Here is a 55039-nt window from a genome sequence, read left to right as displayed (position 1 = left end):
TGATGGTGCGCGACGCGGAGTCGCGCGAACGGCGCGCATTGTGGATGCGCCCTGCGCTGCGCATGCAATGGCGCGATGCCGTCCAGCACCAGCGCGCGCAGATCGATGGGCTGTGCCGCGCGCACGGCGTGCGTCCGCTGTATCTGAGCGGAGCGTTTGATCCGGAGGCGTTGTCGCGATACTTTCTGGAGATGGCTGGATGATCGCGCGATGGGTCATCGTGATCGCCCTGATGGCGCTTGTGCCTCACGCGTTCGCGCAGCAATCGGCCGTCGCGACGACCGAGCAGCCGCGCAGTTTCGGCTACGTGCTCGGCGATGTGATGACGCAGCGCATCCTGCTGCGCGCGAGCGGTCATCCGTTCGAACCTTCTGTGCTGCCGTCGCTGGAACGCACCGGTGCGTGGCTCACGCGACGCGCGGCGGCGGTCGAAACGGACGCCACCGGAAACCGATGGCTCGTGCTCCAATATCAGGTGATCAACGCGCCGCAGTCGCTCACCGCGATTGCGTTGCCTGCTCTGACGCTGGCTAATAGCGTGCCCGGCGGCGCGGCATTGACCGTTGCTGCATGGCCGGTCAGCGTTGCGCCGCTGACGCCTCGCAGCGCGTTCGCTCAAGGCGCGTTGCAATCGTTGCAGCCTGACCGTCAGCCCGCACTTCTGCCGATGGCGCCGCTGCAAAGGCGCTTGAGCGTTTCGCTGGCGGCTCTGGCGTTTGTCGCGTTCGCGTGGCTCGGATGGTGGCTGTGGCGCAATCATCGCGATGCGTGCCAAATGCCATTCGCGCGCGCGTGGCATGCGCTGAAGCGATTCGACCCGGCCCAGGTCGATCACGACTCCGACGCCTGGCGCCACGTTCACCGCGCACTGAACGATGCCGCCGGTCAAGCGCTCCATTCGGGCAAGCTCGATGCGCTGTTCGTCCGCGCGCCTTATCTCAAACCGATGCGCGTGCAGCTCGAACACTTTTACGCGCACTCCGGCGAGCGGTTTTTCGCGCTCGCGCCGGCGCAGGAGCCGTATCGGCTGCTTGACCTGTGCCGCGATTTGCGCCGCCTCGAAAGGCACCATCGACGATGACCGCCCAGTTCGGCTTCGCCTCGCCGTGGATGCTTGCGCTGCTTCCGCTCGCATTGTTGCCGCTCGCACCGCGCAGCAGGGACACGCTGCTGTTTTCGCACGTCGCATGGTTGCCGCGCGACCGGATGGGTCATGCCGCCAGCATCGCGCTGCGCGTGCTCGCGGTGGCCACGATGCTCTTGATCGTAATCGGACTCGCCGATCCACGCGAAACGGAAAAAGCGGTGACGCACGTCGCGCGCGGCGCCGAGATCATGGTGCTGATGGACCGGAGTTCGAGCATGGACGCGTTCGTTCCGCCGAAAAGCGTCTACGCGGCGGGCGCCATGGCGGGCGGCGAATCGAAGAACGCGTCGGCGCGCGAGGTGCTCACGCGCTTCATCGATAAACGCGGCAGCGACCGCGTCGGCTTCATGATGTTCGGCACGAGCCCACTGCTCGTATTGCCTCTCACGCGCGACAAGGAAGCGATCCGCAGCGCCGTGGCGAGCACCGGCATCGGGCGCGGGATGCCGGATACGCGGCTCGATCGCGGGCTGCTGGCTGCGATAGGCCAGTTCGAGCGGCGAGACTACAACGGCAATCGCGTGATCATCCTCGTCTCGGACGGCGGCGCGCATATCGATGCGCCGATGCGATCGCGCATCGCGGCCGGACTCGCGCGTGAACGCATCACCGTGTATTTCATCTACTTGCGCAGCAGCGCGAACAGCACCGATCTGAACGCGATCACGCCGGCCGACGAGTCGTCGGAAGAGGTCGAATTGCATCGCTATTTTCAGTCGCTGAAGACGCCGTACCGGCTTTACCAGACCGACGATTCGAGCGCGATGTCGGCGGCTATGGCCGAGATCGATGCGCAGCAGAATTTTCCTGTGTCGTATGTCGAGCGTGTGCCTGAAAGGAGTCGTAGTACGTCGTTTTTTGCCATGGCGTTGGCAGGTTGTGCGCTGCTGTTTGCGTTGCGGTTCGCGTTGTTGCGGAGTTGGTCATGAGGCGGCGCGTCGTTCATGCGGGGTTTGCGGCGGCTGCGCTCTGTTGCGCCGCCTGGGCTGGCTTCGAAGGCTGGAGTCTCGTCGATGCGCAACGGAACAATGCGGCCGTGTTGCGTGCTGGTACTGCGTCGGGTGCCGTCGATCAATCGTCGCGTGTGCGGCTTGCGCAAGCGATTGCGCTATCGAAGGCAGGTCAGCGCGATGCGGCGGCGAAACTCTACGACGGGCTCATCACTAGCGCACATCCTGACGAGATCGGGCGGGCCGCGCTGTTTGACCTCGCGAACATGTACCTGCGCGAAGCGATCGCCGTGGGCGCGGGCAATCCGATCGCGTCGGCGCCGCTCGTCGAGCTTGCGAAGAACCGTTATCGCGAGTTGCTTCGCGCGCAGCCCGACGACTGGGACGCACGCTATAACCTTGAACGCGCGCTGTGGCTGCAGCCAGAGAGTGCGCAGGCTTTCGACGATGGACGCGAGCCTTACGAGGTTCGCCGCATGATCAAAGTGCCGGATGTTGCGCTTGGGGATTTGCCGTGACCGTGACGGCGGCTTGTCGGCAAGGGGCGCTTTCTGTCGCGCTCGTATTGCTTGCTGCGTCCTTGTGGATGCCAAGCGTACGGTTGATGCGCGACCGCTTCGATTACGTCGTGACCTTCGACATCACGCAAAGCATGAACGTCGAGGACGTGCTGCTCGACGGCGTGCGCACGAGCCGCCTCGCCTATGCGCGCGAGTCGATGCGTCGAGCGCTGCGTCGGATGCCGTGTGGGTCGCGAGTCGGATGGAGCGTGTTCACTGGCACACGATCGCTGCTGTTGCTGGAACCGCTGGAAGTTTGCGAACATTACGACGCGCTCGCGACGTCGCTCGATGGCATCGATGGACGGATGCGCTGGGCGAACGCGAGCCGTATCGCGAACGGGGGACTGTTTTCCGCGATTCATCAGGCGAAGCAGATGGGGGACCACGTAGCGGTGGTTTTCATGACCGACGGACAGGAAGCGCCTCCTCGGCCGCTGTCCGATACGTCGATGCCGGGAATTACGCCGGGTGAGGTTCGCGGCTGGTTGATTGGCGTAGGCGGGGATCAGCCGGCGCCGATACCGAAAACCGATAGTGACGGCCGGCCCGCGGGGTTCTGGCTCGCAAGCGATGTCGTGCAGACGAGCGCGATGTCGTCCGCGCAACGCGGTGAGGTGAGTCATGAGGAACTGTCGGCGCTGCGAGGTGGGTATTTGAAGACGCTCGGTGGGCAGACGGCGCTGGAGTATCGGGCTTTGTCCACAGCGGAGGCGCTGGGGGATGCGTTGCTCGATTCGCGGTTTGCGGAGCGGGTTGGTTCGACGGTAGATGTCCGCTGGTGTGCTGCGTTGGGGGCTCTCGTCATGCTCGTCGTGGTGTTTTTGCCGGATTTTCGCCGGGCGCGTGCTGGGCCTGGTCGGTAACGGGCGCCTTCACTTTCTCTCGTCCCGCTGTTGGGTAGGCGCATACAGCAACTGAAAAAGCGTCGTCTACCACCAGACACTTGCGTTTCTCTACTCTTCCTTAACAGGTCTCATCGACCCGGTCGATATCGTTTATTTTCAAGCGCTTAGCCTTGGTTAGAGGGGATCGTCAATTGCGATTGGCATAGCTGGTGCACCTATGCCGGTGGGCGCAACGATGACCGTTACAAGCCGTAGTCAGCTTCTTTCGGATTCCGAAGGTCGGTTGTTCGTTGAGCCTTTCTTTATTCATCAAGGCCGATATTCAACATGCTCACCGGAGTCTCCATGAAGACGATATCTATCGCCGCTGTTTTAGTCGCAAGCTCCATGTCGCTAGCGATGCCCGCGATGGCGGGCGGTTACGGCAACGATCACTTCGATCGCGTCAATGCCGATGCGCCAGCTTCGCAACCTGTTCAAGCCGCTCACAGCGCCCATCCGAATGCCGCGGGCGCAAACCACGGCGATGTCGGAGGCGATGAGCCGGTCAGGACGGAATCTGGCCGGCGCGCTCCCGGTGACAGCATCGACGCAATGTATCGAGGCGGTTGATCGGCTTAAGCGACGTCATCAGCGGCAGACGCGCGCATACGCGCAGTCTGCCGTCCCCGGCGAACCTGATGTTGCGGCCTGAGCGCGTGCGTAAGCAACTGCGACGGCCCCCATATCTCGACGCTCACGTTCGTGACATAGCGGCGAGACTCAGCTTCCAGCGCCGCCAGTTCTTCGATGCCCTTCGCGGCTTCCCAGTCGACAAGAGTGCGCCACACGCTCGTCGCTTTAACATGGGGCGACCCAAGCAGATTTCGGTCCGCACGAATTTCGACGAGACCGGTCGCGCGCAGCAACGCAGCGGCCGCTTTCCTCGTCAACTCACCGTATGCCTGCTGGTCAGCGCCAGGCAGGAGATCGTATTTATGCACGACTTCTATCGTCATGATTGCACCCATTGAGATGTGAGCTAAACGAAGGCAGTCTTACTTCGCGACAGCCTGAAAAACAGCGCCCAAATCCTGATCCTCCGCAACAGGCGTTATCTCCAGTTTCATCAAATCGCTCCACATATAGGCGAACTCGGTCAACTTCCTTACATCGTCCGTTTCGAGCAAATCGAAACCGCCGCTGAGATCAGCTTTGGTCCATCGTCCAAGCAGCGTGACCCCATCCGGCGGAATCCCGCCCGTTTCCTGAAACCGCTGGACAGCTTCATCGCGAATGCGGGCATCGGTTGCCCATGTGAATGTCAGCATGAACTTCATGATCGACTCCTTTACAGTGTGGCTGGGTTGCCCCTCATATACGGCCTGAGTCGATCAACGGATGCGCCACACGGATCGTCATCCCCGATGCGCCCTATACTCATCCCTTGGACAGCGCGAAAAGCGAAAGAACCGTCATCAACGCGCCGTCAAAAAACACTCAAGCAAAAGGGGCGTGGTCATGAGCACGTTGCGCGTTGCCTCGGACAGCTTTGCGGAGCTCGACGACCTCAAGGCCGTTCTCGCCGCCGGCCGCCGGTTCGAAAGCCGCACCGTAGGCGAAGTGCGAACCGGCTCGCACGCTTTCCCGATCCTCACCGCGACCATCGGCTCGACCGACGGAGCAGCGCCCGCAATCGGCTTTTTCGGCGGCGTTCACGGCCTTGAACGCATCGGCACGCAACTCATCCTCGACTACATGCGCGCGCTGCTGCGCCGCCTCGAATGGGACGACCTCCTGAGCGAGCAACTGCGTTCGATCCGACTCGTCTTCATGCCGATAGTGAATCCGGGTGGCATGTGGGCGCGAACGCGCTCGAACCCGAACGGCGTCGACCTGATGCGCAACGCGCCGCAAAGCGCCGAAGGACGCGTACCGTTTCTCGCGGGCGGCCAGCGCATTGGACCGTGGCTGCCGTGGTATCGCGGGAGCGGCGTCGGATCGATGGAAGTGGAGAGTGCGGCGCTCCTCTCGGTCGTCGAGGATGAACTGATGTCGCGGCCGCTCAGCTTCGCACTCGATTGTCATTCGGGTTTCGGCTGGGACGACAGCATCTGGTTCCCCTACGCCCGCACCGATCGACAGATGCCGCATCTCGCCGAGATGTTCCTGCTGAAGACGATGTTCGAACAATCGTGTCCGCATCACGGCTACGCGTTCGAGCCGCAAAGCCATCAATACCTGCTGCACGGTGATCTCTGGGACTGCGCGTACGATCGATCGCGCGCGCCCAACATCTTCCTGCCGATGACGCTCGAACTTGGCTCGTGGCGCTGGATCAGGAAGAATCCGATGCAGCTATTTTCGCGACTCGGCATCTATAACCCGATCAAGGCGCATCGCACGCGGCGTGTGCTGCGCCGGCATCCGAACTTCTTCGACTTCCTGACGCGCGCGGCGTTTTCGTCGCATCGATGGTTGCCGCGCGGTGAATTCCGGCAGCAGGTGACGCAGCGGGCCATCGAGCATTGGTGGCCCAAAACCACGCCATGAGCGAATGGATACTGCTGCGCGGCCTCACGCGCGAGGCGCGTCATTGGGGGGCGTTTCCCGAGCGCTTTCGCACGGACCTGAACGATGCGAGCGGCGTCACGCTGATCGACCTGCCCGGCATCGGAGCGGAGCGCGCGTTGCCCGATGTAGCGAGCATGGCGACGTTCGTGCGTGGTCGTGCGAACGCGATGGGACTCGCAAAGCCTTATCGGCTGCTGGCAATGTCGCTCGGGGCGATGGCCGCGACGGAGTGGGCAACGCGGCATCCCGAAGAGATCGACCGGCTCGTGCTCATCAATACGAGCATGCGGCCGTTCGCGCGGAGCGTCGAGCGGTTGCGTCCTGCGGCGTTGCCCGCGTTCGCGCGAATCGCGGCGGCGTGGAATCGTCCGCAACAATGCGAGGCGATCATTCATCGGCTGACGTGCAATCGTCGCGATACCGCCGCCGCAGATATCGCCGAATGGACCGCGATTCGTGCGAGTTCGCCCGTGAGCGCGGCAAGCGCGTTACGTCAGTTGTGGGCAGCCGCGCGGTTTCGCGCGCCGAATACACCGTCGCGATGTCCGACGCTGCTGCTGTCATCGGCGGCGGACGGGCTTGTCGATCCCGTGTGCTCGGCGCGGATCGCAACGCGATGGGGCACGGCACACGCAGAGCATCCGTGGGCCGGACACGATCTTCCGCACGACGATCCTGCGTGGACTTGCCGGCAGATCGGAGAATGGCTGCGTTCTGTCGATATGTCGAATACGTAGCGCGCGCAAAGTGGCAAAATCAGCGGCACAGCGGCAATCGTCCGGGAGACCGATCATGGGCAACGCGACGCACGGCGAACATCACGCTCACGCAGACATTCCCGGACAGATCGTCCTCGTCCTGCAGGGCGGCGGCGCGCTCGGCGCTTACCAGGCCGGCGTCTATCAGGCGCTGCACGACGGCCACGTCGACCCCGAGTGGGTGATCGGCACGTCGATCGGCGCGATCAACGGCGCGATCATCGCCGGCAATCCGCCGGAGAACCGCATCGAACGGTTGACGCAGTTCTGGAACGGCGTGGCGCGACGCGGCTTCGATGCCGCGAGCTGGTTGCCGGGACTCGCGAACTGGTCGCGCGATCTGGCGACGGTCACGCAAGGCGTGCCGTCTTTCTTCACGCCGCGGCTCGCGTCCTGGGCGGGCATTCAGACGCCCGTGGGGCCGGAGCGGGCTGCGTTTTATTCGACGGGGCCGCTGCGCGAGACCTTGTCGACGCTCGTCGATTTCGAATACCTCAATCGCAAGACGACCCGTCTCACGGTCGGCACGGTCCACGTTCGCAGCGGACGCATGCGCTATTTCACCAATCGCGATGCACCGATGGACGTCGATCACGTGATGGCTTCGGCGGCTTTCCCGCCGGGTTTTCCATCGGTGCGGCTGGAAGGCGAATCGTATTGGGACGGCGGTATCTACTCGAACACGCCGCTAGAAGCCGTGCTCGACGACCGGCCACGCAACAGCTCCGTGATCTTTGCGGTGCAACTGTGGCCGTCGAGCGGTCCGGAGCCGGAATCGATCATGCAGGTCATGAGCCGGCAGCGCGACATCCAGTATTCGAGCCGCGCGGAAAGTCATCTCGATCGACAGAAGCAGATTCATCGGCTGCGGCATGTGATTCGCGAACTCAGCCGGTACATCCCTGAAGAAGAGCGCAATGCGCCAGAGGTTCAGGAGCTTCTTGGGTACGGCTGCGGCACGACGATGCAGGTACTGGAACTCGACGCCCCGGCATTCAACAACGACGACCTGAACCGCGATATAGATTTTTCGTCGAGTGGGATTCAACGTCGATGGCATGCGGGTTATGAGGACACGACGCGCTTGCTGGCTATGGCGCCTTGGCGAGAGAAGCTGGATCCTATGGATGGCATCACGGTGTTTCGAATGGCCTCGAAGGAAGGGCAGGGATAGCGACAACGTCAACGCTACACGGAGGCAATAATGCTATCTCGTTCCAGAACATCGAAGGCGACTGGTGGCCTGCTGACGGTCGCTTTGGTCATCCTGCCGCAAGCTTCTTACGCTGCCGACTGGGCCATGCTGGCGAAGTCCAATGAATCGCTCGTCTATTTCGATCTTTCGACATATCGACGCACCGGAACGGTCCGGACCGGCTGGACCCGCGAAACGTTCTTTCGCCCGGTGACCATTCCAGGCACGCGAAAGCGCGGCGATATGCGCGACGTCCGGTTTGTCATCGACTGCTCGACGGGAAGCAAGTCGGATGGCGAAACCAACTTCTATCTGCAAGGCGTTTGGCTCGACCATGGCTGGGGAACGCCGGACGTGTTCAACGTTCCGCCGAATGGCAGTGTCGATCAATTGCTCGTGGCGAAGCTTTGTCGATAGGGGGTGCCGGGATTCTTGGCCTAGTCGTTTTCTTGTTTCTTGGCTCTGCCGTGCAGGACATCTCAAGCTTATCGTGTGCTCATGCCATACGGAGAGTGCGCATGAACACATCGATCACGCTTGAAGAACTCGATACACCGGACGACTGGACGCGCGCGTTCGACGTCATGAAGCAACTGCGGCCGCATCTCACCGACGCCGCCGCGTTCACTTCACAAGTGCGGCGGCAGCGCGAAGAGGGTTATCGTCTGCTCGCCGCCTGCGATGGCGACGTTATCCTCGGTCTCGCAGGCTATCGAACGCAGACCAACCTGATATACGGGCGCTTCGTCTATGTCGACGATCTGGTCGTCGACGCAAATCTGCAAAGATCGGGCATCGGTGGGCAATTGCTCGAAGCCGTCCGCCAGATCGCGCGCGATGTGCATTGCGCTCACTTCGTGCTCGATACGGGCCTGCACATGGCGCTCGCGCAACGCTTCTACTATCGCAACGGCTTGCTCGCGAGAGGCATGCACTTCGTCGAACCGCTCAATAAAGCGACAGAAGCCGCGCGATGAAAATCCTCCTTCTCAACACAAGCCCGCACGGCGACATGAGTCACGGATACCGCCTCGCCACCGAGATGATCGACACATTGCGCAAACGCTCGCATGCCGAAGTCGTCGTGCGCGACCTCGCCGCGCACGCGCTCCCGCCCATCACGCGCGACTACGCGCGCGCCGTCACGTCGCGCGCACCGGACACCCGCACGTTCGACCTCTCCGAACAACTGATCCGCGAGATCGAAGCGACGGACGTGCTCATCGTCAATACGCCGATGCACAACTTCACCGTGCCTGCCGCGCTCAAGCTGTGGATCGACTACGTGCTGCGCATGCATCGCACGTTTGCATCGACCGCTGAAGGCAAGGTCGGTTTGATGCGCGATCGTCCGGCGTTCGTGATCGTCGGATCGGGCGGATTTCATAGTGGCGAGCGCGCCCGTCAGCCGGATTTCCTCACGCCGTATGTACGCTTCGCACTAGGCTCCATCGGCATACGCGACGTGCATTTCCTGCTGCTTGAGGGACTCGTGATGGGCGACGAGACGATCGAACAGGCGCTGACGGTCGCACGCGAAAGCATCGCACGTCATGCGCTTTTCGCGCTGGACGCGGCGCTCAACCCTTGAATGCGCGTAGAAGCAGTCGTGCGAGCCGCGTGGCTTCAGCGGAATCGGCGACGTTGGCAAATCCGAGTACAAGCCCGCGCAAAGAGCGCTTCGTGCGTCCGCCCAAGTACCATTCCGATAGCGCCAGCACAGCGAGTCCTGCCTCGCGTGCGCGGTCGGCCACGGCGAAGTCGTCGACGGGGGCATTGAAGAGCATGACCAGATGCATTCCGCCCGAGGGCAGATCGACGCGGATGCTGTTGCCCAACACACGCATGAGCGCTTGCGCCAGCAGCGTGCGTCGCTCCGCGTAGAGCGTTCTCATGCGCTTGAGATGCCGCGAGAAATGGCCCTGCGCGATGAAATCAGCCACCGCCGCCTGCAACAGGTGCGGTGGTCCCGCGTTCATGCCTTTCGTGATCTGCTCGAAGCGCGCGATGGCGCGACCGGGCGCGACGATGTACGAGAGTCGCAGTCCCGGGAACATCACCTTGCTGAACGTGCCGCAATAGATCACGCGATCGTCGCGATCGAGGCTCTTCAACGCAGGCAGCGGACGTCCCGCGTAACGGAACTCGCTGTCGTAGTCGTCTTCAACGATCCAGCTTCCCGCGCGCTTCGCCCAGTCGAGCAGCATGATGCGTCGCGGCAACGACAACGTGACACCGAGCGGGCTTTGATGCGCCGGCGTCACGAAAGCAAAACGCGCGTTCGGTTCGAGCGTCTCGCCTTGAGCGACATCGAGTCCTTCCTGATCGATCAGCACGGGCACGAGCCGCAACCCGGCTTCGACCAGAAAGTTGCGCGCGAGCAGATAACCGGGTTCTTCGTACCAGGCGCTGTCGTCCGGCTTCGCGAGGCTGCGCAGCACGAGTTCGAGCGCCGCACGATAGCCGTTGGTCACGAACACCTGCTCCGGCTCGCAATCGACGCCGCGCGACAAGCCGAGATAAGTCGCGATGCGCTCGCGCAGCGGCCGATAACCCGCGGGATCGGGATACGTCAACGACGTGGCATCGCCGCTGCGGGCGCGATACGCGACGAGCCGGCTCCATACCTTGCGTGGAAAGGCATCGAGTGCGGGAAGACCAGGGCGTAAAAGCGTAGCATCGTTGTCGGGGACCGCGTTGCGCGATGACTGCGAATCGCGTGGCGCCGACAGCGCGCGATCTCGCTTTTTGCGCGCCGCCGCAAGCGTCACGGACGGCGGCAACGACGGCGAGACGTACGTGCCCGCCGCACCGCGCATCTGCAGATAACCTTCGTCGACGAGGATGTTGTAGGCCATCTCGACCGTACCGCGCGCCGTATTTAACTGCATCGCCAGTCCGCGCAGGGCCGGTACGCGATCGCCCGGGTGCAAGTGACCCGCAGCGATTGCCGCTTTGAAGCGCTCGCTTATTTGCAGGTAAATCGGCACCGCCTCGTTACGGTCGATCTCGATGCTCAACTGACGTTCGTGTGCGGGCATGGTTGTTTAATGGCCTAGTGCAATCGACGATTCTTGTCCCTTCTTGCTGCACCAAGATTCGCACACAATGCAGTCAACAGCAACACTCAACTTGCACACCACGAGGTGAATCATGAAGATCGTTGTTATCGGTGGGTCGGGCCTGATCGGCGCGAAGACTGTCGCCGTGCTGCGCGCGAAGGGTCATGAAGCAGTGGCTGCATCGCCGCGCAGCGGAGTGAATGCGGTGACGGGCGAAGGGCTGGAGCAGGCGCTCGAAGGGGCACAGGTGGTCATCGATGTGTCGAACGCGCCTTCGTGGGCGCCCGACGACGTCATGGCGTTCTTTCGCGACTCGACGCTCAATCTCACGAAGGGCGAGGCGCATGCGGGCATCCGGCATCATGTGGCGCTGTCGGTGGTCGGCACGGATCGTATGCCGGACAACGGCTACTTTGGCGCGAAGGTCGAACAGGAGAAACTGATCGCGGCGTCAGGCGTGCCGTATTCGATCGTCCGTGCGACGCAGTTCATGGAGTTTCTCGGAGGCATCGCCGATGCGGGCATGATCGACGGCAAGCCCCATCTCTCGACGCATCAGTTTCAGCCGATCGCAGCGGATGACGTCGCGGCGATCGTGGCGGATGTCGCGCTCGGTGCGCCGCTCAATCGCGTGACCGATATCGCCGGTCCGGAGCGCGCTCCGATGAACGAAATCATCGGACGATATTTGAAGGCGACGGGCGATGCGCGTGAGATCGTCGCGGACAAGGATGCGAGCTACTTCGGCGGCACGATCGACGAGCTTTCGCTGGTGCCTCTCGGCGAGGCGCGTCTGGGGCAAGTGGCGCTCGAAGATTGGCTGCAACGCGCGAAGACGTGACGCAAGGATTAACATGGAACTTCGCGCAAAGACGAAGAGACCCCGCCGATGATAGACGCCTCCTGCCATTGCGGCGCCGTCCGCTTTGCCATCGACGCCGCACCGACGGAGGTGAATGACTGCGGCTGCTCCATCTGTCGCCGCTACGGGACGCTCTGGGCCTACTATGAACCGTCCGAAGTACGGTTCGCGGCCGGGAGCGGCCCCACCGACGTCTATATGTGGAGCGAGCGTCGGCTAGAGTTTCATCGCTGCCGCACGTGTGGCTGTGTCACTCACTGGCGCGCTCGTGACCCGAACTGGACGCGCATGGGTGTCAATGCGCGGATGATGCCGCCGGAGGTCGCGGCCTCTGCCGCGATGCTGCGAAACGGACTGCCGATTCGCTAAAAGCGGCCCAGGCACATGGTGACGATGCCCTCCATCCGCTATTCGCTCGCGTTCTTCGTCAACGTGTTGCTGCCGGCTGCTGCATACAGGATCGCATCCACACGTTTTGGACCCGCTGGCGCACTCATCGCATCGGCGTTGCCGTTGATCGCATGGATGTGCATCGACTTCAAGCGCTTTCGACACTTCGACGCGCTCAGTGCGGTCGTGCTCGCCGGAGTCGGCATGTCGCTGCTCGTGCTGGCGTCGAGTCCGGCGCGATGGCTGACCATGGCGCGTGAGCCGCTGGTGAGCGGTGTCATAGGCGTTCTCTTTCTGTCATCGCTTCTGCTCGAGCGGCCGCTGATCTATTATCTCGCGCGTTCGACGCTGTCACGCGAACAGCGAGGCCGCGAACTTGAATTCGATGCCACGTGGCGTACGCAACCAGCGCTCGTGCGGTCGATCCGGTTCATGACTGCCGTGTGGGGTGTCGGGCTTGTCGCCGAAAACCTCGCGCGGCTTTGGCTCACTTACAGCCTGAACGATCACGATGCACAACAAGCGTCCACCTGGGTCAGATATGCGTTCTATGGCGGGCTGACGCTCTGGACCATTTTCTACCGACGAAACTACATCAAGAGGCGGGTGGATACATCGACGAGCGCAAGTTCATCGAAGTAGCGCCATGGGAAGATGCCGCGCGCATGTTGATCGCTGAAGACGAGTTGCACGCCATAGCCCATCGGCTCGGCATGCGTGACGAAAACACCCTCGACGACAGGAACCGTGGCGCCTTCGATGCGAAGGCGCCTGCATTGCGCGCAAGGACACTCGCGCCGTAGCGTCGCATAGGAAAAGCGTTGCGGCGCCTTATCGGCCCACACCAGACTCAAGGTGCCCGCGCGATGATCCAGTTCGATCCGGTCAGGCGACATCATGCGTTCTCGCTTTCGATCTGCTGAAGCGCGATGCGTACGGCTTTGCGCACATCGGGATCGCGGTCATCGAGTGCTTCGCGTAGCGGGGCGACGACTGAGCGATCGCCCAGTTCGCCTAGCGCGAGCGCCGCTTCCTTCCTCAGATTGCTGATCGAGTGCGTGAGCAGCGTGGCAAGTGGCGCGCTCGCCTTCGCGTCGCCGATCCTGCCGAGCGCACGCGCGGCGCGCAATCTGACCTGCCAGTAGGCATCGCCGAGCGAGGCGATCAGTTCGTCGCGTGCATTCAGTGCGCGCAGCTTGCCGAGCGTGGTCGCAGCTTCTTCGCGCACCTGCCAGGCGTCGTCGTGCAAGGCGCCGAGCAGCGCGCTCACCGGCCCGGAAGCATCCGCCGAAGCGAATCCCAGCGCCCCTGCAGCGGCCCGCCTTACGTCCGGGTCCGCATCGGCACTCGCAAGCGATGCCAGCGAATCGAGCGCCCCCGGCTCTTTCAGCCAGCCGAGCACGCCGACGGCTTCGCGCCGAACGGCCGCACTCGTGTGGACGAGCGCCTGCGTCGCTACATCAAATGCGCCGGTGTAGCGCAGCTCACGCAACGCGCGCAAGACGGACGCCTTGACGAACGCATCCGCGTGTCCAGCCCAGCGCGTGAGCACCGAGCCGGAAGCGGCGTCCTTCAGTTCCGAAAGACTTTGCGCGGCGGTGTCGCGCACGTCTGTGTCGGCGTCGAGCAAGGCGTTGCAGAGCGCTTCCACGACCTCCGTTCGTTCCCATGACGCGAGCACTTGCGCAGCCTCGCGACGCACGTCTGCGGCAGCATCCTGCTTCAACGCGTCGATGATCGGTTGCAGCGAGCCTTCGTCTTCGAGATCGGCGAGATCGAGGAGCGCGATGCGGCGCACGGCCGGATCGGAGTCCGCGAGACGCGGGAGCAGGGCTGCGGCTTCGGGAGCGAGCGTGTCCGGGTCGTAGAGAAGGCGAAGGGTATCGGTCATGGATGGCTTTGATAAGGGCAAGGGCTTGTCAGCGGAGCAGATAGGGAATCTCTACCTTCACGGCGCCTGTTGGGCAATCCTGTTCGCACGGCATGCAGTACCAGCATTCGTCGAACTGCATGTACGCCTTGCCCTTGCTCATGTCGATGGCGAGCAGGTCCATCGGGCACACGTCGACGCACACGGTGCAACCCTTGTCGGCGATGCACTTGTCCTCGTCGACGGTGACGGGCGCGTTGCTACGATGAAAGATCTCATGTGGAGTGAATGACATGTCGGTTCCTCGTCACGCGGGTTCGGTCATGAGTGGACGCTCGCCGATGCGCAGCTTCTGATAGGCATTGTCGTCGCGTGGATCGGCGGCGACTACGTGGGGTTCGACCGCGCGCTTCTCGCTCGTCATGCGGCCGTGCTCGTCGCGTCGAAGATGCGTGTGGCAGAACCACTCGGCGTCGTCGCGACGCGGAAAATCGACGCGATGGTGATACAGACCCCAACGGCTCTCAGTGCGAAAAAGCGAGGCACGTGCTGCCATTTCAGCGCAATCGCGGATCGCGCTGACCTCGGCCGCACGCATCAGCTCGTGCGGATTCGCGGCCTTGATCTCGCTGATGTCTTCGGCGATTTCCTCGAAGCGTTGCAAGCCGATCTCCATCTTGCGCGTGACCTTCGGCGGCTGCAGATAGTCGTTCACCATGCGGCGCAGCTTGTATTCGACTTGCGCGGCGGCCAACCCTGTTTCGCGCTCTAGCGGTGCGAAAACGCGGCGGCGTTCGGCATCGACCTGCTCTTCGTCGACGTGCGCAAGTTCGCGGCCCGCTACGTAGTCGGCCGCGTTGTGTCCGGCGAACCATCCGTATGTGAATGCGCCCAGCATGTAGTTGTGCGGGACGGCCGCCATGTCGCCGGCGGCGTAAAGACCGGGGACGGTCGTCTCCGCGCGCTCGTTCACGTACACGCCCGATGCGCTGTGCCCGCTGCAAAAACCAATCTCCGAGATGTGCATCTCCACCATCTGCTGGCGATAGTCAGTGCCGCGTCCGGCGTGGAATCGTCCGCGGCTCGGGCGTTCGTTCGTGTGCAGGATTTCCTCGATGGTCTGGATCGTTTCTTCCGCCAGGTGATCGAGCTTGAGAAACACGGGGCCGTTGCCGCTTTGCAGTTCCTGGTAGAACTCCCACATCATCTGGCCGCTCCAGTAGTCGCATTCGATGAAGCGCTCGCCCTTGCCGTTCGCCGTAAAGCCGCCTAGCGGCCCGGTGACGTAGGCGCATGCAGGGCCGTTGTAATCCTTGATGAGCGGATTGATCTGGAAACATTCGAGATTCGCGAGCGCGGCGCCTGCGTGGTAGGCCATCGCATAGCCGTCGCCAGCGTTGGTCGGATTCTCGTAGGTGCCCATCAGGTAGCCCGATGCGGGCAGTCCGAGGCGGCCCGCGGCACCGCAGCTCAGGATGACGGCTTTGGCACGGACGACGTAAAAGTCAGCGGTACGGCAGTCGAAGCCGAGCACGCCGCACACACGTCCTGCCGAATCCTTGAGTAGGCGCGTGGCAACCACGCGATTCGTGATCGACACACGCGCACGCTTGAGTTGCCTGTACAGCACTTTCTTGATGCTGTGGCCTTCGGGCATCGGCAGCACGTATGAGCCCATGTGATGCACTTTCTTGACCGCGTAGTCGCCCGTGCTGTCCTTCTCGAACTTCACGCCCCAGCGATCGAGTTCCTCGATCGTCGTAAAGCTGTGCTTTGCGTAGGCATACACGGCCGCTTGATCGACGATGCCGTCGTTGGCGGCCGTGATCTCGCGCACGTATTGCTCCGGTGTCGCATGGCCGGGGATCACCGCGTTGTTGAGCCCGTCCATACCCATGGAGATCGCGCCGCTGCGCTTCACGTTGGCCTTCTCCAAGAGCAAAATCCTGAGCGACGGATCGCGCTCCTTGGCTTTCACCGCTGCCATCGGGCCTGCGGTGCCACCGCCCACCACGACGATGTCGTATTCGAGAACATGCGTTTTCATTGCTTATTCCTCGCGTTTCTGCGTGCTGTTTCCCGGTCGATGCGCAAGCGATATTGAAACGCATCGCCTCGAAAATAGAGGTATTCAAAATCTATTGGCTTGCCGTCTGCGTCGTGCGTAAGCCGCTCGATACGCAAGATGGGGCTGCCTTCGTCGACGCGCAGCGCCTTCGCGATATCTTCGTCGGCGAGGATTGCGTCGATCGAAACGTCCGCGTGGCCGAGCGGCACGGCGCAGTCGTTTTCGAGGATCAGGAAGATGTCGCGTGTTTCGAGATCCGCGCTCGCGACGCGCTTGCCGAGCGCTTCGGGCAGCCACGTTACTTCGAGCGATACGGGCTCGCGATTAAGCAGCCGCACACGATGGATCTCGGCGACGCGCGAACCTTCCGGCACGTCGAGCCGTACTGCGACTTGCCGGTCCGCCTTGACGAAGCGCACGCTCTGAAGCTGATTGACGATCTCGTAGCCCATCGACGACATCGCTTCCGCAAACCCTTGCAGCGACGTGACGTTCTGAAAGGCTTTGGGCTTGGAAACGAACGTGCCTTTGCCGTGCAGCTTGAAGAGCAGGCCTTCTTTCTGAAGATCGCCGAGCGCTTGCCTGACGGTGATGCGGCTCACGTCGAACATCGCGCACAGCTCGTATTCGGACGGCATCTGACTGTGCGGCGCGTACGTGCCGTCGAGGATGCGCGCGCGCAGCGCGTCCTTGATTTGCGCGTAGAGCGGCAAAGGCGATAAGGCTAGAAGGGTGGCGCCTGGCTTGGACATGAATTCCACTTGTCATAACAAGATGGGATAAGTGTAGTCAGGGAGGCGCGTGAGCCAAACCAAGTTTTTATGCTATCGATTTTCGATGGAGACGAATGACGGGGAGTCGCGTCGCTGGATTGAAGGAAACGGTGCTGCGGCAGAGGTGCACTAAACTACTGTGCAACGCGCGCCTCGGCCTTCGGCCAATGTTTCATCATCTCCTCGACTTCCTCGCCGATCCATTCCCGAAACTGGATGTATTCCGGCCGATGTCTCGCATTTTTGTGCGTAATCAGATGATGATATCGATCATGGAAAACGAGCGAATCCTGCACAGGTCGAACGAGCACACCCTCGCTGATCTGTCGATGGACGAGATGATGCCAGCCAAGGATCGTCCCTTCGCCCGCCTCCGCCAGAGAAACGAGCAAGCGATAGTCGTTGCTTTCGAACGGCTCTCCGAAGGCGTTTCTCTCCGAGCCATCGCCTTGCTGAAACCAGTTGCGCCATACACGCCAGTCCACGTGTTCGCAAACCTGCGCGCGACCCAAAAGAGAAAGGTGAAGCGTCGGTTGCTTGAGAAGATCCAGCGGCTTTAAAGCCTTGCCTCGAAAGTGACTGTCAAAGAACGCCTTGCTGCACACCGGATACACGACGTCATGAAACAGCGGCTCGACTTCATACTCCAGCTCGCGCGGCGGATTCTTGGTGATGATGAGATCGGGTTGCATGAGCTCATCCAGTTCCATGAAGTGCTCGGTGACCGTCACGTTGAGTTTGATGTCAGGGAAGCGCTTCCGAAAACGCGGCAAGCGCGCTGACAGCCAAAGCGCGGAAAACGTATGGGACACACAAAGCCTCAACGCGTTCTTGTCCGAACGACGCACGACCTCGGCCGCCTCCGCGATGTTCATGATCGACAGATACGACGCGTTATAGAGGATGCGACCCGCGTCAGTGAGCGCGATGTGCCGTCCCGTTCGCTCGAACAGGGCGACATCGAGCGCATCTTCGAGTTCCTTGATTTGCCGGCTGATAGCAGCCTGAGTGACGCAGAGAACCTCCGCCGCTTGCGTAAAACTCTCGTAGCGTGCCGCCGTCACGAAGCATTTCAAAGCACGCAGCGACGGCATTTGCGCCAGGAGCCTGTCGGCAAACAGTTGCTTCTTCTGCATGGTCCTCACCTTATTTGCGGACGAATTCGAGAGACCGCGCGACCAGCGGGCAAGCGGCCTTCCGATAACCCTGAACAAGGTACTTTATATCGGAATATTGCGTTTATCGGTCTGACAATAATAAATGGCTTTATGTTTGTCCTTCGATACGTTTCAAGACGTTATCCAGCGCTGTTTCATAGCGTGCATACACGCCTTCGCGGGAGAGTTCGTTATGAAGCTGCTCGTTGATCCCGCCTGGCGTCATGGACATGTGCGTCAACGCGGAGAAGGAATGCTCGCCTTCGGTCGTCTCGTTGACAAGACCGACCGTGTAAGCCGACAAATAGGTCCGCGCCGACTCATAGTGGACGCCTTGCTTGACCAGCCATGCAGCCTGAGTTTCGAGCACCGCATAGAAGCTCGCCATCGTCGCCGTAACGGCTGAGATGGCATCGAACTTCCTTTCGTCATCGACTTCGACTGCGGCGCCCACGAGGGAAAAAATCTGGCTCGCTACTTCGTCGCGTGGACAGAGCGCGGTGCTTCCCTTGGCAGCGGCGACGGCGGGCAGCGGTATCGCTCGGACAACCGCCTTGACTTCCCCGACCATCCGCTGGACCTCCGCAATCGAGACGCCAGCAAGGAAACTGATAACGTGATGTCGTGGCGTGAGCCGGAGATCGCCGAGCACCTCCCCAGCGATTTGCGGCACGACCGCGAGGCAGGCGATGTCACAGCTATCGAGCACCTCCTGATTTGATCCGCAAACGGAAATCCGCGAGTCGAGCGCAGCCAGGCTCGCGGCGATTTCGGCATTGCGCGGTGACAGAGAGATGCTTTCGAACGGCGCACGGACTCGCAGCAATCCTTTGACGATTGCCTGCGTGATCGTTCCTGTTCCAATGAAGCCTAGTCGCATGGTATTTGTGTGTTCAATGACGCCGCGCTTGCTCGCGCGGTGTCAGGGGTTGCGTATCAGTCGAGTTTTAGCCAGGTCGTTTTGAGCTCGCAATACTGGTCGTGCGCATAGACCGACTTGTCTCGCCCGCCGAATCCTGATTGCTTGAAGCCACCGAACGGTGTCGAAAGATCGCCTTCGCCGAAGCAGTTCACCGTCACCGTCCCTGCGCGGATTCTCGCTGCTACCTTGTGCGCGTTGTTGACGTTGTCGGTCCACAGCGAAGCGGCGAGGCCGTAGCACGTGTCGTTGGCAATCTGCACCGCTTCGTCGATGTCCTTGTACTCGATCACGCAGAGCACCGGCCCGAACACTTCGTCCCGCGCAATACTCATGTCGGGCGTCACGTTATCGAAGATCGTCGGCTCGACGTACCAGCCGCCGCTCTCGACAAGAATCGCATTGCCGCCGGCCACGAGCCGCGCGCCTTCGGCCTTGGCCTTCTCGATGTGCCCAAGAACCTTCTCGTAATGCTGCTGCTCGATGAGGGCGCCGAGCTTGACATTAGGGTCGAGCGGATCGCCGGTTTTCCAGCCTTCGAGCACGGTCTTGATCTTCGCAAGAAGCGCGTCTTTCTGGTTCGCGTGCACCAGCAGGCGAGAGCCCGCGCTGCAGTTCTCTCCCATGTTCCAGAACGCCGCCGCGACCGCCTGCTCCGCGACGGCATCGAGATTCGCGACGTCGGGAAGCACGACCTGCGGGTTCTTGCCACCGCATTCGAGAATGACACGCTTGAGATTCGTGTCGGCGGAATAACGCAGGAAGCGCTTGCCCGTCTCGGTCGAACCGGTGAACGCGATGAGATCGACGTCGGGGTGAAGGCCGAGGGCCTGTCCCGCCTTTTCTCCTGTGCCCGTCACGACGCTGAATACGCCTGCCGGCACGCCGGCTTCCAACGCGAGGTCCGCGATGCGCAGTGTCGCCAGCGACGTTTGCTCGGCAGGTTTCACAATGACGCTGTTACCCACCGACAAAGCCGGACCGATCTTCCAAGCGAGCATGAGCGCAGGAAAATTCCACGGCAGAACCGCGCCGACGACACCGATAGCCTCGCGCGTAATCATGCTGACGACGTTCGCCCCCGATGGCGATAGCGCGTCATAGCGTTTGTCGGTCACTTCGGCATGCCAGCGGATACAGGCAGCCGATTCGGGAATGTCCAGTCCCAGGCACTCCGAGATCGGCTTGCCTGCTTCGAGCGCTTCGAGCACGGCCAGTTCGTCGGTATGCTCTTCGATCAACTGCGCGAGCTTGAGAAGCACGGCCTTGCGTTGGACCGGAGCCGCCTTCGACCAGATGCCGGATTCGAACGCGTCTCTCGCTGCGACTACCGCGCGGTCCACGTCCTTTTCATCGCAATAGGCCACGTCGGCGAGCGTCTTGCCACTCGCCGGATTCAACGTGGGGAATGTCTCGCCCGAGGCCGACGGACAGCGAGCCCCGCCAATGAAGGCTCGTCCGTCGAGCGATAGTGCAGCAGCCTTTTGCTTCCATTCGTTAAGCGTCGTCATGTGCGTTTCCTTGAGCGATTAAAGTTCTGCGCCAGCCGAAAGCTCCTTGACCCATATGGCGGCTGTTACCGCGACATCCGCGATCGGTCGCATGGGCAAGGGGCGCGGTGGTGGTTGCTTCAGGAGTTTTTGAACCATGTCGTTGTTCATGCCTAGCGCGTATTCGGCAATCACTTTTCCAGAAGCCGATCCTCTGCTAAGCCCCAATCCATTGCAGCCGATCGCCTGATACAGGCCGTCGTCCCTTCTGCCGAAGAGCGTCCCGCCATTGGCCGACAGGCAAAGCGCGCCGCCCCATGTGTATTCGAGCGCCACGTCTTTGAGCATCGGGAAGCGGCGGTCGAACGACCGTTGATGCAGATGCTTCGCCTTGCGCAAATCCGACTCCGATACTTCCAGCCCCGGTCGGAATGCAAAGTGATTGCGAATGCAGATTCGATCCGTGCCCAGGCGCCTGACCGTGGTTCCCATCGGGTCTGCCGGAATCAGCGCCCATGACTCGATGCCGCCAAGCGCCTTGACTTCTTCGGGCGTCATGACACGAGTCAACGATGCAAACGTGTACACGGGCAGCAACCCGTTCGGATGATCACCGAAGGTTGCCGCGTAGGCGTTCGTGCAAAGAATCACCTTGCCGGCGGTAATCTTTCCGTTAGCGAAGGAAAGGACTTCGCCAGCCGCCGTGTGCTCGAGCCGCGACACAGGACTGAGCTCGAAGACTTCAACATTCGACGGCATCGTGCTCGCCAGTCCGCGCATGAGAGCAGCGGGTTGCACCGTGCTGCAGCCTGGCGTGAAGATCGCGCCGTGGTAGAACGAAGTCCCCGTAACCTCCGCGATGGCGGCCTCGTCGAGCCACTCGAATCTTTCGTCGATACGCCGCAAGCCGCTCGCAAAGTGCTCGAGTGCTTCCTTGCCGCGCTTGTTGACCGATGCGTGATACTTGCCGTCGTCACGCCAGTCGCAAGCGATGCCCTCTGCGCGCACGATGGACCTGACGTAACCGATACCGTGCCGCTGCATCTGTATGTCGGCCTTGTCGGCGTCGACGCTTCTCGAATAGCTTTCGCTGCTGATGTCGTGCGGCAAGTCGACGAAGAAACCCGAATTGCGCCCCGCAGTCGAACGGCCGATGCGATCCGCCTCGACGATCGCGATGCTCGCCTGTGGCGCGAGCTCGGCCAGTCTTCGAGCGGCGCACAGTCCTGTGATTCCACCGCCGACCACCACAAAATCAAATTGCCTCTCGCCGCGCATCGAGTGCGCGGCTGAAGGCGGTGACAGAGTCTCCCACCAGCCATTGACTCCATCGGCAGCGGGAAGCCGGGCGAATTCGAGTTTCGAGGCCATGCAAATCAGCGTCCCTTGCGGAGCAGCGGTTCGACGAGCTTCGCGAAATCGCGGCGCTCAGTGTCTGTGAGCGCGCCGAGCGGCGCACGGGCATCGCCGACGCGCGTGCCTGCCAGCTCGCATCCATAGCGCACGTACTGGATGAACTTGCCGCTCCGTTCGAGCAATTCGAGTACGGGCAGCAGCGCCGTCATCAACTCGCGGCCCGCGACGAAATCGCCGCGCCTGACGCAGGCTTCGAGCAACTCGACGTGCACCTCGGGCAGGAAATTCGCCGCGCCTGCGACCCAGCTTCGGGCGCCCCACACGAAGAATTCGAGCGCCTGGTCGTCCATGCCGCAGCTGAGGACGAGCTTGCTCTTGAAATGCGTCGCGAGATGATGCAGGTGCGCGATATCGCCGGTGCTCTCTTTCATCGCGACGAAGTTAGGGCGTTCGAGCAGTTCTTCGAGCACGCGGTCGCTGATGTCGGTGCCCGTGCGCGCCGGGAAGTTGTACAGCATGATGGGCATGTCGAGACTGTCGTCGACTGCGAGCATGTGCTGCAGCAGTTCGTCCTGCGTGGGCTGCGCGTAGTAGGGCGCGGCGAGCAGCAGTGCGTCGAGGCCGGCCTTTTTGGCTTCCTGTCCGAGGCGCAGCACTTCACGCGTGGTCGTGGCATTGATGCCTGCGGTCAGTAGCGTCTTGCCGCCCGCGGCTTGCGCGACTGTATGGAACGTGGCCACGCGTTCGTCGAAACTGAGCGCGTAGTACTCGCCCGTCGTGCCGCCGACGCCGAGACCCGACAGACCTCGACCAGCGAGATCCACCGCGTGATTGCCGAGTAGCTCATGGTCGATCTCGCCATCGGCTTTGAACGGGGTGACCAGGGGTGCATGTACGCCTTCGAAGCTCATTGAATCCTCTGCTTGTTTAGACCTCACCGCGTGTGTGGTGCGGTAAGGTTGAAAGTGATGGTCGCCTGCGTCAAAGCAGGGCTTCAGCATTCGAGTAGATCGGGAACCGGTTGCACAAGTCACGAACGCGGCTTCGCACTGAACGCTCGACCAGTTCGTCGCCTTCGGGCTGCTTTTCCAGCGCGGACAGAATTTCGAGGATCAGCGCGCCGATCTCCTCGAACTGCTGGACGCCGAAGCCGCGCGTCGTTCCTGCGGGCGTGCCGAGGCGAATGCCTGACGTCACGGTAGGGCTCTCGGTATCGAAGGGAATGCCGTTCTTGTTGCACGTAATGCCCGCGCGTTCGAGCGCTTTCTCCACGCGTGTCCCGGTCAGGCCCTTAGGGCGAAGGTCGACGAGCAGCAGATGGTTATCAGTGCCGCCGGTGACGAGGTTCACGCCACCCAGCTTGAGCACCTCGCCGAGTGCCTTGGCGTTTTGCAGGACGTGATCGATGTACGTCGTGAACTCGGGACGCAAGGCCTCGCCGAACGCTACCGCCTTGCCCGCGATGACATGCATCAGCGGACCGCCCTGCAGGCCGGGGAACACCGCGGAGTTGATCTTCTTCGCGACATCGGCGTTGTTCGTCAGGATGAAGCCGCCTCGCGGACCGCGCAGCGTCTTGTGCGTGGTCGAAGTCACCACGTCCGCGAAACGGACAGGGTTCTCGTGCCGGCCGGCCGCGACGATGCCCGCGATGTGCGCCATATCCACCATCAGCATTGCGCCGACGCTGTCCGCGATCTGGCGGAAGCGTGCGAAGTCGAGCGCGCGCGGATAAGCCGAGTAACCCGCGATGATCAGCTTCGGCCGATGTTCATCAGCGAGCTTCTGCACTTCGTCGTAGTCGATGCGAAGCGTCTCGCGGTCCACGCCGTACTGGACTGCATTGAACCACTTGCCGGACATCGCGGGACGCGCGCCGTGAGTCAAATGGCCGCCGGCATCCAGCGACATGCCGAGGACCGTATCGCCCGGCTTGAGCAGCGCCAGCATCACCGCGCCATTTGCTTGTGCGCCGGAGTGCGGCTGCACGTTGGCGTATTCGCACTCGAAGAGCGCCTTGACGCGGTCAAGCGCCAGCGCTTCGATGCGATCGACGTGCTCGCATCCGCCGTAATAGCGCTTGGACGGATAGCCTTCCGCATACTTGTTCGTCAGCACCGAGCCTTGCGCTTCCATCACTGCAGCGGACACGATGTTCTCGGAAGCGATCAACTCGATCTGGGACTGCTGTCTACGCAGTTCCAGCGCGATTTCCGAGGAGATCACCGGGTCGCGGTCCTGCAGGGTCTCTGAGAAAAATCGAACGTTATCGTTCACAGACATACTCCGTGATAGTCAGTACAGCCTTTCGCAAACGTGCAGGGCAGGGCGTCGCGCGCCGTGGCACCTGCTCATCCATGTCATTGCGCGAGCCACGCCTTCAGCTTGTCGGGATGTGCCTCGACGAACTTCTTCGCTGCCGTCGCGTAATCGTTGGTGCTGTTGCCTTCGAGCTCGATGGCCTCGACGTCGGCGAGCGTCAGCTTGAAATGCTTCATGAAGACATTGGCACGCGGGAACTTGGTGGCGAACTGCTTCGAGCCGAACGCGTGAATCTGTTCTTCGCCGCCAAGTGCGCCCTTGGGGTCCTTCAGGTAACGCATCGGCCATTTCTGGAAGAGCCAATGCGGGCTCCAGACCGTCGCTACGATCCATTGCTTGGACTGCGCCGCCCGTGATACCGAGGCGAGCATGCCCGCTTCGCTCGACGATTGCAGCTTGTAGCCCGCGAGGTCGTATTCCTTGATGGCTTTCTCCGATGCCTGCATGAGGCCGCCGCCCGGCTCGATGCCTTGAATCGTACTGTTCAGCTTGCTCTTGACTTCCGGCTTGTTGAGATCGGCGATCGACGAGAGCTCCGACTCGGGGACATAGGTCGGGACCGCCCAGCCGTTCTTGCCGCCGATATAGATGACGGAGACGTCATCCAAATCGTTGTTGTAGCGCGAGTAGTACGTGCCATGGGTCACCGGAAGCCAGCCGCCGACCATGAGGTCCAGGTCGCCGCGCGCGACGCCCTGAAACTGGATGCCGATGTCCGCCTGAACGAACTTAACGGGTTGCTGGAGTTTTGTTTCGAGCACGTACTTCACGACGTTCGCAACGGCGAGCACGTCCGCCCAGTTGGTCGTTGCAATCTTCACGGGTTCGGCTGCCGCCACGCCGCCCGCATGTAGCCCGACCGCGCAAAATGCCGTTGCAGTGAGCTTCGCAAGGTACGACTTGAGCATTCCAGTTTTCATCTGATACTCCTGCAAGGTTTGAGGGTTTGTTCGTCTTCTTCGTGGATTACGTCTGGGTCTGAGCCGATTCGCTTGCAGCCTGCTTCGATGCCTTGGGCCGGTTCACTTTCTTTTTCGACTTGACGCCGAAGCTCTCAGTCAAGCGATCGAGAATGATCGCGAGCAGCACGACGCCGAGACCACCTTCGAAGCCGATACCGATGTCGAGCCGTTGGATGCCGCTGAGCACATATTCGCCAAGGCCGCCCGCACCGATCATCGAAGCGACCACGACCATCGAGAGCGCCATCATGATGGTCTGGTTGATGCCTGCCATGATCGAAGGAAGCGCATTCGGGAGCTGGATCTTCCAGAGCAATTGCGTGTCGGTGCTGCCGAACGAGCGGCCAGCCTCCATGAGTTCCTCGCGAACCTGTTTAATGCCGAGCGTCGTGAGGCGCACGACCGGCGGCATGGCGAAGACGATCGTCGCGATGACGGCCGGCACGCGCCCGAGTCCGAACAGGATCACGGCGGGGATCAGATACACGAAGGCGGGCATCGTCTGCATCAGATCGAGCAGCGAACGCAGGATGACTTCGACGCGTTTGTTGCGTGCGCCCCAAATGCCCAGGGGAATGCCGATCAGCAGGCTAAAGAACGTTGCCGCGATGACGAGGGCGAGCGTCGCCATGGTTTGCGGCCAAAGGCCCATGTAGTGGATGGCGTAGAGCGCGATACCGCCAAAGGCAGCAAACGCAACGCCCTTGCGCCACAACGCAACCGCCATCAACGCGACCAGTACCACGACAAACGGAATCGCACCGAGACCGTCTTCGAGCAACTTGACGACAGCGCCTAACGCAGCGGAAAACGCGTCGAAACCGCCGCGAAAATGAAGAAACAGAAAATTGACCGCGCTTTCAGCCGCCTGCCCGATGAATGACGAGTTCATGAAGCCCTCCGTTGCATAACCTGTTTCAGAATCGTGCGGCACGACACGACGCCAGCGAACGCGCCCGCCTGATCGACGATGGGGACGTCGTGATCCTGGCTAAGCGCAATGGTCGACAGTTCGTGCAAGTCCGCATCGAGAGGAATCGCAGAGACGTCGCGCAGAAGCGCGTCGCGAATGGGTCCGCTTCCGCACTTGTGCAGCGAGGCGGGCGTCACGCACCCTTGATAGCGTCCCGCTTCGTCGCAGACATAGCCACACTCGACGCCGGCGTCGATGAGCTGATTCAGATAGCGCTCCGATGACGTGCCGCTATCGCACTTGATGAGTCCGCGGTCGACCTTCGTGAGGAAGCTCGATGCCTTCAGAAAACGCGACACGTCCACGTTGCGGAAGAAATTGCGAACATAGTCGTCAGCGGGCGTTTGAATGAGCTCGGCAGGCGTACCGACCTGAACCAGCCGTCCGTCCTTCATCACGCCAACGCGTCCGCCGATCTTGATGGCTTCTTCGATATCGTGCGAAATGAACACGACGGTGCGCTGTTCCTCCTTTTGCAAGCGGAGGAGTTCGTTCTGCATTTCGAAGCGGATGAGCGGGTCGAGGGCCGAGAAGGCTTCATCCATCAAGAGGACCGACGGGTTCACGGCCAGCGCCCGCGCCAGGCCCACGCGCTGCTGCATGCCGCCCGACAACTCGCCCGGATAGAGCTTTTCATACGAACCGAGACCGACGCGAACGAGCGCGCTGCGCGCCACGTCGTAGCGTTCCTTCTTCTTGAGGCCGCCCACTTCGAGACCGTACGACACGTTGTCGATGACGGTGCGGTTGGGCAAGAGCGCGAACGACTGAAAGACCATCGCCATCTTGTTGCGCCGTACTTCGCGCAATTCGGGCGTGGACATCGGCGCGATATCGCGGCCTTCGAGCACGACCTTGCCTGACGTCGGCTCGATCAGGCGATTCAGCAGACGAACGAGCGTCGACTTTCCGGAACCGGACAGTCCCATGATCACGAAGATCTCGCCCGAGCGCACGCTGAGGCTTACGTTGTCGACCGCGACCATGTTGCCGGTCTGCTCGAAGATCTCGTTGCGTCCGAGGCCTTGGCGCAGCAGTTCCGCAGCGCGCTCGGGTTTGGGTCCGAAGATCTTCGAAAGATTCTGGACCGTAAGAATATCCTTCGCCCGCTCGGACGTTTGGGCAGCCGTTGACGCTTGAAACGTCGCGGCCTCGTCTGACGGAAGGGTGAGGTTTGGGGTCATTCTGTCGTTCCAACTGGCAAGTTCAAAAACCTGTGGCCCAATCCGGCTCGCGGACGCGCTGAGAAGCAGCGTCCGGCGAAACGTGCACGGGGCAGGGATGAGCGTTGCGGCTTCCGGCATTCGCCGAAGAGCCATTTCTGTAAGCGAAGACAGCGAGCGTCGTGAAGTCGCAGATTTCGCGGCTATCTCACCAACGATGCGTGATTTGTTCAAACCGCTTTATCGGCAGCCAACGTTTGTTGCGTTGATAGAAGCGTACCCCGACAATTTCACTGCTCCAGCTACATTTACTGTGCTCTTTGCCATACCTCAGGTTATGAGTCGTGGCGTGTGAATTGGAGGGGTTTCGGTTAGATGCCCACGGGACGGGGCAGTGGGCGATTGAAGGACTTCAGGACCGAAGTTCGAGGAAGGGCGGAGATAAGGGAAACCACCGAGCGGAGCGATTCTTCTGCGGTGGATTCTCGAATATTATCGATTGCGGTGCCGTTCAGACAATCGTCCATCAAAGGGCAATCGATGTCCATAACGAAGTTCAGGAGGCATGGCCGCGGTCATGCAGTGGTACGAAGGCACACAACTTTTAGAGCGAGAGCGCATGCAGAAATCATTCAACGACGCGACCCGAAGCCATTACACGATCCGGCAAGAAGACTGGCGCCCGCTAAGGATTGGTGATTCAAACATCCCCGGCTACTTCTGGATTCCCTTATCGGATGACGAGGACGGAGCATGGTCGAGCTACTGGATGAAGATCGAGGCGGGCGCGCGAGGGCCGGTGCATCGCCATGGAACGACTGAACTGCTCGTCGTACACGAAGGCGTGCTCTCCGATAGCGATGGCGCAACGTTCACAGCCGGCGATGTATTGACATACGCGGCAGGATCAAATCATGCGACTTCATCCGATACCGGATGCGTCGTCCTGGTCGTTGCGCGGACCGGTTCGACGCTTGCCGATTGAGAATCGCCCCGGCTGGATTGTGGAGGCCGCAAAACCCTGCTAAAAGCCGGGCACTGTGCGGATACTAGAATCGGGCGAACGTTGCTGCGGGCTGTCTGAGCCGACGCGGCTCTCTTCATACGGACGCTCCTTGCTTTTGAGAGTTGGATGCGGCTCGTGTCGCTTTAGGGACGACAGGCGCGCCGCTCATCCTGTACCCACTGCGCAAGTGCCCCACTGATCGCATCGCCACTTGCCCGGCAAACGCCGCCCATTTCGACTTGGACTGCGCCCGGCTGGAAAGGCCGAGCGTTGACGCGCTTGGGGGAGCGCCTTGCCAAGCATTCGCTGCCGTCTGTTCGGCAGACGCGGACTGGGCCGCCGGAGCCGAAGCAGGAGCCGCCACCGCGATCCTGACGAGGCGAGGCGACGGGTCACACGCACTGCCAATGCCGGGACTTTCAGGGCAGGGAGGATAAAACGCGTGGCCGATCAATTGAGCCGGCGCTCCGGTCATGTGATGCACGGCGCCGCGGGCGAGCGGGTCGGATCCGGCGTACGCGAGCCTTGGGCCGAGGAACGCCAGCGTCAAGCAGATCGTGGCGGCCCATACGATCCTTCGCGCGCTACCGAAGATGTGGGATCGATCCGGTTGTCTTCATCGCGTCCTCTTCACTTCTTCTTGCCGGATTGCAATCTGATGCGGCGCAATGCGTGCTTTCCCGAAAATGAGTTTAGGCGTTGATTCATCAAGCACAAGAAGCGTTTGAGCGCGTCGAACATCCTAGCCAGATCCGCGATCGGCGGGAAAGGTCCCTACGTACGGAGCCTGAGCAAGAGCACATTGCCGCCTGTCCAAAGGCATCCCAAACGAGATCGGGAATGACGGCATGTGGCGCCCTGAATCGCCCCGGCCGGGCTCTGTGCGATACCGCACATCGCGGGATCGATCAGTCATGCGTGTACCTTTCCAACACCTATCATCCCCTTTGCGAAAACGCCGTATTCGGTTCACTCCAAAACGCTCGCGGTGAGATATGCCAAGCATCGAATACGATCCTTCCCGCCTTGCGTTGTTATCTCCCGAGGCCCGCCCGACGGTCTTCGCGCGGGGAATGGTCTATACGTCCCTGCAGGTTGCCGTGGAAGCCGCGCGGCTCGCGTATGTGCGCGCCGAGGAAGGCGGAGCTGCGCGACAAGGCCTCGTGGATGCCCTCGATTCGATCGGTTTCTCGCAGCCCGCGATCTTCACCGACGATAAAACGGGAAGCGCGGCATTTGCCGCCTTCCGGGCGGTCGACGGCCTTGCCATCGTTTCGTTTCGCGGGACACAACCCGACGAGGTCTCGGATCTCGCGACCGATCTGCACGCAAACCGGCGGCCCTGGAAGCCAGGCATGGGCAACGTTCACGCGGGGTTTGCGACGGCCGCGCTGAGTCTCGAAGAACCCATCGCCGAATGGCTGGGCACCGGGGGCGCTGCCCGCAAGCAACTGATTCTGACCGGGCACAGCCTCGGCGCCGCCATGGCGACGCTTCTTGCCACGGTTTTCCCGGCGACGGAGTTGGTCACGCTCGGATCACCGCGCGTAGGCGATGAAGCATTCGCCGCTTGTTTCGGCGGCCTTCGAGCGACCCGTCTCGTCGACTGTTGCGACGTAGTCACCGAACTTCCACCTGCCAGCGCCTCATATATGCACGTCGTGGACATGACGTACATCACGCGCTCCGGCATGCTCGACCCCGGCATCGACCCGGCGGGCGTCGCATCGGACCGTTCGGGCGCACGTAGCAGTTATCTCTTTGACTACGCCTGGAAAATCGGCAACGTGTTGCTGCGCGATCTCGCGGACCATGCACCGATCAACTACGTGCGGGGGGTGTTCGCGTGATGCTGACCGGATATGTCCAGGCGAGCGAGCCAGGCATCCTGAAACTGTGGGTCGGCATGTTCGGCCGGATGCCACCGCCGGCGCCGCAGGTGTTCATCGACAGGTCACCGGCCACCCCACTTGCGCCTCCCGACATCCATCCGATCCGCGACCTGGAGGTGGATGACGCGAATAACGCGGTGAATTACCAGTGCGTGCTGCGCTTCGCGATCGCGAAAGAGTCGCGGCCCTATCAGATACGGATCGAAGCAGGCGGCGAGTCCCACGAGTTCGGCACCATGACGTTGCCCGAACAGGTGCCCACGCTTCTCGACGGGAGTTTCAACATATTGCTTTCTTCGTGTTACTCACAGCCTGAGGACAAGAACGGTCTGCTCGGGACTATCGTGTCGCAAATCAAAGTGAAGCCTCATCTGACCGTGCTAGCGGGCGATCAGGTCTATCTCGACCTGCCGCTCGGTGAGATCGTGCCCGCGGCCAATCCGGATCGTGCACGCGCGCTGTCGCAGAAGTACCGCAAGAACTGGCTCAGCGGCGCACTTGGCGCGCCCGGGCTGCAGTCGGTGCTGGAGCGCGCTCCTGTCGTTTGCATCCCCGACGACCACGAGTTCTGGAACAACTATCCCTTTGCGCAGAAGCAGCTTCCCGGCACGTGGTCGGAGCCCTCCCGTACGCTGCTCGGCGAAGTGGCGCGATCGCTTTACGAGGACTACCAGATCGGCGGACCGCCTGGTGGCGCAGGCGGAGCGACGCGCCTCAATGTCGATCCGCTGCAGATGCTCTTCATCGACATGCGCTGCGACCGCGACAACCAGCTCGGCTTGCTCATGAGCACCAGGGCAAGCAATGCGCTGACCCAATGGAAGACGGATCTCATCTCGACGCGCCAGGCGAACCGGCCCGCGGTCGGCATGCTCGTATCGGGTCAGGCACTTTTCATCGACCCGCCTGTCGAGAACTGGAAGAAGCACAACGTCGACGCGGAAATGCCCAACTATACGCAGTTCTCCGCGATTCAGCAGACGCTCGCGGAACTCGCGGACCAGGGCATCCCGGTCGTCTACATGACGGGCGATGTTCACTGGGGCAGAGTCGCGTGCGGAACCGACGTGCCTTCGGGCACAGTGCTCTACGAAGTCATCGCGTCGCCGTCGAGACTCATTCGGATACCAATTCTCGACACCGCCAAGGAAGGACTGAACGCAGTGAGAGGCATTTTCGGCGAGAAGAAGCCGTGGCCCCGGCACAGCGACCCGGAGGAGGCGCCAAGTTCCTTCGGACCAAACGGACGTTTCCGCATCAAGGCAACGGGCTGCGAGCAACGCGGCGACCAGGTTGCGATCGTCTCGTTCACCCGGGTCGGCAGCGGCGTCGATATGCAGGTCAGCTACTACGGAATCTCCGACGACAAATCGCTTTCGCAATCACACACGTCGCAGCGCTTCGAACTGCGCGTGCGCGATGCAGTTTAGCCGGCAGCAGACAAGGAGCCGGTGCGCGCCCTTTTTCACGAAGTCGGTGCGACGAACGCGAGAGGACTTTCCCCAACCTGCCCGACCTTGTTCAATACACTAGCGAGTCTGAAAAATGTTAAAGCTGGCACGCTCCACAGCAACCGCACCCAATGCTCATTTCCAGCCGTTCGAACGCGCGGACGGCGAGTCCAACACCGCCTGGGGTGAACGCGCCGTCAACGCGATGCAGTCCGGCGGACCGGGCGAGTGCACCTATATCGTGTTGCTCGGCGGCTCGGATACGCTCGCGTTCCGGCTACGGGTTGCTCAGTCTATCGTGCGGCCGGATATGCTTCCGTCCTTCTGGTCCGAGTCGATACTCGTTGAGCTGAAGGGGAACTCGCTGAAAGGCGCGAATGCGATCCACGTTCCGCTGCATCAGCCCGAAGGCCCGGCGTTTGCCGCTCGCGTGAACGGCGTCGTCACGCGGCCGCTCGTCGATTTCGACGACCCCGCGCGCTTTCCGAACATCGCGGTGATCGCGATGCCCGTTGCGCAGGAGGCGGTATTGGCGAAGGTAGCGAACTTCACGCAGTCGCGCTCGACCCTCGACGCGCTCGAACATGTCTTGCGCTGGCTCGCCTTCGCGTGGGGTGCTGCGCGCACGCCGAATCCGCTGCATGAGAACTACGGGCTGCCATCGACCTGCATGATCGAGACAGTCTGCGCGGCCGCGAATTTCGATCTTACGCCGGGCCTCGAGTCGCGGGCATCCTGCCCGGAAGCGATATGGTCGGCAGCGAGTTATTGGCAAGAGTACTTCGTGACGTTCAACGGCCGCGAGCCAGTCGGCCGGTACTGGACGCCACACGCCTATGCGATCCAGGAGCCCGCGGCTCCGGCGGTCGACGCACCGCGTGCACCCGCGAAGCGAGCCCGTGGCGGGAAGGCAGGGCGCAAAGGCGCTCGGTGAAGGCAAGACCCATCGGTCGGAACCAGAACGGCAGCGGGCGCGTCGTCGAACTCGCATCAGGTGGTTGTTCGCGTGGTTGTGACTCACGCTTCCTGATCAGGAAAGCAAGTCAACGGTGGCGCCATGCATGCCTTGCGCAAGACGCCACCAGGCGACACTCAACGAAACAGCTTGGTCGCCTGCGAGAGCGTATTGACGACGCCCCACGCGAGCGGAACGAGCACGTAGATCCAGAAGATGGCGAGCAGCACCTTGTTGGTCGGATGCTCGGCGGTGCGCAGATCAGCGTTCATTTTTGATGCTCCTTTTTTTTAGTTGATCGCCGGCGTCGACGCGTTCATGTGATGCCTTTCATCCACGCGACGAATGAGCAGATTGCACACGAACCCGACGACGAGCAGCGCCGCCATGATGTGCAGCGTCGTCGTGTAGGCTTCGGCTTTCGCCACGCCGCGCTCGACTTCATAAGCGCGGATATAGTTGACGAGCACCGGTCCCGCGATGCCCGCCGCCGCCCACGCCGTGAGCAGCCGCCCATGAATGCCACCGACGAAGGCCGTGCCGAACATGTCGGCGAGATAGGCGGGAATGGTGGCGAAGCCGCCGCCGTACATCGAGAGAATCACGCCGTATGCAAGCACGAACAGCGCGATGTTGCCCGACTGCGCGAACTGCGGAACGAGGTAGTAAAGCACCGCGCCGAGCGCGAAGAAAACGAAATACGTGTTCTTGCGCCCGATGAAGTCGGACGTCGATGCCCACACGAAGCGTCCGCCCATGTTGAAGAGCGACAGGAGCCCGACGAAGCCCGCCGCTGCGCCCGCCGTGATCGACGCCTTAAAGCTTTCCTGGATCATCACCGATGCCTGGCCGAGCACGCCGATGCCGGCCGTCACGTTCAGGAACAGCACGAGCCACAGCAGATAGAACTGCGGCGTCTTCAGCGCCTGATCGATGTGCACGTGTTCGCGCGTGATCATCTTGCTGGCGGTGACGGGCGGCGTCCAGCCGCTCGGTTTCCAGTCGCGCGGCGGGACGCGGATCGCGAGCGCGCCGATCGTCATCGAGATGAAGTACACGACTCCCAGCACGACGAACGTCTCCGCGACGCCATTGCTCGTGGCGCTCTTGAAGTGGTTCATCAGCGCGACCGAGGCGGGCGCGGCGATCATCGCGCCTCCGCCGAAGCCCATGATCGCCATGCCGGTCGCCATGCCGCGACGGTCCGGGAACCAGCGGATGAGCGTCGACACCGGCGACACGTAGCCGAGTCCGAGCCCGATGCCACCGATCACCCCATAGCCGAGATACAACAGCCAGATCTGGTGCAGTTGCACGCCGAGCGCCGAGACGAGAAAGCCACCGCCGAAGCAGCACGCAGCGGTGAACATCGTGCGGCGCGGGCCAACCTTTTCGAGCCACTTGCCGGCGAAGGCCGCTGAGAGACCGAGAAACACGATCGCAAGCGAGAAGATCCAGCCGAGTGTCGTGAGCGTCCAGTCATCGGGCGCAGGTTGCGTGATGCCGATCACCTTCGTGAGCGGCGCGTTGAATACCGAGAACGCGTACGCCTGGCCAATACACAAATGGACGGCGAGCGCGGCGGGCGGAACCATCCATCGCGAGAAGCCGGGCTGCGCAATGGTGGCGCTTTTGGAAAAAAAGCCGCGCGGTCCAGCGGCGGGATCGTTGTCGGTGATGCTGTTCATGGTCGGTCTCCGGGATCGTCTTTTTATGCACTGACGCCGCTTATAGTCATTGACGCGCCTGCCGTTATGCCATGCCGGTAAGCGCGCTGCCGTCAGCTTTCAAGTCCGATCAAATCAGGCTACAACGGCTTACGGACGTCAATGCGCAGGACCATAGTCGACGCTTGCCGTTTTGGCAATATGAACGACCGTGCCATAAGTGTTTGCCCGGAGTGGGGCGGGGTTATCACGACGCAAAGCCGGCGACATTCGACTTACTGGCTACCGGCAACTCGAAGCGAAACGTCGTGCCGGGTACGTCGCGATCGAGCAGACGTATCTCGCTGTGATGCAATTGCAGCATGCGTTGCACGATCAGCAAGCCGAGCCCGCCGCCCTGGTGCGTGCCGCCGGAGCTGAACGGCCGTTCGAACAGACCCTCGCGCAACTCAGCCGGAATTCCGGGGCCGGTGTCGCTGATCGTGACCGATACGTTGCCGCCCTCGTACGCGAGGTCGACGTCGATCGAACCTTCGGCGGGGGTATGACGAATCGCGTTGTCGAGCACGTTCGTGAGCACGCGTTCGATCATCCCGAGATCGGCGCAAACGTTCGGCAGGCGCGGGGGAATGCCCGCCCGCAGCCGGATTCGGCGCGCCTCGACCGGCAACTCGAATTTTTGGAAAACGTCCTGCAGCAGATCGATCAGCGAGAATGATTCGAGGGCCGGCTGCACGTTGCCGTGTTCAAGCCGCGCCAGTTCGAAGAGCGCCTGCGCGAGCCGCCCCACCTTCACGCTTTGCGCCAGCGCGATCGCGAGATAACGCTTGCGCTCCGTCTCGCCGAGCGTCCCGGACTTCAGCGACAGCGTTTCGAGGTAGCCGTGCAGCGAGGTCAGCGGCGTGCGCAGGTCGTGCGAAATATTGGCGATCAATTCGCGCCGCTGCTGATCCTGCCGCGTGAGCGCGCGCCATTGATCGCCGATGCGCTTCGCCATCTGCGCGAACGTCGCTTCGAGCACGGCGATTTCGTCGCGCCGTCCGGCAGGCGCGGAACGTGGGACGGCCGGTTGCGTGTCGGGTTCGCCGTCGGCATCGAAGCGGCGCATGGCTTCGGTTAGCCGCCGCAGCGGCCGCGTGATCAGGCCGAATGCGCTCAAGCCCGCGAGCAACCCCAATAGCGCGACGAGCGCCATCGACCATAACGTCGTGCGCAGCACCGAGCTCGCCGCCACGCGCGCAGCGAGTGCGTCGTGTTCTTCGCCGAGCAGGACCACGTAGATGTAGCCGGACGGCGGCTGCCCGCTCAATTCCAAAGGCGCCGCGCTGAAAACTTTCTTGCCGTCTGCACTGCGTGGGTCGTCGCCGAGGATCGGCAAATCGCCGCCCGCGATGAATTGCCGGATCGGCGCGAGATCCACCCGTTCGCGCTTGACGTGGCCGGACGGCGCATCGTCGCCCTGGATGCGTCCCTGGTTGTCGAGCAAATACACCTCGACGCTCGGGTTCACCATCATCAACTGCCCGAACAACTGCCGCACCGCGTCAGGCCGCGGGCCGTTCGCGTCGGTCAACGTGGTGCGGTGCGCGATATGGTCGGCAAGACCCTTCGACAGGCTTTGCACGACCTCCTTTTCGTGAAGGTCGCTCGAACGGATTTGCAGCCACGCCGATGCGCCGCAGCACGCCAGCAACAGCGCGGAGAAAACGATCGAGAGGCGCTGGGTGAGCGTGAGATTCACGGCGCGTCCTTGTGCGGTTCGCCGGGGAGGGCCAGCTTGTAGCCGCGTCCCCAGACGGTCAGGATGCGCTCGGGCTGGGCCGGGTCGGCCTCGATCTTCGCGCGCAGCCGGTTGATGTGCGTGTTGACCGTATGTTCGTAGCCCTCGTGCTGATAGCCCCACACGGCATTGAGCAGGTCCATCCGCGAGAACACTTTGCCGGGATGCTGCGCGAAGAAATACAGCAGGTCGAATTCGCGCGGCGTGAGTTCGATCGGCCGGCCGCTGTCGGTGGCATCGCGCGTGATCGGGTCGATCGTCAGTGTGCCGATGCGCACGCTGCCCCCGTCGATGCGCGAATCCTTCGCCATTGCTTCGACGCGCCGCAGCAACGCCTTGACGCGCGCCACCAGTTCGAGCACGGAGAAAGGTTTCGCCAGATAGTCGTCGGCGCCGAGTTCGAGGCCGAGGATGCGGTGCACTTCGCTCGAACGCGCGCTCGTGATGATGATCGGCGTATAGCGCGTCATGGCGCGGGCGCGGCGGCAGATTTCCAGGCCGTCTACGCCGGGCAGCATCAAGTCGAGGATCAGCGCGTCCCAGCCGCCTTGCTCCAGCAGGCGCAGGCCTTCGTTGCCATCGGCGCTGTGCACGACTTCGTAGCGTTCGTCGCGCAGGTGAAGGCTGAGCACGTTGGCGATGTCGACGTCGTCTTCGACGATCAGGATGCGCTTCGGGTGGTCCATGAGCAGTTCGTGGCGTAAGTGAGACCGATAAAAACCGGCCATTACGCCATTGTGCAAAATTTTCGGCGCCGAGTTATCACGATTAATTTAACTTTTCGTGAGGACTTCGACATCGGCCGCGTTCCAGAATGTGGCCACTTTCCGAAGATTCGCACCGAAGGAGTTCATCATGCAAAGCAGAAGGCGCTTCTTGATCGCGGGCGGCACGGCCGTGGCGGCGTTCGCGGCTTTGGGCCGTCTGCGCCCGCTGGCTGCCGCGACGATGGATGCCGGCAAGCCGGCCGGCGGTTTCGAAGTCACGCACACGGACGCGCAATGGCGCCAGATGCTGACGCCGCAAGCGTATGAGGTGCTGCGTCATGAAGGCACGGAGCGGCCGTACACCAGTCCGCTGAACGACGAGCATCGCGCGGGCGTGTTCGGCTGCGCGGGCTGCAAGCTCGATCTGTTCGGCTCGCGCACCAAGTTCGACAGCCACACCGGCTGGCCGAGCTTCTGGGCGCCGCTCGATCATGCCGTGGCGACGCGCGAAGACCGTTCGTTCGGCGTGACGCGTACCGAAGTCCACTGCCGCCGCTGCGGCGGCCATCTCGGCCACGTATTCGACGACGGCCCGAAACCCACAGGCCTGCGCTATTGCATGAACGGCGTGGCGATGAACTTCACGCCTGCTGCCGCTTAACTCAATCCACCTTCCACCGCCATGCTACTCATCGTTCTCGCCTACCTCGGCGGCGCCCTCACGATTCTCAGTCCGTGCATCCTGCCGGTGCTGCCGTTCGTCTTCGCGCGCGCCGATCAGCCGTTCGTGAAGAGCGGCTTGCCGCTGCTCGCTGGGATGGCGTTCACCTTCGCCATCGTCGCGACGCTCGCCGCGGTCGGCGGCGGCTGGGTCACGCAGGCCAATCAGTACGGCCGCTGGCTCGCTATCGCGTTGCTCGCCATCTTCGGTCTGACGCTGCTGCTGCCGCGCTTCGCCGATCATCTGATGCGTCCCTTCGTGAGCGCCGGCAATCGGCTGTCGAACTTCGCGCAGGAAGACGGCCAGCAGGTTCGCCCCGGTGCGTCGTTTCTGCTCGGCATCGGCACCGGCCTGCTGTGGGCGCCGTGCGCCGGTCCGATTCTCGGTCTCGTGCTGACGGGCGCGGCGCTTCGTGGCGCAAGCGTCGGCACCACGCTGTTGCTGCTGGCTTATGCAGCCGGCGCCGCGACTTCGCTCGCGATTGCGCTCCTGATCGGCGGACGCGTGTTCGCGGCGATGAAACGCTCGCTGGGCGCGGGCGAGTGGGTTCGTCGCGGGATCGGCGTGGCGATGCTGGGCGGCGTGTTGGCGATCGCGCTCGGCCTCGACACGGGTGTGCTGACACGCGTATCGACCATCGCGACGAGCGGCATAGAACAGAAACTGGTGGACAAGCTGTCGCCCCGCAAGGCACCTTTGGCGATGACCGCTGCCGCCGATGCCAATGCGCCAGCCAACTCGGGCGCGATGATGCGCGCCGCGCAAGTCATACCCAATAACGCTGCGCCGCTGCCGGTCGAAGGCGTGCTGCCGACGCTGAACGGTGCCGTCCAGTGGCTGAATTCGCCACCGCTGACGGTTCAGGACCTGCGCGGCAAAGTCGTGCTTGTCGACTTCTGGACGTACTCGTGCATCAACTGCCTGCGTTCGCTGCCGTACGTCAAGGCGTGGGCACAGAAGTACAAGGATCAGGGCTTGGTCGTGATCGGCGTGCACGCGCCGGAATTCGCCTTCGAACGCGATGTCGGCAACGTGAAGAAGGCGACGCATGATCTCGGCATCGATTATCCGGTCGCGATCGACAATGACTTCGCGATCTGGCGCGCGCTGAACAACCAGTACTGGCCGGCGCATTATTTCGTCGATGCTAAAGGGCAGATCCGCTATCACCATTTCGGCGAGGGCGACTATGCGGAATCGGAGAAAGTGATCCAGCAACTGCTGGCCGAAGCGGGACATGCGGACGTATCGAAGGTCGCGCTCGGGATCACGAGCGGCAGCGCACAAGGCGTGCAGGCTGCGGCCGACAGCACCGACATGCGATCACCGGAAACGTATATCGGCTATCAGCGTGCGGAGAATTTCGCGTCGCCCGGCGGCGAAGCGCAGGACAAGGTGCACACCTACGCGGCACCTTCGCAGCCCGTCGTCAACGATTGGGGATTGGCGGGCGCGTGGAAGGTCGGCGCCGAACACGCGACGCTGACGGAGCCGTCGGGGCGCATCGTCTACCGGTTTCATGCGCGCGACCTTCACCTCGTGCTGGGTCCGGGTCAGGACGGCAAGCCGGTGCGGTTTCGCGTGAGCGTCGATGGCGCGGCGCCGGGCGCGGCGCACGGCACCGATGTCGCCGCCGACGGCAGCGGCATCGTGACCGAACAACGCCTTTACCAACTCGTGCGCCAGACGGGCGACGTCGCCGATCACACGTTTTCGATCGAGTTCCTCGATGCGGGCGTGCAGGCGTATGCGTTCACGTTCGGCTGATTCAACTACTCCTTTAAAGGACGGACATCGTGCAGAAGAACCTTATGAAGATTGCGGGTTGCGTCGCCATTGCGGCGAGTGTGTTTGCTGTGCAGCGCGTCGCGAATTCGAGCGAAGCTGCGACGAAGATTCCACCGCCTGCCCAGGACGAAAAAGTCGGCGCGACGCATAGTGAAACCGCTTTGTTCGCGGGCGGCTGTTTCTGGGGCGTGCAGGGCGTGTTCGAACACGTGCGCGGCGTGAAGCAAGTCGCCTCGGGCTACGCGGGTGGCACGGCCGCCACCGCGCGATACGAAACCGTGAGCGGCGGCGATACGGGTCACGCGGAATCGGTGCAAATCACGTACGACCCGACGCAGATCACCTACGGACGGTTGTTGCAGATTTTCTTCTCGGTCGCACATAACCCGACGGAGCTGAATTACCAGGGACCGGATCACGGCACGCAGTATCGATCGGCGATCTTCCCCGCCGATGCCCAGCAGCGCAGCGTCGCGCAATCATATATCGCGCAGCTCGACAAGGCGCATGTGTTTTCAGGGCCGATCGTCACGCGCGTTGAAGACTACAAGGGGTTCTATCCGGCGGAAAGCTATCACCAGAATTACCTGGCGCTTCATCCCGATCAGCCGTATATCGCAATCAACGATTTGCCCAAGGTAAGCGGGCTGAAGCGCATGTTCCCCGAGCTGTATCGTGATGATCCGGTGCTTCTCAAGGTGAGCGCGTCCTGACGCGGCGGGGCGCCCTGATTCATCGAAGATCAGCCGGATCGAAAATCGTCGCAAACCGTTCACTCAGGAACGACACGAACGCGCGGATCGTTACGGAGCTTTGCCGATGATGCGGGTACACGGCATATAGCGTGAGCGGCGGCGGGACGTAGGGCTCCAGGATGGACACCAGCGCCCCCCGCTGCAAGGCGTCGTGAACGATGAACTCAGGCTGCAGCGCAATCCCGAGTCCCGCGACCGCCGCATCGCGGATCACTTCACCGTTGTTTGCCCGCAGCGGACCGCGCGCATCGAACGTCTTGCGCGCGCCATCCACGATGAACTCCCATCCCGCGCGCCCTTCTTGCCCATACAGCAGGCACGCATGCCGTTGGAGATCGGCGGGTTCCGCGGGAACGCCGCGCCTGCGCCGGTAGCCCGGACTGCAGCAAGCCACCATGCGGAACACCGCCAGCCGGTGTGCGATCAACGTAGAGTCGGGAAGTGTGCCGATGCGTAGCGCCATGTCGAAACCCTCGCCGACGATGTCCACCCAGCGGTCGCTCAACTCCACGTCGAAATGCACATCGGGGTTCGTCTGCACGAACCCGGCGATGAGCGGCGACAGATGGTCCATGCCGAACGACATCGGCGCGCTGATCTTCAACATCCCGCGCGGCTCGGCCCTTCTCGACGACATCGCCTGCTCGGCTTCCTCCACTTCGCCCAGTATTCGCCGCGCGCGCTCGCATAGCTCATAGCCGAGATCGGTGACCGTCAGCTTTCTCGTATTGCGCACGAGCAACCGCACGCCGAGCGCAGCCTCGAGCGCCATCACGCGCCGGCTCACGAACTGCTTCGACAGCCGCAGCTTGTTGGCCGCTGCGGTGAAGTTGCCCGTTTCCACGGTCGCGACAAATATCCGCATATCGTCCAGTTGCATGATTGTCCACCTGAGCGTGACACTGATTCCGGTTTGACGATGATTATAGTCGCGCAGGTTGACCTACACTTGGATCAATGCATCGGCTGAAGGAGACACAGGCCTTCGACCGATCGACTCCTCCACACCCGGTGAAAAACGATCATGCGATACCTCTCCCTCGATCAACGCAAAGACGCACTCATTCTCCTGGCGCGCGTACTGCTGATGGCGCTGTTCGTCTATTTTGGCTGGCAAAAGCTGACCGGCTTTTCCGGCACCGTGGCCTACATGACGTCGACGGGCGCGCCTGCCCCGACACTCTCCGCAATCATCGCGGTCGTCATGGAATTCGCTGTGGGCATCGCGATCGTCGTGGGCTTTTACACACGGCCGCTTGCGCTGCTCCTCGCGCTTTATACGCTCGGTACCGCCCTGATCGGCCACCACTTCTGGACCATGACAGGTATGGAGCAGTACGCGAACATGATCAACTTCTACAAGAACATCAGCATCATGGGCGGCCTGCTGCTTCTGAGCGTGACGGGTCCCGGGAAATACTCGTTCGACAGGAAATAACGGCGTAGCGCGGAAAGCGCGCATCGCTCTCAAGGGTTGGGGCGCACATCAGGCCCAAGAGAGCGATCGAGCCGCTATTTGCACGCTCCTTCACTGGTCCGCGACATAACGGCGCGCGGGCGTGCTCGTCGAAAGTTCCGGCAGCATTGCCTGACGCGCCGCTTCGAACGCGTGCCACTTCGCGCCGTCGTGCAGCGACGGAATCGTGACGAACTCGCCGCGATCGAAGCCTTCGAGTGCCGCATCGACCATGTCGCTCGCGGACATGACGATGGCTGGATCGAGATGATCGAGCGGCAAGCCGCCGGTCTGCCAGAAATCGGTGGCCGTGGCGCCGGGCAGCACCGCCTGCACCTTCACGCCCTTGCTGGCCAGCTCGTGATGCAGCGACTGGCTGAACGCGAGCACGAAGGCCTTGGTGCCGCCATAGACGCCGTTCAGGATCTCCGGTGCGATGCTGACGATCGACGCGATGTTGATGATCGCGCCCTTGCCACGCGCGACGAAGCCCGGCACCGCTGCGTACGCGAGGCGCGTGAGCGCGGTGACGTTCAGATCGATCATGCGCGTCATGGTGTCGACATCGCTGTCGAGCAGCGGAGTATGCGTACCAACGCCCGCGTTGTTCACGAGCAGCGTGATGCTCGCGTCTTCCCTCAGTTTCGCCTCCACCGTGGCGAGCGAAGCGCGGTCGTTGAGATCGGCGTCGATGACCTCGACGGACCGTCGCGTCGCGTTCGTGATGCGATCCGCGAGACTCAGAAGCCGGTCGCGGTTGCGCGCGACGAGAATCAGGTCGTAGCCGCGCGCCGCGAGCCGCTCGGCATAGACGGCGCCGATACCCGATGATGCGCCCGTAACGAGCGCCGTGCCCTGTTGTTCCTTCGTCATGATGTGCTCCATTCGATGGTTGATCGGTGATTACGTGGAGTCATTGTCGGCCGGATTGACGACGGCGCAAATGACATATAAGGTCGTGATTCAAGACATTGGCGCAGCGGGTGAAGAGCATGCATCGAATCGGATACTTATTGAGCGATGGATTCCAGGTGATGGCGCTCGCGTCGCAGTCGGTCTTCGAATACGCGAACCTGTCAGTTGGCGAGCCGTTTTACCGGATGGAGAACTATTCGGCGGAAGGCGGCGATGTGAGTTCTTCACTCGGCATGTCCGTCAGCACGAAGCGCCTCAGTGCGCGCATTGCGATCGACACGTGGATTGCGGCGGGCGTCAACGCGCCGCTCACCTCGCCTCCGTCCGCAGAGGTGCTCGCGTTCCTGCGTCGCGCGGCCAGCCGTGCGCGACGCATCGCCGGCATCTGCACGGGCGGTTTCGTGCTCGCCGAGGCGGGGCTCCTCGCGAACCGGCGCGCGACGACGCATTGGGCCTACGCGCGCGACATGACGAGCCGGTTTCGGGATGTGCGCGTCGAGGAAGATCGCATCTACATCGTCGATGGGCCGATCTGGACGTCGGCGGGCATGACGGCGGGGCTCGATCTTGCGCTCGCGATGGTCGAGAAAGATCTCGGCGCGGATATTGCGCGCTCGGTTGCGCGCAAACTCGTGATGCATCAGCGGCGCGCGGGCGGGCAGTCGCAGCATTCGGAAATGCTCGATCTCGCGCCGAAGTCGGACCGCGTCCAGGATGCGTTGAACCACGCGCGCAAGAACCTGAGCGCGCCGCTCACCGTCGAGGACCTCGCGAGCGCGGCGCATCTGAGCCCGCGGCAGTTCAGCCGCGTATTCACGCAGGAGACGGGACAATCGCCCGCGAAGGCGATCGAAGGGCTGCGGCTCGAGGCCGCGCGTCTGCTGATCGAGAAAAGCCGGCACTCGCTGGAAGTGATCGCGCAAGAGACCGGGTTTCGCGATCGCCGGCACATGCGCGAAGCGTTCATGCGCGGGTTCGGCCTGCCGCCGCAGGAGGTGCGGCGTGAGGCGCGTTCGTGACTGAGCGACGCTTTTACGTCATCGCGTAGCAAACGTCAGCGTCGTTTGCGCGGCGCAGGTCGAGTCGACCGGCTGGGTCGGGTTATCGAGGAAGGCCGACATGATCGCGGGCGCGCACTTGGACTTGCCGAGCACCGAGTGGCCCGTGAACGGAAACGGCACGACTTGAGCGTTCTTGAGGTCCGGCGTGATCACGTCGACCCACTCGGGCGCGGTCGCGGCATCGAAGGAACCTTCGAGGACCAGCACCGGCACGTCGCTCACGATCCGGGCGCTCACCGACGGGTCCGCGCGGCCGACGTTCCACACCGGGCACTCGTAGAAAAGCCGTCCCTGTTTGGGCTGAATCTTCAGCACGCGATCCGGGAAGCCGGGAAGCGCCGCTTTCGCTTTCGCCAACGTCGCTGCCTCGGTGGTGAGATTGGCGCTCTCCGCGCAGAACACGTCGAGGGCCAGACCGGTGCCCCCGAGCCCGACGAACTCATGCGGGCCACGCAAGGCGAGATAGTCGGCTGCCACTGAGCCGGGATCGCCGCGCGCCATGTCGTCGATCATTTTGGGGACGCTGGAAGCGTCGCTTCGTTCGCTCGCCATGATCATCGTATAGGCGAAAGAGAACCCGTCGACGTTGACCGTCACCAGTGCGCCGGAATCGTCCTTGACTTGCGTGATCGCCGGCGTCTGGTCGAGGCGGTTGACCGTCGCGGTAAAGTCCGATGCCAGGTTCGGGTAAGCCTTGGCGCAGGTCGGCTGAGCGGCGCACGCGGCGAAAATCGCCTTGAACGAACTGGCCGGAGCCGTCCACCACAACTCGACGATGTTGACCGTGGGCGGCGAGACCGAATCGAGAACCACACTTCGGATGCCCTGCGGATGATCGCGCAGGATAGTCAGCGCGAGTCGCGATCCGTAGGAGACACCGTAGACGTTCCAGCTATCGATGCCGAGTGCCACGCGCAGGTCGGCGATGTCGGCGGCGTTCTCCGTGCTGTTGTACGCAGCGAGATCGACGCCGGTCGCGGCCAGTTGATCGTGGCACGCCTTGATCGCCGCGACGTCGGCGGCAGTGCTGGAATCGGACGCGAAGGGAACGCTCACTGCGTCGAACAGGAACTGCTCCCAGCCGGGGCACGGCAGCAGGGGATCGGCGCGATGCGTGCCGCGCTGGTCGACGAAGATAATGTCGCGCTCGGCGTTGAGTCCGTGCTGGACCATGAATGCGACCTCGAACGAGCCGGCGCCGCCGGGGCCGCCCGAGAGATAGACGACGGGGTCACGCCTGGGCGTCGCCGAGACTGCGGGGGCGCGCATTACGAAGATGCGGATACGGCGCCCGTCAGGCTTGGTGCGATTTTCGGGAACGGTGAGGTAGCCACACTGAACAGTCGGCGGAAAGTCGAGATCTGGGAAGCCCGCGATGTTCGGCTGGGGACAGGTGATGGTCTGGAAGGAGGCCGCAAGAGCGGGTGGGCCGTTCGAGCCGCCGCCTGAGCATGCGGTCATCAGGCACACGAGCGCGAGGCAAACCGCCGCGACAACCACGCAATGCTTTGCAGGTCTCGTCATGCTCGGCTCTCCCGTCATTCATGTCGAAGCTGCTGCATGGCAGCGAGGTGACATTCCTGCACTGGACGATAGGCACTATGCGGCGATAGTACAAGACATTCCGCAGGCCTGGTTCTCTCCTGATGAAAGGGGCGCATACTTGTCCGAGTTTGCATTTACACCTTGCGCGAACCATACTCGTTTTGTCTGTTGATAGTTTTTGGCCAACTGCGATGAACGGAAACGATTCTGCTAGTGACGCTCACGACCACCACCACCACGGCAGCGAGTTGTCGGAGATGGATCTGCGTGTGCGTGCCCTCGAGTCCCTGCTAGTAGAGAAGGGGTACGTCGATCCGCACGCGCTCGACATCCTCATCGAGACCTACGAGCACAAGGTCGGGCCGCACAATGGCGCGCGCGTCGTCGCGAAAGCGTGGCGTGATCCGGCGTACAGGCAATGGCTGCTCGACGACGCCACCGCAGCGATCGCATCGCTTGGCTACACTGGCCGGCAGGGCGAGCACATGGTCGCGCTGGAAAACACCCCCACCGTGCACAACATGGTGGTCTGCACGTTGTGCTCGTGTTATCCGTGGCCTGTGCTCGGGCTTCCGCCTGTCTGGTACAAATCGGCACCTTACCGGTCGCGTACCGTCATCGATCCTCGCGGCGTACTGAAGGAGTTCGGCTACGAATTGCCTGCGGAGGTCGAGTTTCGTGTGTGGGACTCCACGGCTGAAGTTCGCTACCTCGTGTTGCCGATGCAGCCGCCCGGAACCGAAGCGTTTTCCGAAGAGGCGCTGGCCGAACTTGTGACACGCGATTCGATGATTGGCACTGGATTGCCGAACACGCCGAAGCCCAAGCAGGAGACACCATGAACGGTGCGCAGGATCTCGGCGGAATGCAGGCGTTCGGTCCGGTTGCTCACGATGACGACGTCTCGCTCTTTCACGCGGACTGGGAGCGCAGAGTGCTCGCGGTCACGCTGGCGATGGGGGCGACAGGGAAGTGGAACATCGACATGGCACGCGCGGCGCGCGAGAGTTTACCGCCTGCGCAATACCTTTCCAGTACGTACTACGAGATCTGGTTCGAAGGCTTGAGGAAGCTCGTGCTGAGCACGGGGCTGGCGAGTGCCGATGAAATCGAGGCCGGCGAATCGAAATGTGACGCTGCGCAGGTTCCCCGAGTGTTGTTGGCCAAAGACGTAACGGCGGCGTTGCTGCGAGGCGGTCCCGTCAATCGAGCGGTGAGCGTGGAAGCGCGGTTCAGCATCGGCGATTCGGTGCAGACGCGGCAAATCAATCCATCCACACACACGCGTTTGCCGCGCTATTGCCGGGGCAAACGAGGACGCATCGTCGCCGTGCATGGCGCGCATGTCTTTCCCGATACGAACGCGCTCGGCCTCGGTGAACAACCGCAATGGCTCTACACGGTGCGCTTCGACGGCGCTGAGCTCTGGGGCGCCGATACGACGGCGGCTTCAGTTTGCGTTGACTGTTGGGAACCGTATCTGATCGAGGCGCAATGAACCTGCCCGAATTGCGTGCCGCATTGCCGGCACTGCCATGTGACGATGCGGGGCCAGTTTTCAAAGCACCGTGGGAAGCGCAGGCGTTCGCCATGACGCTGGCGCTGTACGAGCGCGGCTTGTTCACGTGGACGGAATGGGCGACGTGCCTGAATCAGGCAATCCGCGACGCGCAGGCCGCTGGCGATTCGGACCGCGGCGATACTTACTATCGTCATTGGCTCACCGCGCTGGAGCGCATCAGCACGATCAAGGGACTCGTGACCGACGACTCGCTTGTGCACCTCCGCGATGCGTGGGACAGAGCGGCGCGCAGAACGCCGCACGGGCAGCCGATCGAACTCGAGCGATGAGCCCTTCGCGTCAAGTCGACGATGCTATTTAGGGTTGCCCCGATCGTCTGTATCAAAGGTCTGCGACTGAAATGCGATGAAGAACGCACGCCACCCGTTCCCGGGATACTCGATGATCAAAGCGCCGTCCTGAAAGACGCCGTTATCCGCCTTGTACTTCCCACTGTTGCCCTGGTTCATATGGATGTCGTGAACGCCGTTGCCGGGCACGAACGAGAAGTATTGGTCGGGATTGCCATCTTCGGGCCCCCACCGTGAACCGAACGCATAAATCGACGACCCTTCGAGCCGCATTGCATCCAGCACGGCAGTCTCCAGCGTGTCCTTGAGGTCATTGTTCGCGCCAGGTTTGTCAGGTGGAAGCGGCTTCATCGCGGCCGTATCCACGAGTCCGCTGCGCACGAAGTCGATAGCCAGTCCGCCGGGCGCGGACACGAGCGTCGAAAAGCCGGCACCAAGCGCGCTTAAGCCCTTCGTGAAGGTTTGGGGAAGAGAGGTAGTCGTCTCGAAGAGCACGATCGAAGGGGCCTTCGGAGCTGATGACTTGACGTTGACCGCGACACGGAAAGCGGTGTCATCGCCTTGAACGAGAATTTGGTAGTGGTCGTCGTCGGCGTCGCGCAGGTGTCCACGGACGGTGCCTTTCAGAACCCCGTATTGAATGGCCATGGAAATCTCCCAGGTCTTTGAAGCACGATTGCTTTCGGCATCGAACCGTACTCCGGTTTGATGCCGGCTGCAACCGTGGGAGCTTACGTTTGCCTCACTGTCCTACCCGTCTTTCAAGCGAATCACGTAGCTTTCATTTTGATAGTGGATGTTCGTCACTCAGACTGATTGGCGTGACGCAAAGCAATGCGCCACGCCGACTCACAAGTCACCGATGCGCAGCACTTTGCAAGTGTCTGCCGGCCGAGAGCAATCGCCGCTCGGCGGAATAACCACTCCTACAACTTCGATCCGTGCCGTGGCGATGATGCCGCTGCGTGGTCACGACCGTGTCGTTCATTTCCGGCTTGACGGAGCCGGCTCTTATGTTCCCGCTAGTAGTGGGTCCCTTCGCATCTCCAGGCGCTTGATGAAGTCAAGCGCGCGATTCATGACGACAGCGCTAATTCCCATTAAAGGAGACGAACATGAAACGCAATCGCGTCACCGTTTTGTCAGCATTCGCTAGCGCGCTTCTATTGCTTGGCGGCGAAGCACAAGCCACGGAAAGATGCTCGAGCGAGACATTGAGAGGCGCATACGCGTTTAGCGCTGCAGGAGAAATCTTGGGGATAGTGGATGGCTCAGGAACCGTCCATCCGTTTGAAAATCCGTCGATCCTCAACGACGTCGCGATCCTGTCATTCGACGGCGTAGGGCATTTTCAAAGAACCGATTTCGGGAATATCAACGGCGTCCCCAAGGGAAGCGATTTCAACCCAATGCAAAGCGGCGACTACACGGTGAACTCCAATTGCACCGGCACCATGACCATCAAGTACCCGAGCGGCGTGGAGCTCGACTTGAAGATGGTCATCGGCGGCGGCGGGACTATTGTCAAAGCCCTTATCGCCGTGGAGACCGTGCCTTCGTCTACGCCCGCCAAAGACAAATACCCGTGCGACAAGGGGTGTCGCCAGGCTGTGCAAGTGAGCTTCGACGGAAAAAGGTCTTTGCATATCACGACCATCACGAGTGACCACACGACCGCAGCGGATCGCGTACTTCCGCTGCGGTCGCGTCAACCGGTAAAACGAGCAAGCTGGCGGAAGCCGGCGGTAGTTCGGCGCAAAAAGCCTATCGCTGATGGTTGCGTGGTGTCCTCGACAGCAGCAATATCGCGGGAATCGATGAATAACAATATTCATCGCGCAGAGCATGAGTCGGGCCAGTTCATCAGACTGATCACCCCGTGGAGGCTTCCCGATGCGCGAGATTTCGTACGAAGAACAAACAGTCAAATCGGGAAATCCGCTCGCGCGCTTCGCGCATCGAACTCGCATGACGATGGCGATCGGCCTCGTCACCCAATCCTGCGCGAAGAGCGGCACGGTCGTCGATTTCGGCGCCGGGCCGGGCCTCTTTCTGCACGAACTCGGCGAAGCGCGCCCGGACGTGACGCTCGTCGGCCACGATCCGTACATGGCGCCGACGTTTCCCGAAGTGGAGTATGCCGAATCCCTCGACACGGTCGAAGCGCAGAGCGTCGACGTGCTGACCGCGTTCGAGGTCTGCGAACATCTCTATTCGAGCGAACTCGATGCATTGCTCGACGATGCCGCGCGCATCCTGAAACCGAGCGGCGCATTCATTCTCTCGGTGCCGATCATGTATGGCCTCGCGATCGCGCCGAAGGTCTCGAACTGGATGATTCGCAGCCACTCATTCAAGTCGGAATATTCGCCGGCGGAATTGCTCAAAGCGATGGTCGGCATCCCAGTTAGCCGCCCGCAGAATCCGCGCACGACGCACAAGGGTTTCGATTTTCGCGAGCTGCGGAAAATCGTCAGCCAGCGCTTCGTGATCGATGCCGTGCATTGAGTCCGATGCCGCATACGCCGTGGTGGCTGTCCTCGCAATACTTCATGATCTGCCGGCCGCAAGCCGGGTTTGCGGCGGGGCGCTCCTGAATTAGGCGCTTCATGTAATTGCAAAAAACACCATCGCGCAGCGCTTGCCATTTTCAGGCGCAGGTATCACTCTCCGAGAGTCATGTATTTTCGCGAGCGCGATGGAGCATGCAATGAGATCCGTCGTCGCTACTCACGATCCGGAGCGGCAACTGCTGCCGTTTCGCGAATCACTGCTCGCCATGCTCGGCATTGCGTTCGTCACGATGCTCGTTGCATTGGACCAGACGATCGTCGGCACGGCGTTGCCTCGCATCGTTGCTGATCTGAAGGGTTTCGATTTATATACGTGGGTCGCGACGTCGTACATGCTCGCGTCCGTCATCACGATTCCGATCTTCGGGCGCCTCGGCGATCTGTTCGGCCGCAAGCCCTTTCTCGTCGCGGCAATTGCGCTGTTCACGCTGGCCTCCATCCTTTGCGGACTTGCCGTCAACATGCTGTCGCTCGTGATCGCGCGCGGATTGCAGGGGATAGGCGGCGGCATACTCATCGGCACCGTGTTCGCGACCGTGGCCGACCTCTTCCCCGATCCGAAGCTGCGGTTGCGCTGGCTGATGTTCGTCACGTCGTCGTTCGGCATCGCGAACGTGATCGGCCCGACGCTCGGCGGCATGCTCACGCAGATGCAAGGCTGGCGGCTCGTGTTCTTCGTCAACGTACCCGTGGGCATCGTCTCGCTGCTGTTCGTTCAGATGTTCGTGCCGAAGTTGCGTCCTCGAATTGCACGAAGCGGCGCGATACAACTCGACTGGCTCGGCGCATGCGTCGTCGCGGTGGTGTTCGGCGCCTTGCAACTGCTGATCGAGCTGTTGCCGAGAGAGGGCATCAGCCGCACGACGATCCTGTTGTTCACGATCACATTGGTCTGCGGCATGACGCTGTACTTCTGGGAAAAGCGCATGGGCTATCCGGTCGTACCCGTCGACGTGCTGCTCGACCGCAAGCTCGCCGCGCTGTTTGCGATATCGGTCCTCGGCGGCTTCGCGCTCTTCTCGATGGTCTTTTACGTGCCCTTGCTGTTCCAGGGCGGCTTCGGCATGTCACCGCACGAATCGGGCATGCTGATCACGCCGTTGCTGCTCGGCACGTCGGTTGGCAGCGTGCTCAACAACCGCATCGTCACGCGTATTCGTCGTGCGAACAGGCTGCTGTACATCGGCTTTGCGCTGTGTGTCATCGGCTGTCTTTCGCTCGTTTCGCTCACCGGCCACGAACCGCATCCGGTCTGGATGGCCTGCATGGGCGCGAGCGGACTTGGTCTCGGTCTCGTCGCGACGAACCTGACGATCTGCTCGCAACAGATCGTCGCGCGCGATCATATTGGCGCGGTGACGGCGTTGCTGCAATCGCTGCGCATCTTCGGCGGCATACTCGGCACCGCGATCACGGGTGCGCTCCTGGGGCATCTCTACGCGGGGAGCGTGCATCGCTCGCTCGATTCGTATCAGGCGACGCAGTGGCTCAAGTCGTTTGCGAGCCCGGACTTGTTGATCGACCGCGCCGAGCAGTCCGCGTTGATCGAGAGGCTGGTCAGCGCCGGTCATGAAGGCGACGCGATGATGCACTCGGCTCGCGACGCGCTTGTCGTGTCGATTCATATCGGCCTTGTGGTCGCCGCGATGGCCGCGTTCGTCGGCTTGTGCCTCGCGTGGTTCGTGCCCGCCGTGCAGGTCGTGCATGGCGAAGCCGAAGGGCGCGTCACGTGAGTATCCGCGCACGACCTGTCCTTGGCGTCATTGCGTCGCTGCTCGTCATCGTCGCTGCGCTCTTCATTCCGCTGCCGCGCAGCCCGGTGCTCGATACGCATATCGTCACCTCAGCCTCGATCCAGCGTGCGCCTTCGACCGTATTCGACTTCGTCACGACGCCGGTTCACTGGCCCGCGTGGCACCCGTCGTCGCTTGCAGTAAGCGGGCAGACTGATCATTCGCTCGATGTCGGCGAACAGGTGATCGAGGATTTTCGCGTGGCAGGCAGACGCGGACAGGTCGTGTGGACCGTCATCACGCGCGAGTATCCCGTGAAGTGGTCGATAGCCGGGACGATCGACGGTCGCGCGGCTGGCACGGTCACTTATACGCTCATGCCAGAGGCGCGCGGCACGCGCTTCGTGCGCGAGTTCACGTATGGCGCGCCGTCGCTGTGGTTCGCGTTCGTCAACGCGATCGTGCTGCGGCGGAAGATCCAGTCGGAGTCCGACGAAGCCGTTGAGCGGTTGAGGAGCTTGCTCGAGAACGCGCCGTCGGGCAGGAGCGGGCCGGTCGCCGAGGATCAACGCAGTCGCATTCAATGAAGTGAACGAGCCGATTGTGCCGATCCAGGTTCACCGCCAAGTGTCCGCGGTGTGACGGAGCCGCGGACATCCCCGGAAGCCTGACGATCGCGCCCGGCAGGACGGCGAGCACGCCGGCGACCTCTCGCTGAGGTGCGGGGAAATCGCAACTGGCGTATCGAGGGCGACGCTTCACGCGCTCGCGGTGTTGGCCTGATCGAATGCAAATGTAAAGTTTTCCGCTTTCCCGCCGATAGAACACCAGGAAGCACGCGCCGTGCATCGATGCGGAGCGGCTTCCGAAGCTGAGTCGAGGCGCAGAAGAAACAGTCGCAAAGACTGTTACGAGAAGTAGAGAGAGAGGGCCGATGACTGGTGTCTATAACCCGCTGCTGGTTTGCCTGTCGCTGGTGGTCGCATTCCTTGCGTCCTATACGGCGGTGGAACTGTCCGGCGGCCTGAATGCGCTCGCGAGCGCGAAACGGCGGCCGCTGTGGCTCGCCGGCGGCGCGGTGTCGATGGGCGTCGGGATCTGGTCGATGCACTTCATCGGCATGCTCGCGTTCTCATTGCCGATCGCGGTCGGCTACGACTTCACCATCACCGCGGCGTCGCTGTTGCTTGCGATCTGCGTGTCGTTCATCGCGCTCGCCACAGCAAGCCGCGGCGCGTTGTCATTGAGGCGCTTGTGCGTCGCCGGCACGATCATGGGCGTCGGCGTGGCCGCGATGCACTATACCGGCATGCACGCCATGCAGATGGCGCCGGAAATCGAGTACACCATGTGGAGGGTGGCGCTCTCGGTGGGCGTGGCGATCGTCGCTTCGATAGCGGCGCTCTGGCTCGCGTTCACGCTGCGCACGCCGGGCGCCGAGAACCTCGTTTTCAAGCGGCTCGCTGCGGCAATCGTCATGGCGATCGCGATCACCGGCATGCACTATTTCGGCATGAGTGCGGCCAATTTCACCGCAGGCAGCGTGTGTCTGTCCGGTGAGAAGCTCGATGCGAACTGGCTTGCGCTCGTCGTCACGGCGACGTCGTTCACGGTCCTGGTCGGCACGCTCGCGTTGCTCGGTTTTCATACGAGCAGCCTCTCCATCTCGCTCAGGCGCGCGAACCGGCAACTGCACTATCTCGGCACGCACGATGCCTTGACGAAGCTGCCGAACCGTCAGCACCTATCCTCGCGCATCGCGCGGGCGGTCGACGAATGCGCGCGGTAGGACGCGACGTTCGCCGTGCTCTTCATCGACCTCGACGGCTTCAAGGCGATCAACGATTCGCTCGGCCACGGCGTCGGCGACGACTTGCTGCAAGTATGTGCGGAACGTCTGCGTCAGGACTTGCGCCATACCGACATGGTTGCGCGGCTCGGCGGCGATGAATTCGTGATCGTGGCCGAGAACCTGGCGGATGCGTCGTCTGCTGTTGCGATAGCGAATGGCGTGTTGCAGCGGCTTGCGCAGGAGATCGTCGTCAACGGATTGCCGTTGCGCGTGAGCGCAAGCATCGGCATCGCGTTCTATCCTTGCGACGGCGGCAATGCCGATGAACTGCTGCATAGCGCGGACGCCGCGATGTATGCCGCGAAGCAAAGCGGGCGCAACACGTTTCGCGAGTTCGAGCCGCAGATGAACCACACCGCGCTCAAGTCGCTGATCCTGCAGCGCGATCTGCATCGCGCGTTGAGCGACGACGAGCTGAGCGTGTCGTTTCAGCCGAAGTTCGGAGTGGCATCGCAATCGGTGACGGGCGTCGAGGCGCTGGTTCGCTGGCGCCATCCTGAACTCGGCGACATTCCGCCGCTCGAATTCATTCCTATCGCGGAACGCTCGGGGCTGATCATCTCGATCGGGGATTGGGTGTTGCGCGAGGTCTGCCGCAACATCGCGCTATGGGACGCGCAAGGGCTGCCGGCGATTTCAGTCGCGGTGAATCTTTCGCCGATTCAGTTCAACGTGCCGGACCTGGTGGACCGCATCGATGCGCTAATCGAAGAGGCGGGCGTCGATCCGTGTCGGCTGATGTTCGAGATCACCGAGACGACGGCGATGCAGAATATCGAGAACACGAGCCGCACGATCGAGGCGCTGCAGGGGCGAGGATATACGGTTGCCGTTGATGATTTCGGCACGGGGTATTCGAGCCTTGGATATTTGCAGCGCTTCAGGTTCGATCAGATCAAGATCGACGGTTCTTTCATGCGCGATCTCGATGCTTCGGGTCATCGTGGGAATGCGTTGCTGGCAGCGGTTGTGACGCTTGCGAGGGCGCTGCAGATCGAGGTGGTGGCGGAGGGGGTCGAGACGGAGTCGCAGTTTCAAACGCTCAGCGAACTGGCCTGCGATCAGATGCAGGGTTTCTTGTTGAGCAGGCCGTTGCCGGCGGGGGAGGTCGTTGCGTTTTTGAGGGCGGCGGCGGATAGGGTTGTGGTCGGGCAAGGCTCGTACGCAGTGTCGGCGGGATGAGGGCGGGGCCGCCGATGCGATTTCGGGTGACGGTCGGTGATCGGGAGGAAGGCTGGGTTCGGCCAGCTTGCCGTCATTCGCCGTCCCAGCCAGACGTTCATCCAGGCGTCTGCTTCGCTCAAACATCGGACGTCCGCGCGTGATAATGCGCGTTGGCTCGTCGGCTTCTGCAGCGATTCACATTGGATCACCTACACACCTCGATTATGGGCCGGTCCGCGGTCAAGGCGATTGCCCGATTCGACCGGCTGCGCCCGGTCGCGGAGGCGCAACTGTCACGTTGTCCAATACTATTGGTTGACTCGCATACGGCGCCCGTGACGCTGCCGCCTGCAGTAACTTTCCTGGGTGCCCAGAACGGCTCAGGCAAGCATGTTCGCCTGTAGTCGGATGCATCTCGATTCGCGTGCGGCTGGGCGAAGACGACGCAGATTCTTGTAGGAGTTCATATCCGGTCCCGTGATCCGACGCGTCGCGAGCGGAAAAACGCTTCCACTGTTGTGCGTGCGGTCACTCGTCGACTACTCCGAAGGCCTCAATTTGCTGCATCACTTATTGGTGAGCTTCTGCTGCCGCCTTATTTGCGTCGGTAGCACGAAGTACCTTCCAGAGATCTTTTTCCCTCGTACTCCTTCCTCGCGTTTCACGGACGCATCGTAAGAAAACGACTTAAGGCTGTGCTGAAGAAGCGGGGGTTTTCACGGGATCGTCGTTGCTGATTCCACGATGCGAGAATGGCGACGCGCTCGC

The 55039-nt window shown here is 62.0% G+C and carries 58 protein-coding genes (1 of these 58 cut by a window edge); 33 read left to right on the top strand and 25 right to left on the bottom strand.

The window, feature by feature from the left end; genetic code table 11:
- The 6 genes from AWB67_RS19745 to AWB67_RS19720 form a co-directional block, all read left to right on the top strand.
- Positions 1–203 carry the 3' portion of a DUF58 domain-containing protein gene (locus AWB67_RS19745; protein WP_087657917.1) on the top strand. Its footprint begins 667 nt before the window's first position, so 203 of the gene's 870 nt are visible here — the last part of the coding sequence; its start codon lies off the left edge, out of view; the stop codon is at positions 201–203.
- Positions 200–1081: a hypothetical protein gene (locus AWB67_RS19740; protein ID WP_087657916.1), complete on the top strand. Its 882-nt coding sequence runs from the start codon at positions 200–202 to the stop codon at positions 1079–1081. The genes AWB67_RS19745 and AWB67_RS19740 overlap by 4 nt, the downstream gene beginning before the upstream one ends.
- A complete protein-coding gene (locus AWB67_RS19735) occupies positions 1078–2076 on the top strand; it encodes a vWA domain-containing protein (protein WP_087657915.1) in 999 nt (332 codons plus the stop codon). The genes AWB67_RS19740 and AWB67_RS19735 overlap by 4 nt, the downstream gene beginning before the upstream one ends.
- A complete protein-coding gene (locus tag AWB67_RS19730; RefSeq protein WP_087657914.1) occupies positions 2073–2615 on the top strand; it encodes a hypothetical protein in 543 nt (180 codons plus the stop codon). Before AWB67_RS19735 ends, AWB67_RS19730 begins: the two co-directional genes overlap by 4 nt.
- 86 nt (positions 2616–2701) lie before the next feature.
- Entirely contained in the window at positions 2702–3523 is an 822-nt protein-coding gene (locus AWB67_RS19725) for a vWA domain-containing protein (protein WP_235025224.1), read from the top strand.
- 309 nt (positions 3524–3832) lie between these two features.
- Positions 3833–4117: a hypothetical protein gene (locus tag AWB67_RS19720; RefSeq protein ID WP_235025223.1), complete on the top strand. Its 285-nt coding sequence runs from the start codon at positions 3833–3835 to the stop codon at positions 4115–4117.
- A gap of 5 nt (positions 4118–4122) precedes the next feature.
- On the opposite strand, the gene AWB67_RS19715 is transcribed toward AWB67_RS19720, so the two are convergent.
- Together AWB67_RS19715 and AWB67_RS19710 are read right to left on the bottom strand one after the other, a co-directional pair.
- Positions 4123–4503 (bottom strand): hypothetical protein, encoded by a 381-nt coding sequence (locus tag AWB67_RS19715; RefSeq protein ID WP_200822260.1) that lies wholly within the window; start codon positions 4501–4503, stop codon positions 4123–4125.
- Between the two features lie 39 nt (positions 4504–4542).
- Positions 4543–4824 carry a DUF3303 domain-containing protein gene (locus AWB67_RS19710; RefSeq protein WP_087657911.1) on the bottom strand — a complete coding sequence of 94 codons (282 nt, stop codon included), beginning with the start codon at positions 4822–4824 and terminating at the stop codon, positions 4543–4545.
- A 181-nt stretch (positions 4825–5005) separates the two neighbouring features.
- Here AWB67_RS19710 and AWB67_RS19705 point away from each other — a divergent pair, with 181 nt between their 5' ends.
- The 6 genes from AWB67_RS19705 (at position 5006) to AWB67_RS19680 (ending at position 9602) form a co-directional block, all read left to right on the top strand.
- The gene (locus AWB67_RS19705) at positions 5006–6037 is read left to right on the top strand and encodes a M14 family zinc carboxypeptidase (RefSeq protein WP_087657944.1); all 1032 of its coding nucleotides are present in this window, start codon (positions 5006–5008) and stop codon (positions 6035–6037) included.
- Entirely contained in the window at positions 6034–6795 is a 762-nt protein-coding gene (locus AWB67_RS19700; RefSeq protein WP_087657910.1) for an alpha/beta fold hydrolase, read from the top strand. Before AWB67_RS19705 ends, AWB67_RS19700 begins: the two co-directional genes overlap by 4 nt.
- A gap of 55 nt (positions 6796–6850) precedes the next feature.
- Positions 6851–7990: a patatin-like phospholipase family protein gene (locus tag AWB67_RS19695; protein ID WP_087657909.1), complete on the top strand. Its 1140-nt coding sequence runs from the start codon at positions 6851–6853 to the stop codon at positions 7988–7990.
- Positions 7991–8020: 30 nt separating this feature from the next.
- Positions 8021–8428 carry a hypothetical protein gene (locus AWB67_RS19690; protein ID WP_143328411.1) on the top strand — a complete coding sequence of 136 codons (408 nt, stop codon included), beginning with the start codon at positions 8021–8023 and terminating at the stop codon, positions 8426–8428.
- Between the two features lie 101 nt (positions 8429–8529).
- Entirely contained in the window at positions 8530–8988 is a 459-nt protein-coding gene (locus AWB67_RS19685; RefSeq protein ID WP_087657907.1) for a GNAT family N-acetyltransferase, read from the top strand.
- On the top strand, positions 8985–9602 hold the full coding sequence (locus AWB67_RS19680) for an FMN-dependent NADH-azoreductase (RefSeq protein ID WP_087657906.1): 618 nt from the start codon (positions 8985–8987) through the stop codon (positions 9600–9602). The genes AWB67_RS19685 and AWB67_RS19680 overlap by 4 nt, the downstream gene beginning before the upstream one ends.
- Here the strand turns inward: AWB67_RS19680 and pdxR are convergent.
- On the bottom strand, positions 9592–11052 hold the full coding sequence (gene pdxR / locus AWB67_RS19675; protein WP_087657905.1) for a MocR-like pyridoxine biosynthesis transcription factor PdxR: 1461 nt from the start codon (positions 11050–11052) through the stop codon (positions 9592–9594). The genes AWB67_RS19680 and pdxR overlap by 11 nt on opposite strands.
- 112 nt (positions 11053–11164) lie before the next feature.
- On the opposite strand from pdxR, the gene AWB67_RS19670 reads away from it, so the two are divergent.
- The 3 genes from AWB67_RS19670 to AWB67_RS19660 are packed head-to-tail and all read left to right on the top strand — an operon-like array spanning position 11165 to position 12967.
- The gene (locus AWB67_RS19670; RefSeq protein WP_087657904.1) at positions 11165–11914 is read left to right on the top strand and encodes an SDR family oxidoreductase; all 750 of its coding nucleotides are present in this window, start codon (positions 11165–11167) and stop codon (positions 11912–11914) included.
- Positions 11915–11962: 48 nt separating this feature from the next.
- Positions 11963–12304 (top strand): GFA family protein, encoded by a 342-nt coding sequence (locus tag AWB67_RS43765; RefSeq protein WP_445344243.1) that lies wholly within the window; start codon positions 11963–11965, stop codon positions 12302–12304.
- A 15-nt stretch (positions 12305–12319) separates the two neighbouring features.
- Positions 12320–12967, top strand: a complete 648-nt coding sequence (locus AWB67_RS19660; protein ID WP_235025222.1) for a VC0807 family protein — start codon at positions 12320–12322, stop codon at positions 12965–12967.
- Here the strand turns inward: AWB67_RS19660 and AWB67_RS19655 are convergent.
- The 14 genes from AWB67_RS19655 to AWB67_RS19590 all read right to left on the bottom strand — a co-directional run bounded on the left by AWB67_RS19655 (position 12916) and on the right by AWB67_RS19590 (position 27399).
- Positions 12916–13224 carry a gamma-butyrobetaine hydroxylase-like domain-containing protein gene (locus tag AWB67_RS19655; RefSeq protein ID WP_087657903.1) on the bottom strand — a complete coding sequence of 103 codons (309 nt, stop codon included), beginning with the start codon at positions 13222–13224 and terminating at the stop codon, positions 12916–12918. The two genes, AWB67_RS19660 and AWB67_RS19655, sit on opposite strands and share 52 nt — an antisense overlap.
- Complete coding sequence (locus AWB67_RS19650; protein ID WP_087657902.1) at positions 13221–14216, bottom strand: HEAT repeat domain-containing protein; 996 nt, start codon at positions 14214–14216, stop codon at positions 13221–13223. The genes AWB67_RS19655 and AWB67_RS19650 overlap by 4 nt, the downstream gene beginning before the upstream one ends.
- Before the next feature lie 28 nt (positions 14217–14244).
- Positions 14245–14490 (bottom strand): 4Fe-4S dicluster domain-containing protein, encoded by a 246-nt coding sequence (locus tag AWB67_RS19645; protein ID WP_087657901.1) that lies wholly within the window; start codon positions 14488–14490, stop codon positions 14245–14247.
- A 12-nt stretch (positions 14491–14502) separates the two neighbouring features.
- Positions 14503–16242 (bottom strand): fumarate reductase/succinate dehydrogenase flavoprotein subunit, encoded by a 1740-nt coding sequence (locus tag AWB67_RS19640; RefSeq protein ID WP_087657900.1) that lies wholly within the window; start codon positions 16240–16242, stop codon positions 14503–14505.
- Positions 16239–17015 carry a GntR family transcriptional regulator gene (locus AWB67_RS19635; RefSeq protein WP_087657899.1) on the bottom strand — a complete coding sequence of 259 codons (777 nt, stop codon included), beginning with the start codon at positions 17013–17015 and terminating at the stop codon, positions 16239–16241. Before AWB67_RS19635 ends, AWB67_RS19640 begins: the two co-directional genes overlap by 4 nt.
- A 155-nt stretch (positions 17016–17170) precedes the next feature.
- Complete coding sequence (locus tag AWB67_RS19630; protein WP_087657898.1) at positions 17171–18172, bottom strand: LysR substrate-binding domain-containing protein; 1002 nt, start codon at positions 18170–18172, stop codon at positions 17171–17173.
- 130 nt (positions 18173–18302) lie between these two features.
- Positions 18303–19073, bottom strand: a complete 771-nt coding sequence (locus AWB67_RS19625; protein ID WP_087657897.1) for a pyrroline-5-carboxylate reductase — start codon at positions 19071–19073, stop codon at positions 18303–18305.
- Positions 19074–19129: 56 nt separating this feature from the next.
- Positions 19130–20623, bottom strand: a complete 1494-nt coding sequence (locus tag AWB67_RS19620; protein WP_087657896.1) for an aldehyde dehydrogenase — start codon at positions 20621–20623, stop codon at positions 19130–19132.
- 18 nt (positions 20624–20641) lie between these two features.
- Positions 20642–21973, bottom strand: a complete 1332-nt coding sequence (locus AWB67_RS19615) for an NAD(P)/FAD-dependent oxidoreductase (RefSeq protein ID WP_087657895.1) — start codon at positions 21971–21973, stop codon at positions 20642–20644.
- Between the two features lie 5 nt (positions 21974–21978).
- Positions 21979–22869, bottom strand: coding sequence for a dihydrodipicolinate synthase family protein (locus AWB67_RS19610; RefSeq protein ID WP_087657894.1), 891 nt, complete (start codon positions 22867–22869; stop codon positions 21979–21981).
- A gap of 70 nt (positions 22870–22939) precedes the next feature.
- Positions 22940–24241 carry a serine hydroxymethyltransferase gene (locus tag AWB67_RS19605; protein ID WP_200822259.1) on the bottom strand — a complete coding sequence of 434 codons (1302 nt, stop codon included), beginning with the start codon at positions 24239–24241 and terminating at the stop codon, positions 22940–22942.
- A gap of 77 nt (positions 24242–24318) precedes the next feature.
- Positions 24319–25200, bottom strand: a complete 882-nt coding sequence (locus tag AWB67_RS19600) for a glycine betaine ABC transporter substrate-binding protein (protein ID WP_087657892.1) — start codon at positions 25198–25200, stop codon at positions 24319–24321.
- A gap of 46 nt (positions 25201–25246) precedes the next feature.
- A complete protein-coding gene (locus tag AWB67_RS19595) occupies positions 25247–26134 on the bottom strand; it encodes an ABC transporter permease (RefSeq protein ID WP_087657891.1) in 888 nt (295 codons plus the stop codon).
- The gene (locus AWB67_RS19590) at positions 26131–27399 is read right to left on the bottom strand and encodes a quaternary amine ABC transporter ATP-binding protein (RefSeq protein ID WP_087657890.1); all 1269 of its coding nucleotides are present in this window, start codon (positions 27397–27399) and stop codon (positions 26131–26133) included. The genes AWB67_RS19595 and AWB67_RS19590 overlap by 4 nt, the downstream gene beginning before the upstream one ends.
- 97 nt (positions 27400–27496) lie before the next feature.
- On the opposite strand from AWB67_RS19590, the gene AWB67_RS39590 reads away from it, so the two are divergent.
- The 5 genes from AWB67_RS39590 (at position 27497) to AWB67_RS19570 (ending at position 32661) form a co-directional block, all read left to right on the top strand.
- Positions 27497–27733, top strand: coding sequence for a hypothetical protein (locus tag AWB67_RS39590; protein ID WP_125477623.1), 237 nt, complete (start codon positions 27497–27499; stop codon positions 27731–27733).
- Positions 27734–27943: 210 nt separating this feature from the next.
- The gene (locus tag AWB67_RS19585; RefSeq protein WP_235025221.1) at positions 27944–28363 is read left to right on the top strand and encodes a cupin domain-containing protein; all 420 of its coding nucleotides are present in this window, start codon (positions 27944–27946) and stop codon (positions 28361–28363) included.
- Between the two features lie 1016 nt (positions 28364–29379).
- The gene (locus AWB67_RS19580; protein ID WP_087657889.1) at positions 29380–30234 is read left to right on the top strand and encodes a lipase family protein; all 855 of its coding nucleotides are present in this window, start codon (positions 29380–29382) and stop codon (positions 30232–30234) included.
- Positions 30234–31706: a metallophosphoesterase family protein gene (locus AWB67_RS19575; protein WP_235025227.1), complete on the top strand. Its 1473-nt coding sequence runs from the start codon at positions 30234–30236 to the stop codon at positions 31704–31706. Before AWB67_RS19580 ends, AWB67_RS19575 begins: the two co-directional genes overlap by 1 nt.
- Before the next feature lie 115 nt (positions 31707–31821).
- Entirely contained in the window at positions 31822–32661 is an 840-nt protein-coding gene (locus AWB67_RS19570; protein ID WP_087657887.1) for a hypothetical protein, read from the top strand.
- Positions 32662–32819: 158 nt separating this feature from the next.
- Here AWB67_RS19570 and AWB67_RS19565 read toward each other — a convergent pair whose 3' ends face one another.
- From AWB67_RS19565 to AWB67_RS19550, 4 genes are all read right to left on the bottom strand, one after another.
- The gene (locus tag AWB67_RS19565; protein ID WP_087657886.1) at positions 32820–32954 is read right to left on the bottom strand and encodes an MFS transporter small subunit; all 135 of its coding nucleotides are present in this window, start codon (positions 32952–32954) and stop codon (positions 32820–32822) included.
- 18 nt (positions 32955–32972) lie between these two features.
- Positions 32973–34370, bottom strand: a complete 1398-nt coding sequence (locus AWB67_RS19560; protein ID WP_087657885.1) for an L-lactate MFS transporter — start codon at positions 34368–34370, stop codon at positions 32973–32975.
- A gap of 226 nt (positions 34371–34596) precedes the next feature.
- Positions 34597–36090 (bottom strand): sensor histidine kinase, encoded by a 1494-nt coding sequence (locus AWB67_RS19555; RefSeq protein ID WP_087657884.1) that lies wholly within the window; start codon positions 36088–36090, stop codon positions 34597–34599.
- A complete protein-coding gene (locus AWB67_RS19550) occupies positions 36087–36815 on the bottom strand; it encodes a response regulator transcription factor (protein ID WP_087657883.1) in 729 nt (242 codons plus the stop codon). Before AWB67_RS19550 ends, AWB67_RS19555 begins: the two co-directional genes overlap by 4 nt.
- Before the next feature lie 169 nt (positions 36816–36984).
- On the opposite strand from AWB67_RS19550, the gene msrB reads away from it, so the two are divergent.
- Genes msrB through msrA form a run of 3 tightly spaced genes read left to right on the top strand, consistent with a single transcriptional unit; the run spans position 36985 to position 40058 of the window.
- On the top strand, positions 36985–37497 hold the full coding sequence (gene msrB, locus AWB67_RS19545) for a peptide-methionine (R)-S-oxide reductase MsrB (RefSeq protein ID WP_087657882.1): 513 nt from the start codon (positions 36985–36987) through the stop codon (positions 37495–37497).
- Positions 37498–37518: 21 nt separating this feature from the next.
- Positions 37519–39324, top strand: coding sequence for a cytochrome c biogenesis protein DipZ (locus AWB67_RS19540; RefSeq protein ID WP_087657881.1), 1806 nt, complete (start codon positions 37519–37521; stop codon positions 39322–39324).
- A 44-nt stretch (positions 39325–39368) separates the two neighbouring features.
- Positions 39369–40058: a peptide-methionine (S)-S-oxide reductase MsrA gene (gene msrA, locus AWB67_RS19535; protein WP_087657880.1), complete on the top strand. Its 690-nt coding sequence runs from the start codon at positions 39369–39371 to the stop codon at positions 40056–40058.
- Positions 40059–40077: 19 nt separating this feature from the next.
- On the opposite strand, the gene AWB67_RS19530 is transcribed toward msrA, so the two are convergent.
- Positions 40078–40980 carry a LysR family transcriptional regulator gene (locus tag AWB67_RS19530; RefSeq protein WP_087657879.1) on the bottom strand — a complete coding sequence of 301 codons (903 nt, stop codon included), beginning with the start codon at positions 40978–40980 and terminating at the stop codon, positions 40078–40080.
- Between the two features lie 144 nt (positions 40981–41124).
- Here AWB67_RS19530 and AWB67_RS19525 point away from each other — a divergent pair, with 144 nt between their 5' ends.
- Positions 41125–41538, top strand: coding sequence for a DoxX family protein (locus AWB67_RS19525; RefSeq protein ID WP_087657878.1), 414 nt, complete (start codon positions 41125–41127; stop codon positions 41536–41538).
- A 90-nt stretch (positions 41539–41628) separates the two neighbouring features.
- Here AWB67_RS19525 and AWB67_RS19520 read toward each other — a convergent pair whose 3' ends face one another.
- Positions 41629–42429, bottom strand: a complete 801-nt coding sequence (locus tag AWB67_RS19520; protein WP_087657877.1) for an SDR family NAD(P)-dependent oxidoreductase — start codon at positions 42427–42429, stop codon at positions 41629–41631.
- Positions 42430–42548: 119 nt separating this feature from the next.
- Here AWB67_RS19520 and AWB67_RS19515 point away from each other — a divergent pair, with 119 nt between their 5' ends.
- Entirely contained in the window at positions 42549–43490 is a 942-nt protein-coding gene (locus tag AWB67_RS19515) for a GlxA family transcriptional regulator (protein WP_087657940.1), read from the top strand.
- Between the two features lie 18 nt (positions 43491–43508).
- On the opposite strand, the gene AWB67_RS19510 is transcribed toward AWB67_RS19515, so the two are convergent.
- Positions 43509–45056, bottom strand: coding sequence for an alpha/beta fold hydrolase (locus AWB67_RS19510; RefSeq protein WP_159964876.1), 1548 nt, complete (start codon positions 45054–45056; stop codon positions 43509–43511).
- A 212-nt stretch (positions 45057–45268) separates the two neighbouring features.
- Between AWB67_RS19510 and nthA the strand changes: the two genes are divergently transcribed.
- Genes nthA through AWB67_RS19495 form a run of 3 tightly spaced genes read left to right on the top strand, consistent with a single transcriptional unit; the run spans position 45269 to position 46928 of the window.
- Positions 45269–45919: a nitrile hydratase subunit alpha gene (gene nthA / locus AWB67_RS19505; protein WP_087657875.1), complete on the top strand. Its 651-nt coding sequence runs from the start codon at positions 45269–45271 to the stop codon at positions 45917–45919.
- Positions 45916–46575 (top strand): nitrile hydratase subunit beta, encoded by a 660-nt coding sequence (nthB, locus tag AWB67_RS19500; RefSeq protein WP_087657874.1) that lies wholly within the window; start codon positions 45916–45918, stop codon positions 46573–46575. Before nthA ends, nthB begins: the two co-directional genes overlap by 4 nt.
- On the top strand, positions 46572–46928 hold the full coding sequence (locus AWB67_RS19495; protein WP_087657873.1) for a nitrile hydratase accessory protein: 357 nt from the start codon (positions 46572–46574) through the stop codon (positions 46926–46928). Before nthB ends, AWB67_RS19495 begins: the two co-directional genes overlap by 4 nt.
- 24 nt (positions 46929–46952) lie before the next feature.
- On the opposite strand, the gene AWB67_RS19490 is transcribed toward AWB67_RS19495, so the two are convergent.
- Positions 46953–47597 carry a YukJ family protein gene (locus AWB67_RS19490; protein ID WP_087657872.1) on the bottom strand — a complete coding sequence of 215 codons (645 nt, stop codon included), beginning with the start codon at positions 47595–47597 and terminating at the stop codon, positions 46953–46955.
- Positions 47598–48842: 1245 nt separating this feature from the next.
- Here AWB67_RS19490 and AWB67_RS19480 point away from each other — a divergent pair.
- The 5 genes from AWB67_RS19480 (at position 48843) to AWB67_RS43170 (ending at position 54289) form a co-directional block, all read left to right on the top strand.
- Entirely contained in the window at positions 48843–49457 is a 615-nt protein-coding gene (locus tag AWB67_RS19480; protein ID WP_235025220.1) for a class I SAM-dependent methyltransferase, read from the top strand.
- Between the two features lie 202 nt (positions 49458–49659).
- Positions 49660–51255 carry an MFS transporter gene (locus AWB67_RS19475; RefSeq protein ID WP_087657871.1) on the top strand — a complete coding sequence of 532 codons (1596 nt, stop codon included), beginning with the start codon at positions 49660–49662 and terminating at the stop codon, positions 51253–51255.
- The gene (locus AWB67_RS19470) at positions 51252–51842 is read left to right on the top strand and encodes an SRPBCC family protein (protein ID WP_087657870.1); all 591 of its coding nucleotides are present in this window, start codon (positions 51252–51254) and stop codon (positions 51840–51842) included. The genes AWB67_RS19475 and AWB67_RS19470 overlap by 4 nt, the downstream gene beginning before the upstream one ends.
- Before the next feature lie 347 nt (positions 51843–52189).
- Positions 52190–53044 (top strand): MHYT domain-containing protein, encoded by an 855-nt coding sequence (locus tag AWB67_RS43175; protein ID WP_327366161.1) that lies wholly within the window; start codon positions 52190–52192, stop codon positions 53042–53044.
- Positions 53045–53059: 15 nt separating this feature from the next.
- The gene (locus AWB67_RS43170) at positions 53060–54289 is read left to right on the top strand and encodes a putative bifunctional diguanylate cyclase/phosphodiesterase (protein ID WP_327366159.1); all 1230 of its coding nucleotides are present in this window, start codon (positions 53060–53062) and stop codon (positions 54287–54289) included.
- Positions 54290–55039 lie beyond the last annotated feature (750 nt).

It is taken from the genome of Caballeronia terrestris (assembly GCF_001544515.1).
GTDB classification, from domain to species: domain Bacteria; phylum Pseudomonadota; class Gammaproteobacteria; order Burkholderiales; family Burkholderiaceae; genus Caballeronia; species Caballeronia terrestris.
Note: the sequence above shows the minus strand (reverse complement) of the source record. Positions and strands in the feature narration are given on the sequence as shown.

Excerpts from the sequence above, each read along its gene's own strand:
- AWB67_RS19710 (WP_087657911.1), bottom strand. The coding sequence starts at position 4,824 with ATGAAGTTCATGCTGACATTCACATGGGCAACCGATGCCCGCATTCGC.
- AWB67_RS19680 (WP_087657906.1), top strand. The coding sequence starts at position 8,985 with ATGAAAATCCTCCTTCTCAACACAAGCCCGCACGGCGACATGAGTCAC.
- msrA (WP_087657880.1), top strand. The coding sequence starts at position 39,369 with ATGAAGATTGCGGGTTGCGTCGCCATTGCGGCGAGTGTGTTTGCTGTG.
- pdxR (WP_087657905.1), bottom strand. The coding sequence starts at position 11,052 with ATGCCCGCACACGAACGTCAGTTGAGCATCGAGATCGACCGTAACGAG.
- AWB67_RS19615 (WP_087657895.1), bottom strand. The coding sequence starts at position 21,973 with ATGGCCTCGAAACTCGAATTCGCCCGGCTTCCCGCTGCCGATGGAGTC.
- AWB67_RS39590 (WP_125477623.1), top strand. The coding sequence starts at position 27,497 with ATGAGCGTTGCGGCTTCCGGCATTCGCCGAAGAGCCATTTCTGTAAGC.
- AWB67_RS19660 (WP_235025222.1), top strand. The coding sequence starts at position 12,320 with ATGGTGACGATGCCCTCCATCCGCTATTCGCTCGCGTTCTTCGTCAAC.
- AWB67_RS19540 (WP_087657881.1), top strand. The coding sequence starts at position 37,519 with ATGCTACTCATCGTTCTCGCCTACCTCGGCGGCGCCCTCACGATTCTC.
- AWB67_RS19515 (WP_087657940.1), top strand. The coding sequence starts at position 42,549 with ATGCATCGAATCGGATACTTATTGAGCGATGGATTCCAGGTGATGGCG.
- AWB67_RS19695 (WP_087657909.1), top strand. The coding sequence starts at position 6,851 with ATGGGCAACGCGACGCACGGCGAACATCACGCTCACGCAGACATTCCC.
- AWB67_RS19625 (WP_087657897.1), bottom strand. The coding sequence starts at position 19,073 with ATGCGACTAGGCTTCATTGGAACAGGAACGATCACGCAGGCAATCGTC.
- AWB67_RS19480 (WP_235025220.1), top strand. The coding sequence starts at position 48,843 with ATGCGCGAGATTTCGTACGAAGAACAAACAGTCAAATCGGGAAATCCG.
- AWB67_RS19630 (WP_087657898.1), bottom strand. The coding sequence starts at position 18,172 with ATGCAGAAGAAGCAACTGTTTGCCGACAGGCTCCTGGCGCAAATGCCG.
- AWB67_RS19705 (WP_087657944.1), top strand. The coding sequence starts at position 5,006 with ATGAGCACGTTGCGCGTTGCCTCGGACAGCTTTGCGGAGCTCGACGAC.
- AWB67_RS19735 (WP_087657915.1), top strand. The coding sequence starts at position 1,078 with ATGACCGCCCAGTTCGGCTTCGCCTCGCCGTGGATGCTTGCGCTGCTT.
- AWB67_RS19510 (WP_159964876.1), bottom strand. The coding sequence starts at position 45,056 with ATGACGAGACCTGCAAAGCATTGCGTGGTTGTCGCGGCGGTTTGCCTC.
- AWB67_RS19610 (WP_087657894.1), bottom strand. The coding sequence starts at position 22,869 with ATGAGCTTCGAAGGCGTACATGCACCCCTGGTCACCCCGTTCAAAGCC.
- AWB67_RS19655 (WP_087657903.1), bottom strand. The coding sequence starts at position 13,224 with ATGATGTCGCCTGACCGGATCGAACTGGATCATCGCGCGGGCACCTTG.
- AWB67_RS19590 (WP_087657890.1), bottom strand. The coding sequence starts at position 27,399 with ATGACCCCAAACCTCACCCTTCCGTCAGACGAGGCCGCGACGTTTCAA.
- AWB67_RS19605 (WP_200822259.1), bottom strand. The coding sequence starts at position 24,241 with ATGTCTGTGAACGATAACGTTCGATTTTTCTCAGAGACCCTGCAGGAC.
- AWB67_RS43765 (WP_445344243.1), top strand. The coding sequence starts at position 11,963 with ATGATAGACGCCTCCTGCCATTGCGGCGCCGTCCGCTTTGCCATCGAC.
- AWB67_RS19700 (WP_087657910.1), top strand. The coding sequence starts at position 6,034 with ATGAGCGAATGGATACTGCTGCGCGGCCTCACGCGCGAGGCGCGTCAT.
- msrB (WP_087657882.1), top strand. The coding sequence starts at position 36,985 with ATGCAAAGCAGAAGGCGCTTCTTGATCGCGGGCGGCACGGCCGTGGCG.
- AWB67_RS19585 (WP_235025221.1), top strand. The coding sequence starts at position 27,944 with ATGGCCGCGGTCATGCAGTGGTACGAAGGCACACAACTTTTAGAGCGA.
- AWB67_RS43175 (WP_327366161.1), top strand. The coding sequence starts at position 52,190 with ATGACTGGTGTCTATAACCCGCTGCTGGTTTGCCTGTCGCTGGTGGTC.
- nthB (WP_087657874.1), top strand. The coding sequence starts at position 45,916 with ATGAACGGTGCGCAGGATCTCGGCGGAATGCAGGCGTTCGGTCCGGTT.
- AWB67_RS19650 (WP_087657902.1), bottom strand. The coding sequence starts at position 14,216 with ATGACCGATACCCTTCGCCTTCTCTACGACCCGGACACGCTCGCTCCC.
- nthA (WP_087657875.1), top strand. The coding sequence starts at position 45,269 with ATGAACGGAAACGATTCTGCTAGTGACGCTCACGACCACCACCACCAC.
- AWB67_RS19475 (WP_087657871.1), top strand. The coding sequence starts at position 49,660 with ATGAGATCCGTCGTCGCTACTCACGATCCGGAGCGGCAACTGCTGCCG.
- AWB67_RS19725 (WP_235025224.1), top strand. The coding sequence starts at position 2,702 with ATGCGCGACCGCTTCGATTACGTCGTGACCTTCGACATCACGCAAAGC.
- AWB67_RS19570 (WP_087657887.1), top strand. The coding sequence starts at position 31,822 with ATGTTAAAGCTGGCACGCTCCACAGCAACCGCACCCAATGCTCATTTC.
- AWB67_RS19645 (WP_087657901.1), bottom strand. The coding sequence starts at position 14,490 with ATGTCATTCACTCCACATGAGATCTTTCATCGTAGCAACGCGCCCGTC.
- AWB67_RS19635 (WP_087657899.1), bottom strand. The coding sequence starts at position 17,015 with ATGTCCAAGCCAGGCGCCACCCTTCTAGCCTTATCGCCTTTGCCGCTC.
- AWB67_RS19550 (WP_087657883.1), bottom strand. The coding sequence starts at position 36,815 with ATGGACCACCCGAAGCGCATCCTGATCGTCGAAGACGACGTCGACATC.
- AWB67_RS19580 (WP_087657889.1), top strand. The coding sequence starts at position 29,380 with ATGCCAAGCATCGAATACGATCCTTCCCGCCTTGCGTTGTTATCTCCC.
- AWB67_RS19670 (WP_087657904.1), top strand. The coding sequence starts at position 11,165 with ATGAAGATCGTTGTTATCGGTGGGTCGGGCCTGATCGGCGCGAAGACT.
- AWB67_RS19520 (WP_087657877.1), bottom strand. The coding sequence starts at position 42,429 with ATGACGAAGGAACAACAGGGCACGGCGCTCGTTACGGGCGCATCATCG.
- AWB67_RS19690 (WP_143328411.1), top strand. The coding sequence starts at position 8,021 with ATGCTATCTCGTTCCAGAACATCGAAGGCGACTGGTGGCCTGCTGACG.
- AWB67_RS19565 (WP_087657886.1), bottom strand. The coding sequence starts at position 32,954 with ATGAACGCTGATCTGCGCACCGCCGAGCATCCGACCAACAAGGTGCTG.
- AWB67_RS19595 (WP_087657891.1), bottom strand. The coding sequence starts at position 26,134 with ATGAACTCGTCATTCATCGGGCAGGCGGCTGAAAGCGCGGTCAATTTT.
- AWB67_RS19715 (WP_200822260.1), bottom strand. The coding sequence starts at position 4,503 with ATGACGATAGAAGTCGTGCATAAATACGATCTCCTGCCTGGCGCTGAC.
- AWB67_RS19620 (WP_087657896.1), bottom strand. The coding sequence starts at position 20,623 with ATGACGACGCTTAACGAATGGAAGCAAAAGGCTGCTGCACTATCGCTC.
- AWB67_RS19730 (WP_087657914.1), top strand. The coding sequence starts at position 2,073 with ATGAGGCGGCGCGTCGTTCATGCGGGGTTTGCGGCGGCTGCGCTCTGT.
- AWB67_RS19495 (WP_087657873.1), top strand. The coding sequence starts at position 46,572 with ATGAACCTGCCCGAATTGCGTGCCGCATTGCCGGCACTGCCATGTGAC.
- AWB67_RS19490 (WP_087657872.1), bottom strand. The coding sequence starts at position 47,597 with ATGGCCATTCAATACGGGGTTCTGAAAGGCACCGTCCGTGGACACCTG.
- AWB67_RS19530 (WP_087657879.1), bottom strand. The coding sequence starts at position 40,980 with ATGCAACTGGACGATATGCGGATATTTGTCGCGACCGTGGAAACGGGC.
- AWB67_RS19640 (WP_087657900.1), bottom strand. The coding sequence starts at position 16,242 with ATGAAAACGCATGTTCTCGAATACGACATCGTCGTGGTGGGCGGTGGC.
- AWB67_RS19685 (WP_087657907.1), top strand. The coding sequence starts at position 8,530 with ATGAACACATCGATCACGCTTGAAGAACTCGATACACCGGACGACTGG.
- AWB67_RS19525 (WP_087657878.1), top strand. The coding sequence starts at position 41,125 with ATGCGATACCTCTCCCTCGATCAACGCAAAGACGCACTCATTCTCCTG.
- AWB67_RS19575 (WP_235025227.1), top strand. The coding sequence starts at position 30,234 with ATGCTGACCGGATATGTCCAGGCGAGCGAGCCAGGCATCCTGAAACTG.
- AWB67_RS19720 (WP_235025223.1), top strand. The coding sequence starts at position 3,833 with ATGCTCACCGGAGTCTCCATGAAGACGATATCTATCGCCGCTGTTTTA.
- AWB67_RS19740 (WP_087657916.1), top strand. The coding sequence starts at position 200 with ATGATCGCGCGATGGGTCATCGTGATCGCCCTGATGGCGCTTGTGCCT.
- AWB67_RS19560 (WP_087657885.1), bottom strand. The coding sequence starts at position 34,370 with ATGAACAGCATCACCGACAACGATCCCGCCGCTGGACCGCGCGGCTTT.
- AWB67_RS19600 (WP_087657892.1), bottom strand. The coding sequence starts at position 25,200 with ATGAAAACTGGAATGCTCAAGTCGTACCTTGCGAAGCTCACTGCAACG.